General features: G+C 67.8%; 49 protein-coding genes and 1 tRNA gene (1 of these 50 running past the window's edge). 20 read left to right on the top strand and 30 right to left on the bottom strand.

What is annotated here, in order from left to right; genetic code table 11:
- The 4 genes in view from OB08_RS12930 to OB08_RS12915 are tightly spaced (each overlapping or abutting the next) and all read left to right on the top strand, a layout consistent with a single transcriptional unit that may run on beyond the window.
- A protein-coding gene (locus OB08_RS12930) for a type IV secretory system conjugative DNA transfer family protein (RefSeq protein WP_461475354.1) crosses the window boundary here: on the top strand, positions 1-1,336 show its 3' portion. 479 nt of this gene lie to the left of the window's left edge; only the last 1,336 of its 1,815 coding nucleotides appear in the window; its start codon lies beyond the left edge, outside the window; it ends in the stop codon at positions 1,334-1,336.
- Positions 1,333-1,734 carry a hypothetical protein gene (locus OB08_RS12925; RefSeq protein ID WP_461475352.1) on the top strand — a complete coding sequence of 134 codons (402 nt, stop codon included), beginning with the start codon at positions 1,333-1,335 and terminating at the stop codon, positions 1,732-1,734. The genes OB08_RS12930 and OB08_RS12925 overlap by 4 nt, the downstream gene beginning before the upstream one ends.
- Positions 1,727-2,245, top strand: coding sequence for a hypothetical protein (locus tag OB08_RS12920; protein ID WP_461475350.1), 519 nt, complete (start codon positions 1,727-1,729; stop codon positions 2,243-2,245). The genes OB08_RS12925 and OB08_RS12920 overlap by 8 nt, the downstream gene beginning before the upstream one ends.
- A complete protein-coding gene (locus OB08_RS12915) occupies positions 2,242-2,685 on the top strand; it encodes a single-stranded DNA-binding protein (RefSeq protein ID WP_461475348.1) in 444 nt (147 codons plus the stop codon). Before OB08_RS12920 ends, OB08_RS12915 begins: the two co-directional genes overlap by 4 nt.
- Before the next feature lie 621 nt (positions 2,686-3,306).
- Here the strand turns inward: OB08_RS12915 and OB08_RS12910 are convergent.
- Positions 3,307-3,585: a hypothetical protein gene (locus tag OB08_RS12910; protein WP_461475346.1), complete on the bottom strand. Its 279-nt coding sequence runs from the start codon at positions 3,583-3,585 to the stop codon at positions 3,307-3,309.
- A gap of 117 nt (positions 3,586-3,702) precedes the next feature.
- Between OB08_RS12910 and OB08_RS12905 the strand changes: the two genes are divergently transcribed.
- A complete protein-coding gene (locus OB08_RS12905; protein WP_461475344.1) occupies positions 3,703-3,960 on the top strand; it encodes a hypothetical protein in 258 nt (85 codons plus the stop codon).
- A gap of 106 nt (positions 3,961-4,066) precedes the next feature.
- Here the strand turns inward: OB08_RS12905 and OB08_RS12900 are convergent, their stop codons facing one another.
- The 6 genes from OB08_RS12900 to OB08_RS12875 all read right to left on the bottom strand — a co-directional run bounded on the left by OB08_RS12900 (position 4,067) and on the right by OB08_RS12875 (position 14,346).
- The gene (locus OB08_RS12900; protein WP_461475342.1) at positions 4,067-4,315 is read right to left on the bottom strand and encodes an NINE protein; all 249 of its coding nucleotides are present in this window, start codon (positions 4,313-4,315) and stop codon (positions 4,067-4,069) included.
- A 431-nt stretch (positions 4,316-4,746) separates the two neighbouring features.
- A complete protein-coding gene (locus OB08_RS12895; RefSeq protein ID WP_461475341.1) occupies positions 4,747-7,425 on the bottom strand; it encodes an AAA family ATPase in 2,679 nt (892 codons plus the stop codon).
- A gap of 511 nt (positions 7,426-7,936) precedes the next feature.
- Positions 7,937-10,495 carry a S8 family peptidase gene (locus OB08_RS12890; protein WP_461475339.1) on the bottom strand — a complete coding sequence of 853 codons (2,559 nt, stop codon included), beginning with the start codon at positions 10,493-10,495 and terminating at the stop codon, positions 7,937-7,939.
- Positions 10,488-11,456 (bottom strand): AAA family ATPase, encoded by a 969-nt coding sequence (locus OB08_RS12885; protein WP_461475337.1) that lies wholly within the window; start codon positions 11,454-11,456, stop codon positions 10,488-10,490. Before OB08_RS12885 ends, OB08_RS12890 begins: the two co-directional genes overlap by 8 nt.
- A 305-nt stretch (positions 11,457-11,761) precedes the next feature.
- A complete protein-coding gene (locus tag OB08_RS12880) occupies positions 11,762-12,583 on the bottom strand; it encodes a TIR domain-containing protein (RefSeq protein WP_461475336.1) in 822 nt (273 codons plus the stop codon).
- Between the two features lie 1,313 nt (positions 12,584-13,896).
- Positions 13,897-14,346, bottom strand: coding sequence for a hypothetical protein (locus OB08_RS12875; protein WP_461475334.1), 450 nt, complete (start codon positions 14,344-14,346; stop codon positions 13,897-13,899).
- Positions 14,347-14,481: 135 nt separating this feature from the next.
- On the opposite strand from OB08_RS12875, the gene OB08_RS12870 reads away from it, so the two are divergent.
- From OB08_RS12870 to OB08_RS12850, 5 genes are all read left to right on the top strand, one after another.
- The gene (locus OB08_RS12870; RefSeq protein ID WP_461475332.1) at positions 14,482-15,663 is read left to right on the top strand and encodes an HIRAN domain-containing protein; all 1,182 of its coding nucleotides are present in this window, start codon (positions 14,482-14,484) and stop codon (positions 15,661-15,663) included.
- Between the two features lie 564 nt (positions 15,664-16,227).
- Positions 16,228-16,479: a multiubiquitin domain-containing protein gene (locus tag OB08_RS12865; RefSeq protein WP_461475330.1), complete on the top strand. Its 252-nt coding sequence runs from the start codon at positions 16,228-16,230 to the stop codon at positions 16,477-16,479.
- Positions 16,460-17,629, top strand: a complete 1,170-nt coding sequence (locus tag OB08_RS12860) for a ThiF family adenylyltransferase (RefSeq protein WP_461475328.1) — start codon at positions 16,460-16,462, stop codon at positions 17,627-17,629. The genes OB08_RS12865 and OB08_RS12860 overlap by 20 nt, the downstream gene beginning before the upstream one ends.
- Entirely contained in the window at positions 17,626-18,051 is a 426-nt protein-coding gene (locus OB08_RS12855; RefSeq protein ID WP_461475326.1) for a DUF6527 family protein, read from the top strand. Before OB08_RS12860 ends, OB08_RS12855 begins: the two co-directional genes overlap by 4 nt.
- A gap of 187 nt (positions 18,052-18,238) precedes the next feature.
- On the top strand, positions 18,239-19,060 hold the full coding sequence (locus tag OB08_RS12850) for a TIGR02391 family protein (protein WP_461475324.1): 822 nt from the start codon (positions 18,239-18,241) through the stop codon (positions 19,058-19,060).
- Between the two features lie 84 nt (positions 19,061-19,144).
- Here OB08_RS12850 and OB08_RS12845 read toward each other — a convergent pair whose 3' ends face one another.
- The gene (locus OB08_RS12845; RefSeq protein ID WP_461475322.1) at positions 19,145-19,882 is read right to left on the bottom strand and encodes an NYN domain-containing protein; all 738 of its coding nucleotides are present in this window, start codon (positions 19,880-19,882) and stop codon (positions 19,145-19,147) included.
- A gap of 191 nt (positions 19,883-20,073) precedes the next feature.
- On the opposite strand from OB08_RS12845, the gene OB08_RS12840 reads away from it, so the two are divergent.
- Positions 20,074-20,475, top strand: coding sequence for a hypothetical protein (locus OB08_RS12840; protein ID WP_461475320.1), 402 nt, complete (start codon positions 20,074-20,076; stop codon positions 20,473-20,475).
- On the opposite strand, the gene OB08_RS12835 is transcribed toward OB08_RS12840, so the two are convergent.
- Positions 20,454-20,693, bottom strand: coding sequence for a hypothetical protein (locus OB08_RS12835; RefSeq protein ID WP_461475318.1), 240 nt, complete (start codon positions 20,691-20,693; stop codon positions 20,454-20,456). The two genes, OB08_RS12840 and OB08_RS12835, sit on opposite strands and share 22 nt — an antisense overlap.
- Before the next feature lie 699 nt (positions 20,694-21,392).
- On the opposite strand from OB08_RS12835, the gene OB08_RS12830 reads away from it, so the two are divergent.
- The 3 genes from OB08_RS12830 to OB08_RS12820 all read left to right on the top strand — a co-directional run bounded on the left by OB08_RS12830 (position 21,393) and on the right by OB08_RS12820 (position 24,806).
- On the top strand, positions 21,393-22,628 hold the full coding sequence (locus tag OB08_RS12830) for an IS110 family RNA-guided transposase (protein ID WP_461475316.1): 1,236 nt from the start codon (positions 21,393-21,395) through the stop codon (positions 22,626-22,628).
- 469 nt (positions 22,629-23,097) lie between these two features.
- Entirely contained in the window at positions 23,098-24,258 is a 1,161-nt protein-coding gene (locus OB08_RS12825; protein ID WP_461475314.1) for a zeta toxin family protein, read from the top strand.
- Positions 24,255-24,806: a recombinase family protein gene (locus OB08_RS12820; protein ID WP_461475313.1), complete on the top strand. Its 552-nt coding sequence runs from the start codon at positions 24,255-24,257 to the stop codon at positions 24,804-24,806. The genes OB08_RS12825 and OB08_RS12820 overlap by 4 nt, the downstream gene beginning before the upstream one ends.
- An 11-nt stretch (positions 24,807-24,817) precedes the next feature.
- On the opposite strand, the gene OB08_RS12815 is transcribed toward OB08_RS12820, so the two are convergent.
- The 4 genes from OB08_RS12815 to OB08_RS12800 all read right to left on the bottom strand — a co-directional run bounded on the left by OB08_RS12815 (position 24,818) and on the right by OB08_RS12800 (position 26,832).
- Positions 24,818-25,030: a hypothetical protein gene (locus OB08_RS12815; RefSeq protein WP_461475311.1), complete on the bottom strand. Its 213-nt coding sequence runs from the start codon at positions 25,028-25,030 to the stop codon at positions 24,818-24,820.
- 23 nt (positions 25,031-25,053) lie between these two features.
- Complete coding sequence (locus OB08_RS12810) at positions 25,054-25,308, bottom strand: hypothetical protein (protein WP_461475309.1); 255 nt, start codon at positions 25,306-25,308, stop codon at positions 25,054-25,056.
- A 1,038-nt stretch (positions 25,309-26,346) separates the two neighbouring features.
- Positions 26,347-26,601: a glutaredoxin family protein gene (locus tag OB08_RS12805; RefSeq protein ID WP_461475307.1), complete on the bottom strand. Its 255-nt coding sequence runs from the start codon at positions 26,599-26,601 to the stop codon at positions 26,347-26,349.
- Between the two features lie 3 nt (positions 26,602-26,604).
- Positions 26,605-26,832 (bottom strand): helix-turn-helix domain-containing protein, encoded by a 228-nt coding sequence (locus OB08_RS12800; protein ID WP_461475306.1) that lies wholly within the window; start codon positions 26,830-26,832, stop codon positions 26,605-26,607.
- Positions 26,833-26,943: 111 nt separating this feature from the next.
- On the opposite strand from OB08_RS12800, the gene OB08_RS12795 reads away from it, so the two are divergent.
- Both OB08_RS12795 and OB08_RS12790 read left to right on the top strand, forming a co-directional pair.
- The gene (locus tag OB08_RS12795) at positions 26,944-27,540 is read left to right on the top strand and encodes a hypothetical protein (RefSeq protein WP_461475304.1); all 597 of its coding nucleotides are present in this window, start codon (positions 26,944-26,946) and stop codon (positions 27,538-27,540) included.
- Positions 27,533-28,669: a tyrosine-type recombinase/integrase gene (locus tag OB08_RS12790; RefSeq protein WP_461475302.1), complete on the top strand. Its 1,137-nt coding sequence runs from the start codon at positions 27,533-27,535 to the stop codon at positions 28,667-28,669. Before OB08_RS12795 ends, OB08_RS12790 begins: the two co-directional genes overlap by 8 nt.
- A gap of 34 nt (positions 28,670-28,703) precedes the next feature.
- Here the strand turns inward: OB08_RS12790 and OB08_RS12785 are convergent, their stop codons facing one another.
- The 6 genes from OB08_RS12785 to OB08_RS12760 all read right to left on the bottom strand — a co-directional run bounded on the left by OB08_RS12785 (position 28,704) and on the right by OB08_RS12760 (position 42,762).
- Positions 28,704-29,822 (bottom strand): Fic family protein, encoded by a 1,119-nt coding sequence (locus OB08_RS12785; protein ID WP_461475300.1) that lies wholly within the window; start codon positions 29,820-29,822, stop codon positions 28,704-28,706.
- 399 nt (positions 29,823-30,221) lie between these two features.
- Positions 30,222-30,312: transfer RNA gene (locus tag OB08_RS12780), tRNA-Ser, on the bottom strand.
- 89 nt (positions 30,313-30,401) lie between these two features.
- Positions 30,402-30,989 carry a LysE family translocator gene (locus tag OB08_RS12775; RefSeq protein ID WP_461475298.1) on the bottom strand — a complete coding sequence of 196 codons (588 nt, stop codon included), beginning with the start codon at positions 30,987-30,989 and terminating at the stop codon, positions 30,402-30,404.
- Between the two features lie 152 nt (positions 30,990-31,141).
- Entirely contained in the window at positions 31,142-34,855 is a 3,714-nt protein-coding gene (locus OB08_RS12770) for a hypothetical protein (protein ID WP_461475296.1), read from the bottom strand.
- Positions 34,855-41,700 carry a DUF6603 domain-containing protein gene (locus tag OB08_RS12765; RefSeq protein WP_461475294.1) on the bottom strand — a complete coding sequence of 2,282 codons (6,846 nt, stop codon included), beginning with the start codon at positions 41,698-41,700 and terminating at the stop codon, positions 34,855-34,857. Before OB08_RS12765 ends, OB08_RS12770 begins: the two co-directional genes overlap by 1 nt.
- Before the next feature lie 225 nt (positions 41,701-41,925).
- Positions 41,926-42,762, bottom strand: a complete 837-nt coding sequence (locus tag OB08_RS12760; protein WP_461475292.1) for a class II glutamine amidotransferase — start codon at positions 42,760-42,762, stop codon at positions 41,926-41,928.
- A gap of 148 nt (positions 42,763-42,910) precedes the next feature.
- On the opposite strand from OB08_RS12760, the gene OB08_RS12755 reads away from it, so the two are divergent.
- A complete protein-coding gene (locus OB08_RS12755) occupies positions 42,911-43,864 on the top strand; it encodes an L-lactate dehydrogenase (RefSeq protein ID WP_461475290.1) in 954 nt (317 codons plus the stop codon).
- A 71-nt stretch (positions 43,865-43,935) separates the two neighbouring features.
- Here the strand turns inward: OB08_RS12755 and OB08_RS12750 are convergent, their stop codons facing one another.
- The gene (locus OB08_RS12750; RefSeq protein ID WP_461475288.1) at positions 43,936-44,406 is read right to left on the bottom strand and encodes an SRPBCC domain-containing protein; all 471 of its coding nucleotides are present in this window, start codon (positions 44,404-44,406) and stop codon (positions 43,936-43,938) included.
- Between the two features lie 58 nt (positions 44,407-44,464).
- On the opposite strand from OB08_RS12750, the gene radA reads away from it, so the two are divergent.
- A complete protein-coding gene (gene radA / locus OB08_RS12745; RefSeq protein WP_461475286.1) occupies positions 44,465-45,835 on the top strand; it encodes a DNA repair protein RadA in 1,371 nt (456 codons plus the stop codon).
- Positions 45,836-45,925: 90 nt separating this feature from the next.
- On the opposite strand, the gene OB08_RS12740 is transcribed toward radA, so the two are convergent.
- The 7 genes from OB08_RS12740 to OB08_RS12710 form a co-directional block, all read right to left on the bottom strand.
- Complete coding sequence (locus tag OB08_RS12740) at positions 45,926-46,330, bottom strand: hypothetical protein (protein WP_461475284.1); 405 nt, start codon at positions 46,328-46,330, stop codon at positions 45,926-45,928.
- A 171-nt stretch (positions 46,331-46,501) separates the two neighbouring features.
- Positions 46,502-46,906, bottom strand: coding sequence for a dehydrogenase (locus OB08_RS12735; protein WP_461475282.1), 405 nt, complete (start codon positions 46,904-46,906; stop codon positions 46,502-46,504).
- A 22-nt stretch (positions 46,907-46,928) separates the two neighbouring features.
- The gene (locus OB08_RS12730) at positions 46,929-47,645 is read right to left on the bottom strand and encodes a FadR/GntR family transcriptional regulator (RefSeq protein WP_461475280.1); all 717 of its coding nucleotides are present in this window, start codon (positions 47,643-47,645) and stop codon (positions 46,929-46,931) included.
- Between the two features lie 145 nt (positions 47,646-47,790).
- The gene (locus tag OB08_RS12725; protein ID WP_461475278.1) at positions 47,791-48,570 is read right to left on the bottom strand and encodes a 3-oxoacyl-ACP reductase; all 780 of its coding nucleotides are present in this window, start codon (positions 48,568-48,570) and stop codon (positions 47,791-47,793) included.
- A gap of 34 nt (positions 48,571-48,604) precedes the next feature.
- The gene (locus tag OB08_RS12720) at positions 48,605-49,969 is read right to left on the bottom strand and encodes an aldehyde dehydrogenase family protein (RefSeq protein WP_461475276.1); all 1,365 of its coding nucleotides are present in this window, start codon (positions 49,967-49,969) and stop codon (positions 48,605-48,607) included.
- A complete protein-coding gene (locus OB08_RS12715) occupies positions 49,966-50,724 on the bottom strand; it encodes a gamma-glutamyl-gamma-aminobutyrate hydrolase family protein (protein WP_461475274.1) in 759 nt (252 codons plus the stop codon). Before OB08_RS12715 ends, OB08_RS12720 begins: the two co-directional genes overlap by 4 nt.
- Complete coding sequence (locus OB08_RS12710) at positions 50,711-52,066, bottom strand: glutamine synthetase family protein (protein ID WP_461475272.1); 1,356 nt, start codon at positions 52,064-52,066, stop codon at positions 50,711-50,713. Before OB08_RS12710 ends, OB08_RS12715 begins: the two co-directional genes overlap by 14 nt.
- Before the next feature lie 214 nt (positions 52,067-52,280).
- On the opposite strand from OB08_RS12710, the gene OB08_RS12705 reads away from it, so the two are divergent.
- On the top strand, positions 52,281-53,840 hold the full coding sequence (locus OB08_RS12705) for an amino acid permease (RefSeq protein ID WP_461475270.1): 1,560 nt from the start codon (positions 52,281-52,283) through the stop codon (positions 53,838-53,840).
- Positions 53,841-54,538: 698 nt separating this feature from the next.
- On the opposite strand, the gene OB08_RS12700 is transcribed toward OB08_RS12705, so the two are convergent.
- Positions 54,539-55,240, bottom strand: coding sequence for a hypothetical protein (locus OB08_RS12700; RefSeq protein WP_461475269.1), 702 nt, complete (start codon positions 55,238-55,240; stop codon positions 54,539-54,541).
- 114 nt (positions 55,241-55,354) lie between these two features.
- Here OB08_RS12700 and OB08_RS12695 point away from each other — a divergent pair, with 114 nt between their 5' ends.
- Positions 55,355-55,717 (top strand): TFIIB-type zinc ribbon-containing protein, encoded by a 363-nt coding sequence (locus OB08_RS12695; RefSeq protein WP_461475267.1) that lies wholly within the window; start codon positions 55,355-55,357, stop codon positions 55,715-55,717.
- Positions 55,718-55,741: 24 nt separating this feature from the next.
- On the opposite strand, the gene OB08_RS12690 is transcribed toward OB08_RS12695, so the two are convergent.
- Both OB08_RS12690 and OB08_RS12685 read right to left on the bottom strand, forming a co-directional pair.
- Positions 55,742-56,245: an amino-acid N-acetyltransferase gene (locus tag OB08_RS12690; RefSeq protein WP_461475265.1), complete on the bottom strand. Its 504-nt coding sequence runs from the start codon at positions 56,243-56,245 to the stop codon at positions 55,742-55,744.
- 82 nt (positions 56,246-56,327) lie between these two features.
- Positions 56,328-57,671: AAA family ATPase (locus OB08_RS12685; RefSeq protein ID WP_461475263.1), on the bottom strand; the 1,344-nt coding region annotated here is incomplete at its 5' end.

Below are 57,671 nucleotides of genomic sequence, written 5' to 3'. Positions count from 1 at the left end.
CGTCTATGTCTCCATCGAAGACTCCGTCGCTCTTGAGGGCCCGCCCCGCTCCGGCAAGGGCTACCGGGTGCTGATCTCCGCGATCCTCGACTGGACCGGCCCGCTCATCACCACCTCCACCACCAACGACAACCTCATCGCGACCATGCGGATGCGGCAGCGGCGCGGCGACGTCCACGTCTTCGACCCACAGGGCCTCTCCGGCATTCCCCATCCGCTGCGCATCAGCCCTATCGCCGGATGCGAAAACCCGTTGGTCGCGATGCAACGCGGCACCGCCATCATCACCGGCACTGCCCTGGGCGCGTCGCAGACCAATGGGGAATGGGCGCAAGCAGCCGGTGTCGTCCTCGGCCGACTCCTCCACGCCGCGGCCGTCGGCGGCCGGTCGATCGCCGACATCTACGACTGGGGCTCCAGCCCGCACCTGGCCCGCGCGGCCGTCGACGTGCTGCGCTCAGATGGGGCCCCCGGCTGGGGGGACAGTCTCGAGTCCACGATCGCCGGCGACGAGAAGCTCGCCTCGTCCATCTGGTTCGGCGTCCAAGGCGCCGTCGCACCCCTCGCTGTTCCGCAGATCCGCGACGCCCTCAACCCCACCCCCGGCGACCACCTCTTCGACCCGCGCGCATTCCTCGACGACGCCAATACCCTCTACCTGATCGGGTCCGCCTCCGGGGCATCAGCGATGGGCGGGTGGCTGTCCGCCGTGCTGGACGACATCGTCGAGGTCGCCCGCATCCGCGCGCTCGCCTCCCCCGGCTCACGGCTCCCGCACCCGCTCGGGCTGATCTTGGACGAGATCGTCAACATGTTCCGGTGGGGCAATCTGCCCCGGATCATGGCCGACGGCGGAGGCCGGGGCATCTGCACCTTCGTCGTCCTCCAAGCCCTCTCCCAAGCCGAGACCGCCTGGTCTCGCGCCGAAGCCGACACCATCTGGGCAGCCGCCACCGCCAAAGTCATCCTCGGCGGCGCGAGCCATGTCGATCATCTCCGTGACATCGAGGCGCTCCTCGGCACTAGAGAGACCCGCCAGACGAACCGGTCCTGGTCCACTCGCGATTCCGGGCACTCCACCAGCGAACACCGCGAACGGGTCCCGCTGATGTCGGTCGACGAGATCCGGCGGATGCCGCAAACCGCAGGCCTGCTCGCATACCGCAACCGCCGCGGCGTGCTGCTCGAGCTCACCGGCTGGGACGAACGCCGCGACGCCGCCGACATCCGCACCACCAAAGCCGCCACCGAAGCCGAACAAGCCCAGGTCTTCCGCGGCTCGATGCCGGCAGTGAAACAGGACCCAGAGCCGGCCGTCGAGGAGGTGCCCGAGTGAGCAACTCCCGCCGTCCCGCCAGCACCGGTCGTTCCTACCGGAGCGGGTACCTGAAATCGCCGGCGTGGTTCGAGCGCCGCGACCGATGGTTCCGTGCACACGCCCGCATCGGCATCCCCCTCGCCTGCCAAGCCTGCGGAAACTCAGCGACTCCGGCGGAGCTCGAGCTGCATCACACCGACTACGACGGCGTCTACCAGGAGGGCGAGCAGTGGCGTGCCCGAGAGGCGCACGGCGACCTTGTGCCGCTGCATCCGGCATGCCACGAGCTGCTGCACCGCCTCATCGACCGGGACGCCGTCCTGTCTCGTGGCCGGGACCGGCGCACCGCCTCCGCCCTCGCGCTCGACCGTCTCCGGGCGAAGCTCACCGAGCTGGATGGTGTGCCCCATGAGTAGCGACGAGGACGTCAGCAGGGCGGAACGCGCCTTCGCGGCCGGTTTCACCGGTGCACGCGCCAGCCGGAGTGTGTCATCTGAGGCGATCGGGGCGCACATCGTCGACTGGTACACCCTCCCCGACGCCACCGCTGCCGATGAATGGGAGCGGCTGCGACGGTGGGTGGAGTGGGTGACGGTCCGCTACAACATCCCGCAGACCGTGATCCCCGTCTGCTGGTACCAGCACGGCGCGCTCGTCGAGGAACTCTCTGCACTGCACACCGCGCACCGTGCCATGTTCGACCGCTCCGACGCCGGCCTCGGGCCGATCGGCTGGCACGAGCGCTTCGCCATCGCCCTCCCCCGCCTCGCCAAGGCATACGGCGGCGGCTGCAACAACGGACACCAAACTTCGAAACCCCGCACCTGGTCAACACCGGGTGCGGATTGGGACGCGTGGACCAGCCAGGCCCACGCCCACCGAGACACCCACCCGGGTGACTCACAACGAAAGGAAACCCACCCATGACGACCAAGATCCCGGTCACCATCGAGGGCAACCTCACCGGCGACCCCGAACACGGCACCGGAGAATCGGGCACCGACTACGCCAGATTCACCGTCGCCGTCAACGACCGACGCCTCAACGAGACCACGCAGCGATGGGAAGACGCCGGCACCGTCTTCCACCGCGTCGTCGTCTTCAACCAACAGGCCCGCCACGTCGCCGACTCGCTCCGCAAAGGCGACAGCGTCCTCGTCGCCGGAGAGCTACGATTCGGCACCTACGTCGACAAAGACTCCGGTCAGACCCGCGAAACCCGCGACATCGTCGCGGACAACGTCGGCGCCTCACTGAAGTTCACGGACATCGCCGTCGAGCGCAGCCCAAAAGCTGACGGCCCCGCAGCAGACGCTACGGGGCCGTACGCCGCACCGGTGGCCACCGGCGCAACAATCACTCGCTGAACCCCTCTGCAAGAAGGAGCGGGTGGGAGTCACAGTACTCCCACCCGCTCCACCATCTCCAGGGAGCTTCCCGACGCGGCCGCATCGTCGCGTCCGGCGCTCGCCGAGCGATGTTCGCTCCAGGGCTTGAACCAACTATCGCGTGGTGGGCGTTGTTTCATTCACCCCGTGGATTGATGCCCCGCGACGCTCAGCACCATAGGGTGGTCGCGACGTCGCATCGCCCGAGGCCGTCCCCAACTGCCGTTCGAGGGCACGCATCCACCCCAGGGGTGCGAGCCGGAACCTGTCCCACAGGCTCCGGCGTCGCGACCGTCCGGTCCCCCTCGGGCCCAATCGGGATGGTGCCTGGTACGGCTCGAGGGGGGCTGCAAATGCGCGAGCACAAGCTCGCCGCGTTTGTGGTGTTTCCCAGGTCGCAAAGCCTCGCGGAACGAGATCCCCAGAACCTCCCCTGCGTCCCGCTCGGCGTCGCTGAAGGCAACGGTACCTGTCCCCCATTCGGGGGACAAGTTAGAACCGCTGACGTTTTCTCAAGGTTCCCGCAAGAGTGCTCGATATGGCGCTTCCTGCGCTGGCGGGAGGAGCGATCTCGAGCGCAAAATGATGGCCATACGGGACTCAGGGATCCGGCGTTGTCTGCGCGGTGACCGCGCTTCGCCAGACCCAGCACCGTTGCTCCTCACCCGCTACACGGAACCGGATCGCGACCGCCCGATCGGTCCACGCACACGCCTCTGCGAGCACACGCGCGGGCGTTCCCCCGAACCGCACCCACGCCTCCACCGTCGCCGGCTGCGGATCCTTCGTCATCGGAAGACGATCCAACTCGAGCTCGCTGCCGGTCAGAGTCTCCAGGCGCCCGGTCTTCGCGAGGCGCTCCAGAATGCGCTGGTCCATCCGCCTGTCGATTTGCTCGGCGTAGCGACGATTCGTAGTCACCGACCCCGGGACCTCCCTCCCGGCCGTCACGAGCACTCTACCGTGCATCGAATCTATGTTCTATTCTTTTATGTCATGAGCGCGATCGACATCGAACACGAACTGACGATATGGATGACCGACGACATCCCCACGCGCATGTTCTACGCAGGCCGCCGCTGGCGCATCACCGACACACCTACCCGATTGATACACTCCATCTGGGATCAGCCGACCGACGGCCACGCGCTGTACGGGTGGCGGTTCCAAGCCACCGACGAAGACGGCGACACCTACGTGTTCGACGTCTATCGCCAGGAGGCTGGCTGGCACGTTCATCACACGTACTGCTGAACGGCGGTCGTTAGGCTCGCGCCACTGTGTGCGGAGTGCCCGCCGCCACCTCTATCGACAGCTCTTCGCTGCACCTGAGCTGAGTCACTCGCAGCGCGAGCGCACGCTATCGGAAGTAGCCCTGGCTGGCGTTCTGGCTTCGGACCAGTCCCGGGATAAGGAATAGGTCCACGAACAGCCAGATGCCACCCGCGATGACCATGGGAACGCCGACCAACAGCGGTGTGAGGAGCCACCCGCCGACCCACAGCACGATGAGCGCAATCGCGGAGCCGGTGAGTCCGAGGTAGAGGCGATGCGCACCGAATCCGCCGAGGAGAATCCAGAACAGATACGCGATCCCCGTCTCTTTCACCGGCCGTACGGACACGGCTTGTGGCGGTGCGAGAGGACCCCAGGCCATGCCATCCCACCATTGCATGGCTCCGTTCGGACTTGGATACCAGCCCGGAGGTGTGGTCGACGGATGCGTCTGGACCGCAGAGTACTGACGCGCCAAAGGCCCAGGGGGAAGGGGAAGCGTTGGCGCCGTCGGCGCCGGGAGGTACGGATCTAACGCGGCGTACTCCGCCTCGCGTGTGGGTGCACCGATGACGTCGGTTGACCACGCTTGCCCGTTCCAGAATCTCTTCCCACCCCCGTTGACCGGATACCAGCCAGCGGGCGCGTTCGGTGCACCGTTCGTCATCGTTCCCCCTCGACCGGCCCCCAAGGACAGCCGCTCGCTCAATTTAGCGCCTGGGCGGCACCAACAACCAGCATCGACTGACTTGAGGCGCGCGTTCATCAGCGCTGCATGCCGAGGTCGGCAGCAGTTGCGGTTGGGTGTGTCGGGCCGGCATTACGCGCCGCGCGTTGCAGGTCGGTGCGCGCCGCTGCCCGCGAGTCCTCGACGGTCGCTTCAGGGACGCCTCGGGCGAGGGTGGCGGCGATGGTTTCTCTCGCTGTGTCGGCAGCCGCGGCGATGACGATCGCGCGGTTGTGCTGTCGTCCCCGAGTCAGGCCGACATAGAAACCGGCGGCATCCACGTCCGGGCCCACGATGCATTCATCTGTCGTCTCGCCTTGGATGCCGTGAACTGTCGTTGCATAGGCGAGGTGAACATGGTCGGCGACGTAATCCAGCAGGATCCTTCGCCGGTCGGTGGAATCGCTGACGTTCTGAAGTTCAACTCGGTCGGTTCGAATCCGGCTGATGATCCACGTGGCACGGTTTTGGACTCCTGCATGGGCGTCGTTGCGTCGAGTCTGAACGACGTCGCCCTCGAGCAGCCGTTGACCGTCCTGACCGAATGCCACCCGGTTCGGTAGAAGCTGACCCGCCTCGACCCGTCGCTGCTGGATTGCTTCGTTCACCGCGTCCGCTTCGTCATTGCTGCCGACCACTAGGGCCGTCCGCATCCTTGCGTGCTGGGCAGCGAGCCATGCGTCAACCATCGTTCCGCGGGCTTCGTCGCCACTCTCCACTCGGACGACGTGGCCGCCGGCGTCGAGGTCGACGGCCACCGCGAGGGCTTCCTCACGTGTTGCGGCGTTGCGGAGGCGGAGGGTGAGGTCGGCGTACGTCGGGTCGGCGAAGCGGTGGACGTCCGTGAGCTCGACGATTCTGTCCGCGTGCTGATGCATGAGAGCCATCGCACCGGCGTGGCCAACGGGTGCGGCTTGGTGTGGATCCCCGACCATCGCGATCCCGGCCCCGGTCTGGAGTGCGAGCTCGGCGAGTGCGCTTGCCGAGTGCAGGTCGACCATGCCGGCTTCGTCGACGATGATGCGGTCCCCGTCCTGAAGTGAGAGGTGGCGCGGACCGGAGTAGACCCAGCCTTCGTCGTCGACCTCACCCACAGCGAGCTGGCTCCACACCTGCGCCCCGGTCTCGTCGTGTCTCCACCGGTAGCCGTGGTCGTGGAGAAGGGCGTGAAGGCTGGATGCGGTGGCGCCGATCTCGCGTTCGGCGACTGTGGCTGCCTTCGTGGTCGGAGCGACCACGATCATTCGTCGTTGCTGTGCGGCGAGTCCGTGTGACGTGATCTTCAGGATGGTGGTCTTGCCGGCGCCGGCGGGCCCGGTCACGGTCACCAGGCGGTCCGTGCCCACAAGCGCAGTGACGGCGTCCAGCTGTCCTTTGGAGAGTTGCGTTTCCGACTGGAGGACGCTTGCGAGCCTCACAACCGCGTCGCGAGCGGGCGCGCGTCCGGGCGTGGAGAGGCGGGCGAAAAGAGCGGCGACGCGGAGCTTGAGCATGACCGTGCGCTCGGCCATGAGCGCCTTGATGTGCGCCGGCTTATCTTCATCGTCTTGAATGAGGTCGATGGTCTGCGCGAGCGCACGCTCGGCGATGTCATCGATCAGCTCCTCGATGACGGCGCGGTCGGCGATGATGCCGCTTTGCGCGAGTGCTCTGATCGCGCCGGCCCGGAGATCCCACGGGCTGAATCTTCCACTGCTGGACACTGAGCGATCGTCGGCGTCCACGAGTGCGACGCCGGCAAGCCGCGCGCGATCCACGCTCCCGATGGGGACCGCCTGGGCGATCGTGGGAGAACTGCGACACAGCAACGTTGAGTCGATCGCGACGAGCTCGCCCCGTACCCGTTCGCTCCACGCCTCTTCGTCGAAACGGCCCGGCTTGTTTGGGCGGCCGATCGCCCACGCTCGTTCATCGATGTGGTGCAACTCCTCCGGACCCGGCTCGGTGTCTGGATGCGACTCCCGCCACGCCGCGATGAGTGCGAAACGGTTGGCTTCGATCTGGTTCGAGCGTCGAGAAAACGGTCGCACCGCTTCCACGAGCTGCGAGATCTCTCCGGCGCTGTCGAGCGTGTACCCGTGGGCCGCCAGGGCGGCGAGCCATTGCGGGTCTGTGCGCGCCGCCAGTTCACCCTCGGCGTTGATGACGGTGTGCAGTTTCATGGCGACCCTTGAGTCGACGTTGGACCACTTCCCGTCGGTGCCCTGGACCTTGATGTTCAGCCAGAGGTGTCGATGCACATGCGGGTCCAAGGCGCGTGAGCGACGATGCTGCAGCTCGACGACCTCGAGCCGTGCGATGCCTTCCCGGATGCAACCACCCGCACCACGCCGGGCATTGAGGTCGCGTTGCCAGATGGTGATGATGCGATCGCGGAGCCGGTCCTGCAGGGCCTCGAACTCGGCGGCGATCTCCAGGTTGATGATCGCGGCGATGCTGTACGACTTGGGGAAGTTGATCGTGCCGTCGAGCATCAGGTCCGCGTTCGGCGAATGCATCCGCCGACCGCGTGGCTCACCAAATGCGGGGTCCTCCCCGGAGATCCAACGGCGCAGTGCGCCGACACTCAGCTCGCCCGTATAGATCGCATCACTGGTCGCAATGAACCGGGTGACGGCAGCGCCCCCACCGTATCCGAGAGCTGCCTCGACACCCTGCAGACTGCCGAAGTGCGCATCGCAGCTCGCCTCCGTTGCGTATGCGACCGCGTTGCTCACGCCGCGGGAATCCACCCCCCGCTTCCATCTCCGCAGCCCGCCGCGCATGCGGCCAGATTACTCGTGTTTGCCTACCCGCGACACACCTTCGCAAGAAGTGCCTACGTGCATTGCATCGATCACGCACTCTTGAGTCCGTCACGCTACGGCCATAGGGGCTCGGCGGGCGCGCTGGTGTCGACGGTGTGCGTATGTGGTGCCGCCTTCGCTCGCGGCCGCGGTCGGGTCATCCACGACTCCGCCGCCCCGGGTTCTTGATCGGCGGACGGTCCGGCGCATCTACCGACGCCTTGGCCCGATGGAGGACGGGGTTACGGGCAGAGTGTCGCGCTGAAGACCATCGCCCGCATTAGCGACTCACCTTTCGACGCAACGTCCGGTTCGATATCTCCTTCCCAACCACGCGAAGCCAGCTTCTGAGATCGCCGCGAAGTGTACCTGTCACGCAACCTCGTTCCGAGGGCAAGCGTTTGCACGCCCGCCGGACAAGCGAGGCCGACGAATAGCAGCCTCAGGCGAGGTCGATCTCGATCGGTAGTTGCAGGTCGGTCGCGATCGGTGTGTACAGATCGACGTCCTGTTCACGGGACTTGAGCGACACGATCAACGAGTATCGGACAGGGAGATCGAGGCGGTCCTTGCGCGAGTTGCGTTTCCACCAACCACCGACCGGGTACACCCCGAGCACGCCACAGGCAGCCAACTCTTGGCCCGAGCCCTCCCAGATGTCCTGATGGAGCGAGCCGAGGTTGCGCTGGTTGGGTCCAATGAACCAGCGGTCCGAGCCAGACGAGGGCGAACTGCCTGCCGAGTCTTCGTCGCTCTCCGCTTCCCGATTGATGCGAGAAATGAACTCCCCTTCAGTTTCGGTCGGCGACTTGAGTTCGAATCGGAGAAGGTGAGACGCGTAGGAGTAGCGCTGCCGCCAGCCTCGACGGGACGCCGACGGCTCGACGAAATAGGAAAGCGTAACTTTGAGTGTGACGTCGCCAGCCCCGATGCTCTCGAGCACCTCCGTGGGCCACGGCATCGAGTGGAGCCTGAACCGACGCATCTTGTACTCGGCTCCCTCGAATGGAACGAAAGTGTCTTGGGCCACAAGGGTTACGGACTGTCTAGACGAGCTCAAGACCGCGGCCTCCGTCGGAACCCCCCACCCATATCGCCTCAGTAGCTCGAGCTTCGGATCCTTCTTGGTGCCGGTTGCATCGAACTCGGCTCGCATAGCTGGGGTCCAATCGGCGGCGTGTACAAGTAGCCCCCGAACAGTTTCTGGCCAGTAATTCGGGTATCGGGCCATCGTGAGCGCTGCAAGACGCGCCGCCTGCGCGGCGGCAGCACTCGTGGCGTTGGCCGATGTCAAAGCGAGGTCGCTGTGGATTCCCGTAGTGCGAAGAGAGAGCAACGGGTGACGATCCTCAAAGGCCGTTCCACCATCGGTGAGTACGTTGCCGCCTTCGAAGCAGATGTCGGGCTTGATCGGCCAGGTTCGCTTGCCGAAGAGAAGCGAGGTCCGACTGTGGGGAGACAATTCTCCTTCCGCTGCCATCGCCGACCATCCCGCATACTCGGGGTCGGTGGGGACATTCACGAGGTCGGTATGTGCGCCGACAGTCAGCGCGTTCCACGACTGCGCAGGGTCTTCCACCGGCGACGTGTCCGACTCGAGCCGATGGTTCGCCTGGTAGCTGCCAACGTTTCCGGCGGCGATTACGAGCAGGCGGCTCGCTTCATGGTCGGGTTCAGACAGCAGCTGCAACTGGTTGCCGTCTCGAATGATTTCTGTCCCAACCGCGAGCGCGTCGACAGTCGCGGACCATAGTGTGGGCACCCCCGCGCGATCTGGATCCGTCGATATCGGCATACAGAACACACGTTTGCGTTGGCTTGCGATCTCGGCGAGAGCGACCGCTTCGACAGTGACTGTGCCGAAATCGAGGGGGTCGGTGTCTGGCTCGTCGCGCTCGGGGAGGATACGTACCGACTCGAGTCGGTGATGTAGCTGGATAGATCCGGTCTCAGCGAGGAGATCATCGAGGGGGCCGTAGAGGGCCAGGCCGGCCATGGATGTCCCGTGGCCGTGTGTATCAAACCCAGACATCCCGATGGCAGTGTGCAGGTCACCGCTGTCGAGAGACTCGTGCAGTAGCCGGTGCGTTCTGGCCACGCCTGTGTCTAGGTGACAAACTGCGGGCGCGAGGTTCGGTGCGGCGACTACCCGTCCTGCGAGGTCGGCGACATACTCGTCCTGCTCCTCAGGGAGGAGATCCTCGACCGTGTCGACAAACTCGGGGCGACGGATCTCCGCGATGGGGACGTTCGTGAATGGTAGGACTTCCAGTTGCTGCCATGACGCCTCGATCCAGACGACGACCCTGTCGTTCAGCGCAAGTGAACGGTTCAGGAGCTTGAGACCAAGAGCGGTAGCGAACTTCTCAAGGGTGTCGATATCCGCTTGCGACGGATCCAGCCACAGCTCCCACCAGTGCACTCCCGCCTTGGGTGGTTCACCCTTAGATTGCCAGAGGTCGTCGAGGATGGCCTGGCGGATCCTTGAGATATTGGCCACGAGCGCACGGTTTGCCGGGTTTCCTTCGGGCGTTTCCCACTTGCCCTCGGCCGCTTTGGTGGACTTCTTGGCGAGATAGTCCTCGAAGATCTTCAGGAACTGCGGGCGGTAGGAATCCGCAACCCAAACGACGGCTCGTTCCGGCAGAGTTTCAGTGGCCGGTTGAACAGACAGAAGCAACCACTGCGGCACCTTAGGCGTCTTGCGGTGCTTGGAGAAGGTCTGAAGTGACTCGACTTTCAAGGGATATGCGGCGTCATCGCCTTCGAGGGTGACGATGCTGCCGAGTGCTTTGAGCTCTTCAGCGCTCAGGCTTGTGCGGCCACGCTCGCCATCAATCGCGGCAAACGTGTCTTGGAGTTGTCCTTTGATCGCGAGCCCGTGGGCTCGATACTCGACCGGTCGGATCTTCGGGTTGCCTTGGCCGCCTCGGGAGAAGTTCTCATTGCGCGCGCGGTCGAGAACGTACAGATGGGTGAGACGGCGAAGTTCGTCAGCCAAGGCTCGCCGTTCGCCGGGTATCCAGCGCAGCGATCAGATCGTTGGCGGTGATGAGCGTGTTGCCGCGCATCAGGACCGATTTTGCGGCTGCCTCGGCGGCCTTGACCAGGTCAGCATGGCTAAGACCATCAGCATGGGCATCGACCTCATCCCAACGTAAGCCCTTCATCAAGGAGCCCAATCTTCCCCTGATGACGGCCCGTGCCTGGGTCTTGTCTGGGAGACAGTAGGTGAGCACCATGTCGAACCGCCGGAACAGAGCCTTGTCCAAGATCGAGCGGTGATTTGTCGCCGCGATCACGATGCTCTCAGGGCTGGACTGCTCAAGGAACACCAGGAACGAGTTCAGAATCCTCCGAGCCTCGCCGACATCGTTCCCGGAACGGTCCCCGCCTAGAGCATCGAACTCGTCGAAGAGATAGACACCGCGGCGTTCGGCGACCGCATCGAACACGAGTCGCAGCTTGCCCGCGGTCTCACCCATGTACTTGCTCAGGAGGCTGTCGAGTCGAACTGTGAACAGAGGTAGGGCGAGCTCGCGCGCGAGGACCGCGGCGGTCATCGTCTTGCCGGTCCCTGGCGGGCCCTCGAGTAGAAGCCGATGCGTGGGGTCGAACCCGTGCTCGAGCAAAGTCTTTCGTTGCCGTTGCTCCGCAATCACCTGTTTGAGCCGTTCAACCAGATCTCCCGGGCCGACCAGATTCTTCAAGTTGACTTCCGGGTGGGAAACTTCGACTAGGTCGGCCAGATCGCCTCGCGGCTTCGCCAGCTTCGTGACGTTGCTGCGCGGTGTGACTTGCCGAGAATTGTCGACGGCCTTCTTGATGTCCTCTGCCAGGAGGTGATGGCCCTGCCGAGCCTCACGAGCAGCGATTTGTAGCGCCACAGAATAGAACGCCGAATCGTCACCTGAAGCGTGACTGCGCACCATGGCCGTGATGTGTTCTCCTAAGCCAGCCATCACGCCTCCTCGCATCGTGCGTCCATCAAGACCGTGGTCGTCGCGCCAAGTCTATGGGACCCGTTCCCGAGAGCTCGGGCACGATGCAGTCAGTATTTGGGCAACCACCGACAGCATCGCGGGTCACATCCGACCGGTAGGTCGGCATCACCCGCAGGAACCGACGCGACTGCGCGTCGCTGCCGACTGATCCCCGTACCGTCGACCCCGAACGCCATTGAGGATCCGAGTCGGCTGCCGCAGCAGTCCCCCTGTGTGCCACCACGGCATAGGGATGGCAGGCACCTGCGGGAACGCTCGGCCGCTCACGACGAGGACGCAGCAAGGTGGATCGGCGCAATCTTGACCAGAAGGCGTTTGCGCCCGGCACGTTCGAAATCTACGTGCGCGACACGCTTGCTACCTTCGCCGGTCAGGTCTTCCACCACACCATCACCGAAGTCGTCGTGTGTGATCCACTGACCAATTGCCAGGTCGAGCTTGCTGTTGTCGACCACCGAAGTCGGCCTACGCGATTCAGCGCGGAGTGTACCGGGGGGCCGCCAGCTCGCCTCGGCATCGCGGCGTACCAGCGCATTGACACCGAGAAGGATCTCTGCGAGCACCTCATCTGAGTTGCGGTGCGGGTCGCGCTCTGCAGGCCCGGCCGAGACTGCGGCTCGGAGAGCCGCTTCAAGCGGGGGCCAGGCCTCTCTCAGCAGGATTCGAAGGGCGGCCTCGCCGGCGGTGTTCCCGAGGTCCGCGCGTACACGATCCCACAGCTTGGAGAAGGAATCCCAGGAGGTACCCAGCACATTCTGAAACTGATTCAACGGCGCATCGAGCTCCGCGCGCTCGATGTCGATGAGGATTGGAATCACGCTCCCTCGAGCGGTCTTTCCTGCTAACGCACCAGACTCAAACAGCAGCCACGGTGCATGCTGGTTCGCACGTGTAACGAGCAACAACCCCAGGTCCGCGGCATCCAGCTGCGAGTTGATCGATGCAAGGAATCTCTCGCCTGGCGCAACATCCGCGTCCGACAGAAACGTTTCCACGTGACCGGCGAATGCCGTTTCAAGGAATTGCTTGACTGCGTGCCCAAGGTCGCGCGTCTGATCACCGGACCAACTGATAAACACCTTCATCGACAACCTCCATCGCGAGTATGTCAGCGCGGCGTGCGCCACCGTGATATCGGCGCTCTGCGAACGCTCGTCGCGGATGGTCGTTCGGTGGCTATGGATACCGATTCGTGCGTGCTGACGGCCAGCTCTCCGGATTGAGAAGCGCCGGGAGCATGTGCGCTCGCGGTTGAGCCTCGGCCCACACAGGTGCAAGCGCGGCCCGACCGTATCGCGATTGTGGAGCGTGGGGGCAAGACGGGCTCGGGCGGGCAGCATCAGCGTTTGAGATAACGCGCAGCGCGTTCCCCACTCTCCACATACCGTCGAACCTGCGACAGCGACCGTGACCTTAACGTTATGGATCGCGCAGGCCGCATTGCAGCGCTTGCGCTCAGCGAGAGTTGTAACGGATAGCGAGTAGTAAGCATCGCTGAGCGGTCATCGTGACAAGAATCCTGTGCATGAGTCCAGCGGGGGCATTGACGCCCTTTCGCACCCAGAACTTCGATTCAAGCACTAACTCTCGGACGGATGTTCACCCCCACCAGTACACTGAATGCAAGGGAATGGCCCCCTCATCTTTGCAGGGACGGGGGGCCACTCGTGAAGTCCACTGCTCTCGTAGTGGCTGGCGACCTCTGTCGCAGTGCACGCACTGTTTCAGGGCCGGGAGAACCGCTTTCAGCTACCAGCTGAGGGCGGTTTCTTCTATCTAAGGTACTGCATTAGCTAGCTAAGAGCTCCGATTCGCAGGGCGAACTATATATCCATCGGACTGCCTTGCCAAGTATTCAGAAACTTGCTCACTTCGGACAGCTACGCCGACCGCCTCGCGTCCGAGGCGCGAGGGTCGCAACATCCGGACTACCGACGAGCAGATAGCCGACATCATGTCGCAGAAGTTGAGTTTCCACAGACCTCGTGATGCGATCGACGATCGCGACGCTACTCCGAACGCACGGGAGACGTGGGGCACACTGTCGCCAGAGTCGTGGAGTGCCTGAGCCTGTCGAGTTTGCTTCGAATCGGTGACCTTGGGGCGTCCGCCGACCCTGCCCTGAGGGGTTCGCGGCGGCGAGTTCTGGCGTTATGCGCTCCCGGATGAATGAGTGCTCAAGCTCGGCAAAGATGACAAGCGTCTTGATCAATGCCTCGCAGGTCTGCGTAGTGGGGTCCAATCCATCGCTCTCGCTGCATGGAGTTTGAGCCGCACGCGATAGCCCGTGTCCGTGCACCGCCCGAGAAAGGATCATCGAAGACCGGTGGAGTCGTAGCGGGTGCGCGGACGAGCACATTCATGCTCGTTGTGGAGGTGGTCCATTCGCCTGCTGCCGCTATCGCGCTCGGCAGAAGCGGTGGCGCGGCGAACGGTTCGCGTCTTCGAGTGCAGCGAGCCACACTTCTGCGTGTCGCTTTCGGTCTGAGTGACTCGAGACAAGGCCCGCAATGTGGTTGAGCATGAACGTGAACGCACCGAAGAAGATGAACACGGCAATCAATGCCCACGGGGTGAGCGCCGTGAGCGCGGCGAAGACTACCGCGATCATGGCCACCCATGTCGCCATGAAGGACCATGCCGACGTCATGTCGCCGGTCGTCGCCCATCGGAGTCCGTTCACGACCGCGAGATAGTCGTCAGGGCGTGAGCGCCGTGCGGCGCCGAGGACGGCCAGCGTCCGCTGGGTCGGCAGCTTCGAGATGTCCGGCCACAGATCGGCGGGCGCTTCATAATGAGGACGCGCCCAGTGCGGAGTGCTGTGGGTTGCCGACTTCATCTTCGCCATCTGGGCGCAATCCTCACCGTGGTCATACCTGCATCAAATCGCGGGTACGTGTCCTCTAAGGTGAGGCGGAGGGTGCGGCGTGTCTGGCAACGGGTGAGCTGGGCCGTGGGGAAGCATGCGGATTTGGGGAGTGCAATGACGCAGGTAGTCAAGAAGTCGGCTGCGGCCGGGTGGTACGCAACGGACACGCGCGAGGGATTCCGCCAATGGTGGGACGGCCGGCAGTGGCATCAGACATTCTGGCCGGCTCGGGAAGGACTGCAGCCTCTGGTGTACGCGCCGGAGCTCCCGCGAGTGGATGTTTCGTCGCCCTCCGGGCCGATCGTCGACATCGTCGGCGAGGCCTACCGGGAGGCACAGATCGTGGCCGCGCTCAGATCTCGGCCTGGCATTGACAATGAGGTCATCGAGGTGACGACCGCCGAGCTCATTCCTGAACCCGACAATCCTCATGATCGGAACGCCGTCGCGGTGCGGGTCGAGGGATACACAGTCGGCTATGTGAGCGCGGATGTCGCGGAATTAGTCCAACCGTTCATCGTCGGCATCGTGCAGCGGGGCCTGGTCCCGGTCGTCGCAACTCGCATCTGGGCTGTGACGAGGAACACTAGGCGGGGCCCGGAGCTCAAGAGCGCCATTCGAATCGCGCTCCCGACACCGACTGAGATCTTCCCCGACAACCATCCTCCGGCTGGCCTGTACACGATCGTGCCGCGCGGTCGGAAGATTCAGGTCACCGGAGAGGACCAACACCTCGACTACTTGACGGCGTACCTGTCAGCGCACGGTGTGGCGGAGTTGCTCTTCACGCTCGAGCGTCGTGACATTGAGACCCGGACCGGGATCAAGAGTGTCGCAATTGTTCTTCTCGACGGAGAGGTTGTCGGCGAACTGTCACCGACAACCTCGAAGAGCGCGCTCCCACTCATCGACGCTCAGCATGCCCGCGGACTTCAGACAGCTGCGTGGGGTCAGCTCACAGGCTCTCGCGTGGCGGCGGAAGTCACGCTCTCGCTCCCACGCGCCACCGACATCACAGACGAATGGCTCGACGGCGCGCCGAACATCGTCCCCGTCATTCCACGGGAGGCCACTATCCAGCTACCCAGCGCCCATGCAGAACCCGCAGTCGTGCCAGCAGCCCCCGCCGCCAACTCGGCAAAGTGGGTGTGGATCATCGCCGTCATCGTGGGTCTCGTACTCCTCGCCATCCCGTACGTTGGCTGGGTGCTGACTATCGGTTGCGTCGTCGGTGCCTTCTTCCTCGCACGGCTCATCAGATCCCGCCCACCGCGGCCAGCCATCGGTGCCTGGTGACGAGATTCGAAGCACGCCTCCCCTAACGCGCTCTGCGACCGGTATGACACCGCCGGCACGCACGGGGGGTGCCCGTTCCGCACCACGCCCGTACGACAGGTCGCTTCGCTGCTATCGATGGCGCTTCCGCGGCTTGCTCGGGCGTTCGATCGGCGAACCATGTCCCACAACGTGCCACCCGCCGCAGTAAGGGCAGTGCATAGCGCTCGCGCCCTTGAAAACGCCGGCGGCGATCGCGGCTGCCTCAGCCTGGGTTCCGATCGGGGCACGGCGCGTTCGACATCTCACACCTCGCATGTCGCGAGGATACCGAGTGGCTCCGACACTCCCTCGCTAGCCCACAACACCGCCCGGGACGGCCCGCCCGCGGGCACTGTCCGAATAGGGATGGTGACCGATCGATCCGGCGGCCCCCTGAGTCTTGCCCAGCGACACTGCGGAACATAAGCGTCGGGCACCTGATGTCGGCGGTCTCCCAGTACGGTGAACCTGACGCCGCGCGGAGTTCCCTGCACGCGGCCCGCTGAACGTCACCATGAAGTCAGCATTCAATTGGAGGCCGATATGGCAAAGGAAGACGACAAGACTAAGACGTACAAGATCTTTGTGAACGGCGTCGAGAAAGTCGTTGATCATGACGTCCTCACCTACGACGAGGTAGTGCGCCTCTTTGTAGCGCAGCCCGTCGACGGAACGATCTACGCCGTGAGCTACGAACATGGACGCAAGCCGAAGGAGGGTGAGCTCGTCGAGGGCGGTTCGGTGACAATCAAGAACAACACTCAGTTCGACGTCGATGACACTGGTCGGTCATAGCCCCGATCTGACCCGCCTGGTCGAAGAGGGGTACGACGTCGAGGTGAGGGGCGAGAATCTGCTCGTCCATCACGTCCCCTACGTCAACGGCACCGGTCATGTCGCCCGATGCATCCTCGTATCCGAGCTCTCCACCAACGGTACGCAGACAGTGACACCGGGGCGGCATGAGGTCTGGGTGGTAGGAGAGGTGCCGCATGACCACATGGGTCGGAAGATTTCGATCATCGCCGACGAGGACCGCCATGACTACGGAGGGGGTCTAGTCGCGTCGTGCCGATTGTCGGGTAAGCCCCATGGGCAGCATCCGAGCGATTACTACGTCAAGGTCAGCAACTACGTGAAGGTTCTCGGGCAATACGCGCGCGCCATCGAGCCGTTGGCCAGCCATTTGGACTTCCCGCCTAGGGAGACCACTGCGGAGGAGTCCGTCTTTCGTTACCTAGACTCGGCGACTAGCCGTGCCGGTCTCAGTGCCGTCACGGAGAAGCTCAAGCTTGGCAGGGTTGCGATCGTTGGCCTTGGGGGCACCGGGTCCTACATCCTGGACCTCATCGCAAAAACCCCGGTACAGGAGATTCATCTGTTCGATGACGACGTTCTCTATGCGCACAACGCCTTCCGCGCACCCGGCGCCGCCTCGCTCGACGAACTAAAGGAGTCGCCGCTCAAGGTTGAGCATTTCGCGGAGCAGTACGCGCCGATCCGCCGCAACATCGTTCCTCACGCGACCCGGCTGGACGAGACAAACGTTGAGGAGCTACGCGACTACGACTTCGTGTTCCTGTCCATGGACGCGGGCCCATCGAAGCGCACCATAGTCGACAACTTGCAGAAATGGACGATCCCGTTCGTCGACTGCGGCATGGGAATCCGGCGCCAGGAGAACTCGCTCCTCGGTACGCTCCGTGTGACCGCAGGACTACCAGGCCGGTACGAGCATCTGTCGAAACGCATCTCCTACGCGGACGTGAACGCCGACGAGTACAACATGAACATTCAGACGGCTGATTTGAACATGCTTAACGCGGCGCTGGCAGTACTCAAGTGGAAGAAGGTCGTCGGATACTACGTCGATCGCAAGAAGGAGGCCAACAGTTCCTTCGTCATCGCGAGCAACCAACTGAATAGCGGTGACCTGCCGGCATGAGGCAGTCAGCATTCGTCCCCGAGTTCGTGGAGACTGTCCCAGAGGACCTGGAACCTGGTCACCTCTACATCTCCGAGCGCTTCCGGACCGCCTCGCATCTTTGCGCCTGTGGATGCGGGAGCAGAGTCGTCACACCGCTCAAGCCGGCCAAGTGGGAGCTGACTAAGCAAGGCGACCGGGTCTCACTTTGGCCGTCGATTGGGCGTTGGCAATTGCCCTGCAAGTCGCATTACTGGATTCGCGAAAATCAGGTCGTCTGGTCTCGAGCCTTCACGGACGCGGAAATGCACGCCGTACTTGAGCGAGACGCCCGCGACCTCCACGAGTACCATGCTGCCCGCAGCCGACCGCGTTGGGTCCCGGATTTCGTCCACCATCTCTGGCGCAAGTGGTTCGGTGCCAATGGCCGGCGCCGCGGCTGAACAAGCTCGGGTATTGAGGACCAACGCGTGCCCGTCGTCGCGCCGCGCCCGCGAAGGGACAACTAGTGAGCCGCGCTACTCGCACCTGACGTGCGCCCAGCGGGCATCGCTCGGATAGGGATCGGTTGAAGCAGTCGCCGGCACCGGGTTCGTACGTCGGTACCGCGTTGCCTGATTCAATGGCTGCGTGGCGCGAAACGATATCATCCAGCTCGACGAGCGGTTCCCCTTCGTCGCGGGCGTCCCGACGCTCCGTGCTGCACGCGGGGCTCTTCCGCGTCCGAAGGGATACATCGTCACTGACTACGAGATGCGCACGAGGAGCGGCAGCTCCGGTAGGAGCTTTCAAGGATTCGAGACATTCGTGGAGATGGTTTCGAAAGGCACCGAGTCCTTCTCGTATGGCGCGGTCACCCACCGAGCGCCGGGAGACACATCGATCGCTGGTGTTCGAGTGTCGACGATTGGCTCAGGCACCGAAGTCACGGTCTATACCCGTGACGACGAGACTGCATCGGCGATGATGAACGCGGTCCGAGAGTCGATTACGACGGCCCAAAGGCCGTCCACATTCGTATCCCAGCCAACACGCGGCGAGACCCCCCACGCCCTGCAACTAACCTCGATGCACCCCGTCGTCACCGACGCCGCCGGCCGGCTGTTCCGCGAAGGAAACTACTTCCACGCTGAGTTGGAGGCGTTTAAGACACTCGAGCATCGAGTCCGGCGGCTGACAGGACTTGATCTCAGCGGCGACGGCCTGATGACTCAAGCATTCAGCCCAAACCAGCCTCAGCTCGATCTGTCGACCGCTTCGGGTCAGTCGGGCAAAGACCAACAGACGGGATACATGTACTTGTTCCGTGGCGCGATCGCTGCGGTCCGAAATCCGAAGGCACATGACCCTCACCGGGAGCTCGACCCTGAACCCACGCTGGAGTATCTCGCATTGGCAAGCCTGCTTCACCGCCGGCTAGATGTTGCCGAGAAACGCGCTATCGCCAAGTAGCGCTGCTCAGCGTTTACACGCGGTGCACGACCAGGAGCCTCAGCCGTGCGCGGCCCGCTCAGGGATCGATTCGGATCACCTTGTCTATTTCCTCGGCGGCGTCAGTTTGACTCGCACGCCGCCGCCTGGGCGCGGTGCGACTTCGAATAGTCCAATCTCGCGCACGAGATCGGAGAGTTTCGCGTATCCCCAGTTGCGTGAGTCGAAGTCGGGTCGTTGCTTGCGGACGAGCGAGCCCACAGCGGCGAGGTCTGCCCATCCGTCGTCGAGGGACGCACCGCCGATCGCCGCGCGCAGCGCACTCACGAGGGGGCCGTCGGTGCGAAGTTTCGCCGCCGAGGTGCGGGACTTCTGCGCGGCAGTGTCAGCGATCTCTGTCGACGGCTCGGTGAGCACGTCGAGGTAGGTGAACCGGTCGCAAGCGTTGCGGAACGCTTCGGGCGTCTTCCGCTCCCCGAACCCGTAGACGGTTACGCCATTCTCGCGAGTACGGGACGCGAGACGGGTGAAGTCGCTGTCACTGGAGACGAGGCAGAACGACTGGAACCGGCCGGTATACAGCAGGTCCATCGCGTCGATGATCAGGGCACTGTCGGTGGCATTCTTGCCGACCGTGTTCGCGAACTGCTGCACGGGTTGAATGACGTGCTCGCTTGCCGCTGTCTTCCAGCTGGCGAGGCTCGGTTTCGTCCAGTCGCCGTATACGCGCTTGACGGATGCTGTGCCGTGCTGCGCGATCTCGGTCATCACCGCACCGATGCGTGCGGGAGAGACGTTGTCTGCGTCGACGAGGACGGCGACGAGGTCGTTCTGCTGGGCCACGAACACAGCATGGCAGGCGTGTGATCGCGCGTCCGCATCGTGAACTCCCGGCGCCGCTAGTCTGGCGTCGACGATGATCCGTTTGTTGGGGAGGACGACACCGTTGGCAGGACGCGGACGCGCATTCGGTGGCTGGGGTGCCCGCTGACTTCCGCGTGCCCAGCGGATGGCCAACGCCGACCGACAGGTGGGTGCGCGACAACGCATTCTGGCTGCCCCCGGCAGACTGGACGCCAACCCCGAGCACCCCGACCGCACCCGAGGGGTGGAAGTTCTGGGCACCGAACAAACTCTGGTGGCAGACCACCGGTGCGCACTACCGGTCGATCGCCATTTGGGGACGGCTCTCGAATGTGCTCGCGCTCGTGTTCCTCGCCGCGCTGATCAGTGCCGCGTTCATCGGTCCCTCACCGCTGCTCTCGGGAGTCCGCGTCTCGGCCACCTTGGGCTCGATCACCCTGCTGATCGTTCACGAGTCCCTCAAGGCGCGGCTAACGAAGAAGTTGCTCCCACAGTTCGCGGTCCTGGCGCAGCACGGCCAGCAGGAGCGTCTCACCCGTGAGTATCAGCGTTACCTGACGGCGCTCGCATGACGCTCGACGAAGCCCGCGCACACCTCGGCGTCACCGCAGCCGCCACGGTCGACGAGATCCGAGACGCCTTCCGCCGCCGCGCGCGAGCGCTCCCCCCCGATCTGCACCCGGGCGCTGACCACGACGATCGCGCCCGTCTTGGACGCGAGTTCAACAGCGCACGCGAAGCCCGCGACATCCTCATCCGCTACACCAGCGATCCGCTCCGCAAACCACATTCGACCTTCCAACCACCGAGCGCCCAAGCCAATCAGCCGAGCCCGAGCCGCAGGACCGGCCACACGCACCCCCGACCCAAGCTCCGACACAAAACTCCTCGTCAGCACGACCTCCACGAGTGACGATGCGATTCGACGAGTTCGTGGCTTGGACCGACGCGGCCGGGATCGGCGCGGGCACCCGATCACCTCGCTACATCGACTGGACGCGCGTCATCGTGTAGTCAGCTCTCGGACTCCTCATCGCCGGACTCGTCGGCGGAGCCACCATCTACGCGAACCTGATCTGGTCACACCCTCGCCGGGAAGGCATGACCAAAGCCGCACCTCTCGGCGACACTGCACCGCCCAAGCTCCCTCCCCCGCGCATCGCCCGCATAAAGATCCGATCTCCCATCCCTCGCACTCCGCTCTCGCTCCGACAATCGGCTGATCTAGGCGGGTCGGGGATGACGCAGTGCCCGAGCGAGCGGTTGCTGATAGGTCATGGGTGGGACATCGGCTCGATAGGCGGCCAGCCACGGCCGGAGCGCCGGGATGTCAATGTGGAGCACGCGCAGCGCAGCGAGCATGAACGACATTGACATCATCAAGCGCAGGCTGAGGATGGGCCGTCGAGGCGATGGCCTGTCGTGATCACTCGCGCGTCCAGCCGGTGACGCGGCCTTGATCGCCGTTTGGCGGTGAAGGAGGTCGGTGATGTTTCTCCAAGCGCCTTTGGCGCCTTCGACTCTGGTGGTAGCGATCGATCCCGGGAAGGTGATGAACCGCGTCTGGGTCAGTGACGGCGACGGCCCGGTGGCTGAACCGGTCTCGATGCCGGTCTCCCGCGCCGGTATCCAGACCCTGGAACGCACGATGAGTGAGCACGCGGCTGGGCATGGCCATCTCGTGATCGCGATCGAGGCGACCGGCAGTTTGCACCAGCCGTGGGCTGCGGAGCTCGAGCGACGGCATCCGGGGTCGGTGCGGCTGTTCGCGCCCTCGGAGACCAAAGCCGCCCGCACCCAGCTCGGGTCAGGCCGGTTTAAAACAGATGACCGGGACTGCGCGGCGCTCACCTACCTGGCTCGGCAGGGCGCCGGACGGACACAGGCCGAGGAGACCGCCGTGGACGAGCTGCGAGCTGTTGTCCGGCACCGGCGAGGGCTGATCGCTGACCGGACGAAGGCGCAGCAGCGTCTGCATGATCAGCTCAACGCTCTCGCACCGGGTCTGTCCGCGCCGGCACCGCACGGCCGCGCGCTCCCGATCGAATCGCCGACCGGTCAGGCCGTCCTGGCGTGCGCGGTGACGTTTGCGGGCCGACCACCGTCGGTCCGCTCGCTGATCGTCCGGGCGCCGGGCAGGCTCACCCTCGCTACCGCGCAGTACTGGCAGGACCGTTGGCGTGGTTGCCTTCCACCGCCACCCGATGCGCACGCCCGCGCCGAACGGCTGGGCCGCGACATGCGGCGCTACCGAACCCTGCAGGAGGACATCGCGGCCCTTGAGGCCGACATCACCCGGCTCCTCGCCCCCAGCGCCGGCCAGATCCTCACCACGCTGCCCGGCGTCGGCTCGATCCGGGCAGCAGCGTTCGCCGCGCACAGCCTCCCCATCGCACGGTTCCCCGACGCAGAGCACCTCTACTCTGCAACGGGTCTCGCACCAGCGCTCTACGAGTCCGCCACCCTGCGGCGACGCGGACGGATTTCCCGGCAAGGTTTGGCCGAGCACCGCGACGCGCTCATGGGCATCGCGTGGGGACTCTCTATGTATTCTCCCGCCTTCGCCGAACGCAACGCGCAGCTGCGCGCCCGCGGCATGGCCCCGATCCAGGCGCGCGTTGCACTGGCCCGCGCCGCCTGCCGCCTCGCCTACCGGATGCTCGTGACCCAACAACCCTTTGATGAACAGGCGTACCGTCGAAGGAGGCTCAGCCGCGGACGGTGACGGCCACGATTGCTATGCCGCTCGACGGCGCAACTTAGCTTGCCGCCCGTCCGCGCTGGGCCGCTCTCACGGCGAATACGAAAGCCTGCCGAACCACGGCGCCTGATCAGCCTGCCGACACCCCAACGGCCCAGCCTCCACGCCGACGCACTTCATCGCACGCACCAGCCTGGACGCAACAACGCACCCAGGCCGAGCGCCCACGCCCAGGCCGGACCTTGACTCATGACGTGAAAGCTAAGTGGAGCTCGGAGCGGAGCGAAGAGCGGAGTCTGCAAATAGCGAGCGACAGGAACGGAGTCGTTTCCGTCCCGCTATCCTCTCGCCGTCGGAGGGGGAGGAAGCCGCCGGCGAGGACCCCCGCCTTCAGGCGGTAGCCCTCTTTGACTCAGCGAGCCTCGGCGTGGCGAATCGAAATGCGCCGACGAGCCTTTTCGGATGGCCGATAGACTTGGGGGCAGGAGGCTAGATGCGACCCGATTCATCGGCCTGGCGAGTCAGCGATGCCGTCGCGTACGACACCGCTCTTGGCGCTGCAGACGATGGCCTCGCGGCCGATTCCGATCTGAGTCGTGCCGTGGCCCATCGCGCGAGCGTCGTGCAGGCAGACGGATTCGACCGCCCCACTGTCGATTCGCTCGGTCCGGCACCTGACCCACACCCGGGGACCGCAAGCACGAGCGATCACCCCCAAGTAATTCTTGCGCAGCGGATCCTGCCGGCGGTCTTCGCTGATACGCGACCGACGGATGCACCTCGCCTGGTTCTCCTCATTGGGCAAACTGGATCGGGCCGTCATCGTGCCATCAGCTCGCTCCTGAGGGAGGATGCGGACGGGATGGCGGTGATCTCGGCCAGCCTGCTTCGTTCATTTGTTCCGCGCGCGGAGGACGAGGACGCAGACGCTGACCGGGTCGCCGCGACGTCGACTTCTTGGCTGATCGCTTGCATGCGACACGCTCGTGAACACCGACTCTCGCTCCTCCTCGACGGACCCATACCGGCGGCAGCGGCCGAAGGCATCCTGACGACATTCGGTCAGGTCGGATACCGCACGCATGTCGCAGTGGTCGCTTCAGCGCGTGCGGAGAGCCTCCTGGCGGTGGCGTCGGCGTATGCGTCGAGCGACCGCGTGAGGCGCCGCTCAGAGCTGGTTCCCGTCGAGCAGCACGATCGCGATCTGGAAGAAGCGCGCGCACTGCTGGCGACCGCGGGGGCAGTGGGGGCCCGTCTGACTGTGTTCGACCGAGACGGTGGCGTAGCCGCCGATCATGTGGATGGACATTCCGCGGTCCGAGCCTTCAATCGAGCCAGCAGATCCCCAATGTCCACGCTCCAAACGGTGCAATGGTTGAGCGAGCTGAAGCGAGTAACCGCGTACGCCCGTCAGCCCTCATCGCCGTTGCCGGAGCTGGCGCCGCATCTGGTCGCGCTCCATGAGGCAGCGATCCGGGAGGTCGTGCCGAGCCTTCGGATCCCCGTCGGCTCGGTCGTGACCCGCGACCTGGAGAGTCGCCTCGCGAGCGAGCTCGTTGTGCTCCGTCGACACGCTGCACCGGAACGGGCACGCGGATCGGCCGCGGCCGTTCCCACGCCGCCAGCCGCGACCGCCGACGGGCCTTCGCGATGAGCCGCTTGGTCGGATACTCGCGACCGTGGTGGCCGGGCGAAGACCTCACCATCGACATCGAGAACCTGGCCGGGGCCGGTGCTACGGCAACTCTGACCGACGCTGGTGCCGTCGGGGCACCCCTGGATGACGGAAGCGCGCTGCGCTCGCTCGAGCCGGGTGACATCCTGCTGGTGACCAGTGCGGCGCGGCTCGGATCCTCGCTTCCGCGAGTCGTTCAGACGATCGCCGATTTGGGTCGTCGAGGCATCGGATTTCGTTCGCTCGCCGAGCCCGCGCTGTCCACCGATGCCGGCGTGGCCGATCCTGCGGAAGTGTTTGCCGCGTTGGAGGGGCTCCGCCGACGGCTGGCGGGTTTGCGGACACGTCAAGGGATGCTGCGAGCCGAGGCTGCCGGCCGGCGTCCCGGCCGGCCGTCGGTGATGACTCCCGAGCGCGTCGCAGTGGCGGAGGAGTTGCGCCGCCAGCACCGCTCGATTGCACACATTGCGCGCGTCATCGGCGTCAGTCCGAGCGCCGTGCAGCGCGCACTCTCGGTACCGGCGTAACGGAGGGCGAGTCAGACGGGGGTCACGAGTCCGTCCACGTGAGCGGCGATGGTGGCCGCGACGAACGTCCCGAGCACACAGACCGAGGAGATCAGGGCTAGGGTCGTGGCGCGGCGAAGCCGACGACGAACAGCAGCGATCAGTGTGGCAACCCCGAAGATGATCGCTGCGCAGGGCAGCGCGATGGTGGCAATGTCCGCCACCGTCAGTTCGAACGTCAGCATTTCCTTGACCTCCTCAGCGCCGTCTACCGATCGGCGAGGCGTTCCAGTTCCTTTGTGAGTGCAGTTCGGTGTGCGGTTGGGTCCATGATTGCGGTCGCCACGAGATCCGAGAGCCGCGCAAGCTCGGTATGGTCGATGTCGCTGAGCGGCTCGAGGCACCATGCGATGTCCTCGCCGACGGCGTACCCGGGCTCGTCGATGTGCTTGGTCGGGTAGTAGCTGAATGCCGACACCGCAGTCCGCCAGAGCGTGGTTTCGGTGTGTGCTCGGTCGATCATGATGGTCCTTTCGAGGGAAGTCTTGCGGCTGAATTGTGAGCCCGCCTTGTCAGCGGGCGATGTGTGGACTGTTGGGGGTCGCGCCGGAATGGTGGGGAGCACCGGGATCAGGCAGAAGCGCGGCGCTGCTGCGCTGGTTTCGAAGTCGCGCGTTCACTGCTCTTCCGATTGCGTCCAGGCGGGCATCGTCTGCTGCCTTCGCCGCAAGTCGCGCGCTTCTCAGTTCATCGCGGGCGCTGGGTGGGGTCGCAGGTTCCGCGGTCGCTTGGTGATGAGCCGCGCGTGCACGGAGACAATCCCGCTTCCATGCAGCGATGAGTCGGGGTGGAGTAGGTTCCTTGCCGCCAAGCCGCATGTCGGAGACAGCCCACCGGTCGAAGGTGCGCGAGAAGAATTCGTCTGCAGCTCGCTGATTCGCGTCACGCTCGGTCGGCCGGACGGCGTGCAGCCGGTTGGGGGGCAGTCCCACCTCGCGGCGTCTCCGCTCCCGAGCCTCGTAGGCGTTCGCCTTCGCGCGCGCGGTCTCATGATTGGCGGCATACCGCTGTCGCGCCCGCTCGAGGATCTGCTCACGATTCTGCTCGTAGTATCGCCGGGAGCTTTCTACGCGGGAGCCCGGGTTCTCCCGGCGCCGGTCGCGGACGCTCTGGTTGTATGCCTCACGATTCTTGTCCCGCCACCGTTTCATCCGAGCGGCAGCCATCGCCCGGAAAGCTTCCGGGTCTTCCGCCTTGCGGCGTGCACGCGACTCTCGTTGCTGCTTGCCGTATCGCTCTCGATTTCGCGCGTACCAATCGCGGGCATACGCACGTCGCCGCTCACGCTTCTCCTCCTCGCGCTTCCTCTTCTGGCTCTGTCGACGCATGTAAAGGCGGTTCAGCTCCCGAGCGCGCTCTAGGTTTCGTTCCCGCCATGCCGCGTTGTATGCCCTGAGATGATCGCGATTCCGCTCCCGCCACGCCCTCATTGCATCCTTGGCGCCGGGACTGTTGTCACCTGCCGTCAGGTCGGGATGTTCGTGGTCCGGCCGTCGGTCGCTCATTTGACCGCTCCCGTGAAGAGGCGATCGATCAAGTCCGGGCGGAATCCGTACCAGTGGTTCTCCGGCTCGTCATCGACGACGACAACCGGCGCCTGCGAGTAACCAAGCTGATCGGTGACGTACTCAAGGGCCGCGACCTTGGTGCGCAGATCGACCTTGGTGAAGTCAACGCCGCGGCGTTTGAGGTGCTCGAAAGTCTGTGTGCACTGGACGCACGCCGGCCCTGCGGAGTAGACGGTCACGCTGGTCATGACTCACCGCCTCCTATCAGAGCCGTGGGCCCGCGCTTCGACCCAGTCGTCCAGTTCGTCGAGTGGGTAGACGATCCGGGCGCCGAGCTTTCGATACGGCGGCCCGATCTGGCGGTAGCGCCACATCGAGAGCGTGCGCAGGGTGATGCCCGGAAGCATCGCGACCACCTGCGCCGGGGTGACGAACGTGTGCGAAAGGCTCAGCGTCACCGTGTGATCCAGCGTGCTCATCTCGACCTCCGTTGCGTACTTGCGTCTCGACTTGACATGAGTGAAGCATTTAGAGATACACTCGTCAAGAGGAAAGCGTGAACCCCTGACGCGACTAGACATAATGGGGAGGTGAAGGTCGACGTGAAGACTCTCGATGGCAACCCGATGTCCGCAGCAGCGGCAGTGCAGCCGCTGGGATCCGGGCTTCGCATCGCGCCAGGGTTCGCTGCCAGCACGACAGATGAAACGACGGGCCTCGCGACGCGCATCGAAGCGAAGTACATCCGCACCACAGGCCGCTATGTCGTGACATCGGTCGCTGTCACAAGCACCGTGGACTCGGTCGAGGTGAACGCGAACACGCTGCGCCAGGTCACTGTGCAGGCGATCGTGCAAACGGCGGCACCGCAATGCATCGCACTTACGCTCGATGACGGCGCAGACGCCGCCTGGTTGAGCGTCTCTGAGCTCTCCACCCGTGACGGACGCCTCATCCCCGAATGGCTCGCAACGGATGTGGTCAAGCGTGGATCATCCGAAGCCCGTCTCGACGTCGTCGAGATCCTCTACGGCGTTGGCGCCCTCTCCGGGCAAGCCCCGCTCCGAATGATCATGAACGAGCTCGGAATCCCGCATCGCACCGCATCAGACTGGACTCAGAAGGCGAGAGCTGCGGGACGCCTCGAGGGTATGACAGCAGCCGCCGGCCGAAAGGCCGATGGGTAGCATCCACGCGTACCAGACTCCAAGCGGCAAACGATACGTCGTTCGATACCGCAAGCCGGACAACAGCCAAGCGGGGAAGCGCGGCTTCAAGACCAAGCGCGACGCAGAGAAGTTCCTCGCCTCAGTAACCACCTCGATCGCGGACAATTCTTACATCGACCCGACTGATGCCCGCATCACGATAGACGAGCTCGGCTCCACCTGGATCGAGGATCAAACGGCAGTCTTGAAACCCTCGTCCATCCATCCGTTGGAGTCGGCCTGGCGGATCCACGTTCAACCGGAATGGGGAGTGCGGCCCGTGGGCTCGATCCGACACAGCGATGTTCGGTCCTGGGTGACCCGACTCACAAGCACTCGGGGCGCCACCACAGTGATCCGGGCATACGGCATCCTCGCCGCGATCCTGGACATCGCCGTGCGCGATCGACGCATCCCCGACAATCCCGCGCGCGGGGTGCGTCTGCCCAGGAAGCAGGCGAAGCCGAGGGTCTATCTGAGTCATCGCCAAGTCGCCCGGCTAGCGCACCACGCACGGGTTCCAGAACTCGTGCTCTTCCTCTCCTACACGGGACTTCGATGGGGTGAGGCCACTGGTCTGCGGCTACGCGACGTCGACCTAAACCGCAGGAGGGTGACCGTTTACCAGAACGCTGTTCTCGTAGGAGGAGAGCTCCACATCGGAACTCCGAAGTCGCATGTGAGCCGTTCAGCGCCGTATCCGGCTTTCCTGGACTCAACCATCCGGATCCTGTTCTTGGCGAAGCAGCCTGACGACTTCCTCTTCGGCTCGGGTGAATCCCCGCTTCGTCTCCCGAACTCCAAGGACGGATGGTTTGCCGGCGCCGTGAAGCGCGCCCGTGCCGAGGACTCCACTTTTCCTCGCGTGACGCCCCATGATCTTCGTCACACCGCCGCGAGTCTGGCGATCAGCGCCGGCGCGAACGTAAAGGCCGTGCAGCGAATGCTGGGACATGCCTCCGCTGCGATGACACTCGACACCTATGCCGACCTCTTCGACGATGACCTCGATGCCGTTGCCGCTGCGCTTGCTCAGGCACGTCATCAGTCGGTGATCGTTCTCCCGGCGATCGGTCCTACGTCTGTCGGTGGACCGGAGTTGAGCTGATTCTGAGTGCCGGCCAATTCAGGGTGGAGCGGTCCTAGAAGAGAGTCAGCTCCGCGCGCTGTTCCAATGGTTCGTAGCGCTTCAGCACGTCGAAGAATCGAGCGTTGATGAACAGCCGGTCGCGGCCGAGTTTGATGTCCATCAGCACGCCACCTTCGACCAATGCGTTGAGCCATCCGGTCGCGGTCGGACGCGACACACCGCAACGCTCTACGACGTTCGCGATCCGGCAATACGGGTTCTCGAAGAGGACGTCCAGAAGGTCCGAGTTGCTGCCCGCCTTGGTCAAAGCTCTGATGTCCTCGCGGACTTGACTCTGGAGTTGTTGAATCTCGTCAACCTTCCGGAGAGTGTTCTCTGCGGTCTCTCGTAGTCCGCCGAGCATGAAGAGGATCCACTCCTCCCACGCGTGGTCGCGTGTGACCGCGAGGAGCAGCCGGTAGTAGTCGTCCTTCTGCTGAATGATGTATCGCGAGAGGTAGAGGATCGGATTTTGTAGAAGCTCCGCGTGGACCAGGAACAGGATGTTGAGGATGCGACCGGTACGGCCGTTCCCATCCTCGAACGGATGGATCGCCTCGAACTGATAGTGCGCGATCGCCATGACTATAAGTGGGTCGAGCCCATCGCTGGCATGCAGGAAGGCCTCCCAGTTAGCCAGCTTGTCTCGGATCGTCTGTTCTCCAGTCGGAGGCGTGTAGATTGCTCGCTTGGTCGACGGGTTGCCGATGAAAGTCCCGGGTAGCCGCCTCACGTTCATGTCGCGTCGGTGGATGATTGTGCAGACCTCGACAGCCGTCGAGACCGAAAGCGGCCGTGTCCTGACTGACTCGAGACCCGCGAAGAGGGCCGCTCTGTATCGGAGCGTCTCCTTGGTATCCGGACTCGCAGCCTCAGACGGGTCCTGGGCGTAGCGGAAGAGCTCGTCAGTTGTCGTGACGATGTTCTCGATCTCCGAGCTCGCCTGCGCCTCAAGCAGGGGCAGTGCGTTGATCAATACGGACGGGTTGGGCATGCGCCTGGCCGCTTGGTCTAGTGCCGCGATGGATGCACGCGCTTCGATCGTGGCTCGCAAAACCGCCTTGGTCTCGAACTCTGCGGTCGGGGGAAGCGACGGGAGCTCGTTGTACGGAACCTCAGCGGACCAACCCATGCAGTAAGTGTACTTACACGTCGTGGAAACCTGTAAAGATTCGACGTGATTCTTTACAGGTTTTCCATACGTGCAAAGTTGCTACTCACGTTGTGAGTCACGACGTGATCGATGATGTGAGTCAAGTTATGAACGAACATGTCAGTCCCGCTGTGAACTAACGTGTGAGTCAAGTTGCGAACGAACGCATGAGTCCCACTGTGAACGAACGTACGAGTCCCGCTGTGAACGAAGTTGAGAATCACGACTGACGTCAAGACGTCACCGTTCTCCCGTCCACAGCCGGACCGGAGACACGAGTCGGACGTGATTGTTCACGCTTTGTTCACACCTGGCGTTTCCGGGCAAGAAGAGAGCCCCGCGATCCCCCTGTTTCCAAGGGTTCGCGGGGCTTGTCTATGGCGGTGACGGTGGGATTTGAACCCACGGTAGGGGGTTACCCTACACAACTTTTCGAGAGTTGCACCTTCGGCCGCTCGGACACGTCACCGCCGAAGAGTTTACGTCACGTCGAGCGAACCCGCCAATCGAGGCGGGCGCACGCCCCAAGGCGCTGCAGCGCTCGGCCACGGCGACCCTTCACGCCACGGCGCGGCGAGCGCCCGCGAGCCACGCGGCGAGTGCGAGCAGGATGCCGCCGCAGACGCGCTCGATCCACACGGCGCCCCTCCGCTTGAGCAGACGGACGGCCTGCGAGCCGAGCAGCGCGTAGGCGAACATGATCGCGAAGTCCAGCGCGCAGAACACGATGCCGATGACGATGTACTGGGGCAGCGCCGGTGATCCGGGCACGATGAACTGCGGCAGGAGCGCGCCGACGAAGAGGTACCCCTTGGGATTCGTCACGGCCACGAGGAAGCTCTTCGTGAAGATCGCTCCTCGCGCCCCGCGGGGATCGGCGGCCGGATCGTCGTGCAGCAGCGCGCCGCGTGAGAGGATCATCCGCACTCCGAGGAACGCCAGGTAGGCGACCCCGACCCACTTGATCACCGTGAACGCCGTCTCGCTGGCCATGAGCAGCGCACCCAGGCCGACGCCCACGGCCACCACCAGCACGATGTCCGAGGCGACGGCGCCGAGCATGCCGAACGTCGCGCGCCGCACGCCGTAGCGCGACCCGTTCGCGAGGGCGAGCAGCACGGTCGGGCCGGGAATGGCGATCGCCACGACGGCGGCCAGCGCGAATGCGAGCAGGGTCGTGATGTCCCCGGGCGAGCCTCCGAACGACGGGCAAAGGGCGATGGAGAAAGTGCGACTGGCAAAAGGGCGGCGGGCTAACGGCGACCGCCCGACGGCGATTGGCGCACAGCCTAACGGCCCTACAACTCCGCCGTGACCGAGATCTCGGCGCCGTCCGGCGCGATCAGCGTCACCACCACCTGCACCGGCGCGCCGAGCGGCACGCCGATCTCGACGGTCGAGCCGATGAACCGGCCGACGCGCCGCACCCGGCGGAATGAGATCGTCCCCTCCACCAGCGGCGGTCGCGGCGCGGTCGGCACCGCCGCCAGCTCCACCTCGGCGTTCAACCCCCGCAGGATCGGTCCCGGAGGGAACGGACGCGGCCGCTCGAAAGGATCCCGCGGACGCCGGAACGGATCTCGGCCGCGGCCCCGCGCGGCGACGACCCGCAGCCGGTACGGCTGGTCGAGCGCCGCATCCGTCGCGACGACGACCACCACCCCGGTCAGAGACCGCGGCGTGATCCCGATGAGATCGAGCGTGGCAGCCGGCGGCGGGGGCGGGGGCGTCCACCCGGGGATCGTCATCGAGCGGGTGGTGCTGCGGCCGCGCGGGTCGGTGATCGTGATGTCGACGGTGACGGATGCCGCGGCATCCGCTCTCGAGAACCACAGCGCTAGAGGCGACCGACCCGCCGACCGCGCCCCGCGCTCGAAGACGGCCGCGCCGCCGGGCGCCGCGCTCAGCGCCGTCTCGGTCAACGATGCGAGAGAGAAAGGCCCGATCGAGATCGGCGCCGGTCCGGCTCCCGTCACGACGGCGCGCAGCGTGTGCTCGCCGAGGCCGACCGCGGCGATCGGCGCGGTGGTGGCCGTACGCACCACGAGACCGAGGTGCCCGGCATCCGTCTCAGCGAACACCAGGTCCTCGAGCACCGGCGGCGTCTCAGGCGCCGCGAGCACCGAGACGACGTCCGACGGCGGCGAGTGCAGGCCGCGCACCGCGCGCTGCGGCTCGATCGCCTGGGGCACCGCGATCGCGCGCACGAGCCACGGCTGCCACGCCGGCGGCATCGCGCCCTGCCACCGTGCTTCGTAGACGAGGTGCCCGGTGACCGCGTCGCGTACGGGCGTCGTGCCGTCGAGCTTCACGGCCGCGACCGCCTCGGCGAACGCCGGCCCCATCGTGTCGGCGCGCAGGGCGGCGCGGTCGCTGCGCGTCCGCAGCAGCCGGAACCGTTCGACGGGGAGCGAGCTGGCCGCTTCGAGGTTCAGCAGCACCTCAGTGCCGGTCGTCGTCGCGACCGGCGACGAGCGCACCACCGGCGGCTCCGGCCGGCTCAGCCTCGGCGCGATCACCACGCGCAGGTGCTCGTGCGGCTGCGTGCCGCCGGTGCCCTGAGGCCACGGCGACTCCACCGCCGTCGACGACACGATGGTGACCGCGAAGAGGTGGATGTCGGTCGACCCGCGCGGCAGCGTCACGTCGGTCGTGCGCGCCGCGGCGTCGACCTCGGCGAGCCGGCGGAACGCACCGCGCTGCCGGTCGGGCGTCAGACCGTCGTATGCCGCGCGCAGCGCCACGAGCCGCTCCGACGGGCTCAGCGCCGGGTCCGCCTGGGGCGAGAGCCCCGCCGTCTGCCGCAGAGCGGTCTCGGCGCACTCCCACACGACGGCGGTGCGGGCGTCGGCTCCGGCGGGCAGGCTCCACGCCACCGACGCGTGCGAGCAGCCGGAGGCGTCGGGCAGGCTCGCGAGCGGTACGTCGGGCAGCAGGGGCGGGGGGAGTGGATGCACCGGAACGGGGCTCGCCGCCTGGATGTCGGTCTGCGCCCCGAACGGCGTCGGACTCGGTCCGGCGAGCAGGTGGCGACGCGCCCACAGTGCGGCGCCCCACCGCCGGACCGTGGCGAAATCGAGCGTCGGCACGGTCGCGGTCAGCCGGTAGCGCCGGGCCGAGCCGCGCGGCGCGCCGCCGAGCGGAGCGGTGCCCTCCTCGTTGAGCTCGATCACCGTGCAGCCGACGCCGGTGGGCGTGTCGCCGGCGAACGTGATCGCGAGGTCACGGGCGAATCCGCCCGCGGGCATCGCCCCGGTCGGCGACAGCACCGACGGCACCGGGGGGGCAGGCGCGACCGGATGGAAGACGACCCGCACGTCGATGCGCGACGGCCGCCGCTCCGACCACTCGGAGGCGACGTCGACCTCGAGCGTCGTCGGCGCCGCAGCGGAACCCGCGTACCGGGTGTCGAGCTTCGCCGTGATGATCGCCGGCAGCTCGGGCTCGGGCTCGTTCCCCGCGTACGCGATATCGCGCCAGGGCGACCACACCCCGAACACGTCGGCGACGGCCATGCCGTAGCGCACCGACCGTCCGCCGCTGCCCAGCGGGATCACGGCGGGCGCGTGCATGAGCGAGGCCCGGTCGAATCCGGGCTGGCCCTGCGGAGCATCCGGCGAGATCGCGACCGTGCGCCAGCCCTGCGGAACGCGACGCTCGATGATCGCGTCGGCGACCGGGGCGCCCGCGTCCGAGACGATGGCCGCCTGCTGCGTGGGCGTGCCGAGCATGGCCGAGGCGAGCGCGCGCTTGTGCGAGAGCCGGATGCTCTCCCCCCACGCCTCGTCGGGCTGCCGCGGTTCGACCAGCCCGGCGCGCGTCGCTGTGAGCTGACTGGGCGACGGCACCTGCGTCAGCCGTGCGCCGCGGGGTGCGTACGCGGCGAACTCCGCCGAGCCCATCCCGCCCGGCAGCGGCTGACCTTCGACGACCTGCTCCCCCGGTGCGAGCACGTTGCCGTACTTCGCCGTGATGAGCAGTTCGTCGCCGCCGATAGGAATCTGGTCGTCGTCGAACCGCTCCACCGAGTACACCGACCCGAACCCGGTCGCGAGATTCAGGAACGGGTCGACCTGCGCCGTCAGGCCGAGCACCGCCCAGGGCCGCACGTCGGCGTTCGCGTCGAGCGACGAGGTCGAGGCCTCGTCGACGTGCGGAGCGGTCGTCGGCATCCACGCCTCGGTCTGCATCTGGCCGAACTCGGGCAGACCCGGGTCGTAGAGCGCCTCGATCGCGGGGAAGACGAACTTGCGCACCTCCTCGACGAGCGAGGGCGGGTCGGGCTCCTCCCACGCCGGGGCCTGCACGCCCGCGGGGGTCAGGCCGTCCCAGCCGAGCGGCGGCGCGCCCCGGGTGAGCCGGTGCAGCGCGGCGTCGACCGGGCGGCGGGGCGCATCGACCCACCCCTGGTCGCCGGTGTCGTAGTCGCCGAGCGGATCGTCGGCCGGCAGCCCGACGAGTTCGAGGGGCTTCCAGTCGTCGGCGTTGACGATGTCGTGCAGAGTCGTGATGGCGACGGACGGCGAGTGACCGTTGACGAGCAGGGCCCACGTCGCTCCGCCGGTGCGCAGGTCGAACTGCGCCGCTGCACCCGCGGCGACGCGCTGCGCGGCGGCGCCGACGCTGCCGGCCAGCCCGTCGCGACCGACTCGGTAGAGGAAGAGGCCCACCGGTCGTGCGGGGTCGAGCGGCTGGCAGTGCACGACGACGCGTCCGGCGTCGACCCCGCCCCAGCCGAGGCGCAGTCCGTCCGTCGTGCCGGTCACCTCGGCGTCGACGCGCTCGGGCTTGCGTCGCTGAGAGACCGGACGCCGCCACACCATGAAGGGGCCGTGCGGCACGCCGAGCTCGGCGGAGCAGGCCCACACGACGCGCACATCGCCCGAGCGGCGCTTCACGCGCTCCCAGTCGACCTTCTCCCCGAGGAACTGCTCACGCTCCCGCGCGACGCGGGTCCAGTCGATCTCGACGGCCTGCGCCCGCATGCGGAACGGATCGGCGATGCGTGCCATCAGTCCTCCACCTCCCAGGGCGCCCGCTGCAGATCGACCCGGACGGCGGTCGTCGCGGTCTCGGTCGTGGTCGTCGGCATGACGTCGCGGTGCACCAGGGCGAAGCGCGCCTCGCAGCCACGCGCGGAGGGGCCGAGGATCGCGATCGCCCGCGTGCCGCCCGGCCCGCGGATGATCCGCTGCACCGTCGCCCGCGGCAGGTCGCCGGTGGCGGGCGGAGTGGCGTCGTTGCGCAGCACGAGCCACTCGCCCGGGCGTCCGGCCCAATAGCCGTGACTCGGATCGGGAGCGTCCGGCGGCGCCTCGATCCACGTCGGCACTGTGCGGGTGCGCCACATCGGCTCGCTGCCCTCGACGACCACCGCGAGAGGCTGGGGTGTGGCATCCGTGCTCCACAGCACCCGCGTCCGCGGCCAGTCGGGCACCGGCTCGACGTCGAGGCCCGCACGCTGGAGGGCGTCGTCGACGGCGGCGCCTGTGGGCTGGTCGGCGAGCGCGGTGATGGCCGAGAAGTCGGTGACCGCGCGATGCTCGACGACTGCTCCCGAGGTGAGGGCGGCGAGATCAGGCGTGTCACGGAACCGCGACGTCGTGAATCCGACGCGGTGCACGAGGACCGGGTCGGCGCCGGTTCCCTTGACGACGCTGTGCACGTCGACGAGGTAGTCGGTCAGGGGCTCGAAGTCGTACTCGAGCGTCGTCGTGTACACGTTGGTGGCGTCCTCGTCGACGTTCACGCAGTCGAGGCCGTCCTCGCCGATCACCTCGAGCACGGCCGTGTGCCACGGCTTGAGCACCCCGTCGGCGCTCTCGAGGGTCGCGATGACGCCGTCGGGATCGAGCGGGAGGACCACCCCGTCGGCGGGTGAGCCGCCGCCCGGAGGGGCGGGATGGTCGCCGGATGCCGCGCGCACGGTCACCCGCAGCTCGCGGCCGTACGCATCGAAGAGCCCCGTCACGCGCTGCGTCGCGAAGACGATCCGCACCTTCTCGCTAGTGAAGACGCCCACCTCGTCCATGCTCGGCGAGGTGCTCGTGATCCACGGGTCGAGGTCGATCGGGGCGGCACCGGCCGTGCGGAAGGCGAACGTCTGCGGCGTGCCGACCGGGTTCCAGCCGTCGCCGTCGTCACCCGTGCCGGGCTGCGCCTCGCCCTCCTTGCTGGTCGCCTCCCACGTCACCGCGATCGTGTAGTCGGTGCCGGGATGCAGCAGCGCGACATCGTCGGCGCCTTTGGAGAGGGCGTTGGACAGCGCGGTCCTATCGCGGTCGATGGTCAGCTCGTCCCACTCGTGGCGCTCGCGCTCACTGGCGAAAGCTCCCGTCGCCGCGACGACCACGAACGGATCGCTGAACTGCTTCTGCCCGCCGTCGCGGCGGCGGCCGATCACGACGCGGGATGTCCCGTCCGGCACGCTCTTGAGGGGCACGAAGACCGGAAGCAGCAGGCGCCCGCCCTGACGCAGCCGCCCGGCGATCACCCCCGCGCGCCACACCGGATCCGCCCACGGACCGCCGGGCTCGACCCACTCGTCCGGCAGGCGGTGGGCGCCGCCGAGCATGTCGGACGCGTTCACCGGGCGCTCGTCGAGGGTCGTGCCGTCGGCGGCCTCGCACCGCAGCACGACCCCGTCGTTGAGCCCGCGCTCGTCGACGAGCAGCAGTGCGTGGAAGGCCACGAAGGTGTCGTCGTCGCGGACGAACGCGACAGCATCGCCCAGCTCGTGCGGGCGGAACCCGGTCTCCTCCCACGCCCTCTTGACCAGGAGCTGCTCGTCTTCGGTGCCCCACGGGGCCGGCTGATCGAGGTCGCGGTACGGCGAGCGGAGCACGGCGCCGCGGCATCCGCTCTTCCCCCGCCGGCGGCGCACCGGCGCTCGCCGTCCGTCGTCGACCGGCGCGGCCGCCTGGGCTTCCCAACCGTTGCGCTGGGCGACCGCGCCGAGATCGTGGAGCGACCCTCCGTCGCTCAGGTACTCCGCCGCCTCGGCGAGCGAGACGCCGCTCGCGAACGCGCCGGCGCTGAACGTGGTGGGCGGCAGGCCATCCCAGCGCCCGAAGGGATCGCGCGGGTCGACGGGGTCGGCGGCGGGATCGAAGCAGAGCACCTGGTCGCCGATGACGATCGCCGGCGCGGTGCCCTGCACGAGATCGACGCGCGGACGGATGCGCCACAGCTCGATCACGCGCACGCGCAGATCGGCGGCCTGGGTGCGCACGGTGCCGGGCGGGTCGGGCCACGCCACGCCGGTGAGCCGCCAGCCGTCGTCGCTCGGGCCGTCGGGGCTGTCGTGGAAGGTCCACAGGATGCGTGCGGGCGGCGCACCCTGCGAGCACACGCTCCCCCACTGGTGCCGCACGGTCTCGACGAGATTCTCGCCGTAGGGAACGGCGGTCGGCGTCGCCGTCGGCAGCCAGTCGAGCAGAGCCAGCGTCGGACCGGCGTGCGGGCCGGTGGCGGCGAGCGGCTTGATCCACGTGCTGGGGGCGTCGCCCGGGCCGATGCCGCCGGTGAGCGTGATCGCGTTGACGCGGTACCGCCACCAGCGGTCGCCGATGCGCGTCCAGAAGTTCGGGCCGCCCGCCGGCAGGTTCACCGGCGGCTCACCGAGGATCTCGACGTCTGTGCCGCCGGGACCGCCGTTCATCTGCGGCGCCGTGTGGAAGGCGATGAGCGGGATGGCGTCGATCGGCACGACCGGGACCGGCTCGGCCGTGCCCTGCCGGGCGGCGTCGCCGAGCTTGCCGTCGATGACGTCGCCGGCCCCGGTGCCCTCGACCTTCGCAGGGGTCCTCGAGATGAGCGAGACTCCCGCGACGAGCTCGCGCGGCGTGGGTGTGGGCGTCGGCGGCCCGCCGATCGTGAGGCTCACGCACCCCTTGACCGAGAAGAAGAAGAAGTCCACGCTGCCGCACACCTCACCGTGGACGTACGGCTCCTGGGTGATCGTGCCGTCGGGATTCGTGCGCGTGCCGACCTGCACCTCGAGCGTCGCGCTGGCCGAGATGCCCACGATCCACAGGCGCAGCTCGCCCCGCACGTAGATGAGGCCGGCCAGGTAGAACGGGTCGAGTCCGAGGATCGCGTCGAAGCCGGCGGCGACCTCGAGGTAGAGGCCGATCGACTTGCTGCCCATGAGCACGGCCTGCAGGTGGAACCCCGTGGCGACGGCGAAACCCGACGGCACCGACAGCGGCGGGGTCGTGGCGAGGCTGATGCCGTTGCCGTGCACCATCAGATAGCCGCTGCCGCGGATGACGTCGAGCACCGAGACCGTGACGCGCTCCGCCTCCGGGTAGCGGCCGAGGTCGACGAACCAGTTCTCGGGATTCGCCGTCTCGAAGCTTGCCGTGACCGGAACGCGCACCGTCAGGATGCTCTCGATCTCGTAGGCCGCGACGATGCCGATGAGGATCTTGCCGGCGGCGAAGTCGATGTCGAGCACCGCGAGGAAGGTCGCCGTCTGGTTGCTGCCGAAGACGGGCGGAAGGCTCAGCACGTCGGCCTTCATGATGAGCAGCAGCCGCGGGCCGGGCAGCTCGATCAGCACGATCCCGTCGAGGTGCACGGTGAAGCCGCCGTCGACCGTGCCGACCGCGATGCCGGCCGCGAAGGCGAACGCGCCCGGCTCGAGCCTCCATCCCTCCGGCGCCATGACCTCGCCGGTGCGCGGGTACTGCGCCATCACCCAGTCGAGGGCGGGCGTGAGCGATCCCGCGAAGGGCGACTCGTCGCGCTTGTAGTTGACGCCGATGCCGCCCATGAACCCGTAGATCCCCAGGCCCGAGTTGCCGAGCAGGATCGGCACGGGGAACTCGACCCTGCCGCCGACGAGCACGCCCGTCACGCCCCGGGCAGGGTCGCGCTCGACCGCCAGCACGGCGGCGACGCGGATGTTGACCGGGGTGACGGTGAGGTCGAACGCGCCGCGGAACCCGAACTCCGTGAACTCGAGCGACCCCGAGCCGTGGAGCGTGCCCGGGATCTCGATGCTCGCTCGCAGCTTCGTGATCTGCAGGTCGAGGGGCGGTCCGTCCAGCCGCACGCGCACGCGCACCGCGTCGACGCTGACGATGCCGAGATCGACGCCGAGCCCCACCTCCACCTCGAGGTAGGTGGGATTGTCGCGACTCACCCGGAAGCCGAGGATGCGCAGGATCTCGTCGAGCGGCGGCGTCGCCGTGAGCGCACCGGCCGGCACGTCGAGCGAGTAGCCGCGGCTCGGGTCGAACACCGGCAGCGGAACGTACTCCACGGGCGTCGAACCCGTGCCCCACTCCGACCGCACGCCGATCGCCTTGTACCGCGCCTTGATCGGCTTGGCCGGATCGACCCGGACGAGCTCGATATCGAAGCTGAAGGCGATCTCCAGATCCAGCAGGATGCTGATCTGCACACCGCGATCGGATGCCGCGGTGATGCCGTCCGGACCGAGCACACCGCTCGACACCACGAGCTCGCCGCCGCGCAGCATCAGCTCGTGCGTGTGGAGCACGTCGCTGGCGCCGAGGGCGACGCTGCCCAGCGCGACGATCGCCCCGGCGGCGGGCGAGAGCTCGACGGCGCTCGCCGTGAGAGGCGCCATCACGGCGAGCGCGCCGAGCACGTTGAGGGTGTTGGCGTCCGCCTCGCCCTCGGTCATGAGGGCGAGACCGTCGAGGTCCTGGTCGGCCGCGCGGAACTCGGCCGTCACGTCCCACGCCGCGCGGTCCTCGCTCAGGCGCAGGCGCACGAGGAAGAGGCAGATCCCGTCCGACGGGTTGCGCGCTCCCGAGCGGAGCGGGCTCTCGCCGCGACGGGCGAGCGACGACTCCGCCGCAGTCTCGATGTCGAACTCGCCGTAGATCTCGGCCCGGACGAGGGTGTCGCGCACGATCTCGACGCGCACGCCGATCTTGCGGAAGCAGTCGGGGCGCTGCGCCTGCGGCGGCCGGGGATCGGTCCGCGGTGCGGGCGGGAGCACCGTGCGCGTGATCTCGGCGCGGCAGATCTCCTCGGTCGCGGGCATCGGCTGCCACCGCGCGACGGCGAGCCACCAGTAGGCCGCGCCCCGGGCGGGCCGGGGCGTGACACCGTCCATCAGACCGGGGATCGTCGCCGTCGAGTTCGCGAACGCCGAGCCGTGCGCCGTGCCCGCCTGCACGTTGGTGAAGCCCGCCGTGCGCAGTGCGCGCATCGCGGCCTCCATGCGGCGGCGGGACAGCGCGAGGTTGTGGCTGTCCTGGGCGGTGGAGCCCGGGTCCTCGTGCGACGCGTACCCGTCGACGGTGATGAACTGTCCCGCACCGATCTGCGCCACCCTGGCGGTCATCGCGGTCTCGAAGGACGAGCCCGCGGTCGCGCTCGTCGTGCGCCCGGAGGCCGGCCGGTCGCGCATGTCGGCGTTGCTGTCGGCCCACGCCAGCCGCGCGTCCTCGCGCGTCTGCTCCTCGGCCGACAGCGGTGGCACGGGTGGGGGGACGGGCGCCGGCGGCAGCTGGCCCGCGGTCGGGCGGTCGAAGAGGAACCAGCATCCGGCCGTCTGCGCGACCCCGGCCGGAATCGTCGCGGTGACCGACACGGGTGAGCCGGCGGCGACCGGCACGGTGAGGGTCTCGCCGGTCGAGCTGCCGCCGCTCCAGGTCCAGGCCACGAGGCGCCGGGGCTCGAGGCGCACGGTCACGTGCGTCGCGGTCTCGCTCTCCTTCATGATCACGTGCGTGCCGCGCTGCGTCGGCCTGACCTCGGTCGTCGACCCGCCCGGCCCCGACCCGCCCGAGGCCGTGGTGTCGCGTGCGACGGTGATCGTGCGCACGACCGCCGCGGCCGGGCCGGCGTCGTCGGCTGTCACCGTGACGGTCATGGTGCCGGTCGCCGGTGTGACGACGGGAGCGCGGTCGTCGGTGACCGCGGCGTTCGAACCGACCGTGATCGACGTCGTGACCGGCGCGATGCCGCCCTCGGTGTCGACGACGATCTCGGAGTTCTCGGGCAGCATCGCCGTGCCCGTGCCCGGGTCGGCGATGTAGCGGCCGCCCGGCCCGCGGAAGCTGACATGGATGCGCGGCGAGCCGCCGCGGTTGACGACCTCGGCCTCGAAGATGCCGGTCACGCCCTGGTGCTCGCCCACGCCGATCCACAGGTTGCGCACGCCGGCGCTGACGGCGACGCCCTCCAGTCCCGACGGCGAGACGAACAGGCGCACCTCGGGCAGGAAGAGCCCCTGCCAGGCGGCGGGCTGCACGCGCGCCTCGGGCGGCAGGCCGCTCGGCGCCGCTTCCCCCGACAGATCCAGCACCGCCGTGCGGTACGCGAAGCCGACCGTCGACCCCGGCCCGATGAGCGCGTAGGGCGGTTCCATGCGCACGAACTCGTAGATGTCCTCCGTGCCGCCGCCCGAGCTCGTCGCCGACGACAGCAGCTTCACGGCGACCGACTGCCCGGCGAGCTGCATGACGCGCACGCGCAGCTGCGGGATGACGAAGGAGACGTCCGGGAACGCCGGATCGGGGATCAGCTGCCCCTGGGCGTCGAGCTTCGCACCGACGAGGCCGGGCACCCTGATCGCCGCGAGCGGCGCCGTGATCACGACGCGCCACCCCGATGCGGGCGCCTGCAGCTCGCCCACCGCGACGGTGACGTTCGGATCCCGCAGCTGCAGCACGGAGCCGCCGCCCCCGAGCCCGCCGGTCGTGAGGTCGAGGCCGGGGATGCTCGTCACGCTCTGCGTCACCGAGGTGACATCCCACGTGCCGAACTCGTCGGTCTCGGTCGAGGTCGTGACCGCACCGGTCATCTGCTCGAGCAGCGGGCGCAGCCGATCCGCACCGCCGCCGGCTCCGGACAGTGTGTCCCAGAGGCTCATGGCGCCCTTTCCGCAGGATGGATCACCGAAGGAGCGACCCCGAAGGCTCGCCCGTGTGTGGCATTTCCGTGGAACGGTCGCAACCCCGATGCCGGCGCGTCGACTCCCATCAGACGCGTGCGGCAGAACCCCCGTTGCGGCGAGCCACATCTTCCTCCGGGCGCGGCACGCGCGCAAGAGGTCCGCCGGTGCGGGGGACGACGCGTCGGCGGCGTCTCGGCCGCGTCAGCCGGCGAGGAACTCTCGGTGGTGATAGCCCTCGCGATCGAGCACGGCCACCGTCGACTCCGGCACCTCGAGGAACACCCCCGGCAGATCGTTGAGCGGCTCCGACACCACGACCTGCGCGTGATCGCCGAACGCGTCGAGACGCTCGGCGTCGGGGTACATCGCCCGCAGTGTCGGCACGTCGGCCGAATGGAAGAGCGTCCGCGACCGCCCCTGCGACGAGTAGCGGAACGCCCATACGGTGTCGCCGTCGGCGACAGCGATCGTGCCCTGCATCGGGAATCGCACCCCCGCCGCATGCCCCGCCTCTTCCACGCGCCGGATGGCCGCGCCGACCGCCGCGATCGGGTCCTCGGCCAGCCCATAGGTCAGCGCGAGGTGGAACAGCACCTCCGAGTCGGTCGTGCCCTGGACGCCCGGGTACAACGACGGGTCGATCGCCAGCACCAGCTCCCGCTTGATCGAGGCGAACTGCGCGATCCCGCCGTTGTGCATGAACAGCCAGCGATCATGCCGGAAGGGGTGGCAGTTCGTCTGCTGGATCGGCGGCCCCGCCGCCGCCCGCACGTGGGCGAAGAAGAGCGGCGAGCGCACCGCCTGGCTGATCTCGCGGAGGTTCTGGTCGTGCCACGCCGGCTCGATGGAGCGGAAGACCGCAGGCTGCGCGCCGAGCGCGGCATCCGCTCCGTACCACCCCAGCCCGAAGCCGTCGCCGTTCACGGTCTCGGCGCCGAGCGGCGAATTCAGCGACATGGCGACGACGGAATGCTGCGCGTCGAGCACGAGGGCGGAGGGCGCCAGCGCCTCACCCGTGTAGGCCAGCCAGCGGCACATGCTGCCTCCCGAGGTGTCGAGCGGCGTCCGCTCGGACGCATCGGCGCCAGAGTAGCCCCGGCGCCCTTTGCGGCGCCTGCCCCGCGGAGGGTGATTGTCACGGCCGGCCGCCTGGCCCGGGGCATCCGCTCACTGCAAGACTGGCGGCATGGCCGTTATCGAGAACTCGAAAGTCACCATCGTGGGCGCCGGCAGCGTCGGATCGAGCGCAGCGTATGCGGCGCTCATCCGCGGGTCGGCCCGGCACGTCGCGCTCTACGACATCGCGACCGAGAAGGCGGAGGCCGAGGTGCTCGACCTCGCCCACGGCGGGCAGTTCACGGGATCGAGCGACATCATCGGCGGCAGCGACATCTCGGTCGTGGAGGGGTCGCACGTCGTCGTGATCACGGCGGGCGCCAAGCAGAACCCCGGCCAGACGCGCATCGAGCTCGCAGGCGTGAACGCCGGGATCATGAAGAAGATGATGCCGCAGCTGCTCGAGGCGGCACCCGAGGCCATCTACGTCATCGTCACCAACCCGTGCGACGTGCTCACGGTGCTCGCGCAGGAGGAGACCGGCCTTCCACCGGAGCGCATCTTCGCCTCCGGCACGGTGCTCGACACATCGCGCCTGCGCTGGAAGCTCGCCGAGCGCGCGGGCGTCTCGACCGGCAGCGTGCACGCCTACATCGTGGGCGAGCACGGCGACACCGAGTTCCCGCTGTGGTCGCGGGCCACGATCGGCACCGTGCCCATCCTCGAATGGGTGACGCCTGCGGGCGACCGCATGACGGTCGACGAACTCGACCAGATCGCCATCGACGTACGCGACGCCGCCTACAAGGTGATCCAGGGCAAGGGCGCGACGAACTACGCGATCGGCCTGTCGAGCGCGCGCATCATCGAGGCGATCCTCAACGACGAGCGCGCGGTGATGCCGGTCTCGCCGGTGCTGCGCGACTTCCACGGCGTCGACGGCGTCGCGCTGTCGGTCCCGTCGGTTGTGAGCTCGGCGGGCGCGGCGCCGGTGCGCGAGACGCAGTTCGCCCCCGACGAGCTCGAGCTGTTCCACCGGTCGGCCGCGGCGCTGCGTGCGGTGGCCGACTCGCTGCGGGGGTGAGGGCCGGGCGGTCCGGCGGGCGCCGTGCTCATGATCGAGCGGATGCCGCGCGCCGGCCGCGCACGACGGATTCAGCGCACGCCGTTCCCGCCGTCCTCCACCCACCGCGCGAGGTTCTCGAGCGACGAGCTCAGCCCGGCGGCGTGGTCGTCGGCATCGATCCCCGCCGGCACGTCGGTCGCCGCGACCTCGACATAGGTGCCGCCGTCGCCCTCGGTGAACGTCCACGTCATGGTCATCGTGCCGGCGAACGCGGGGTCGTCCGACGGGAAGTCGACCTCCTCGACGATCCGCTCGGGAGGCTCGACCTCGGTACGACGCACCTCGGCGACGTCGGCGTCCGCCGACGCCTTGCCTCCGCCCTCCGGCGGCTCGTCGTAGGTGAGGACCATCCGGTATCCTCGCGCCGCGTCGAAGGTCTCGAAGCGCCCGGACATCCCGGCGGGCGGCAGCCACGCGAGCATCGCCGCCGGGTCGACGAACGCCCGGAAGACGTCGTCGGGCTCCGCCGCGATGAACCGGGATGCCGCATCCACCCGCATGCGGTCACCCTACGCCGCGCCTGGGCCCGATGTCGCGGCCCCGACGTACGCTGAGGCCATGGCCGCCACCCGACGACCCACGCAGACCGCGCCGTACCGCTGCACCGAGTGCGGGTGGACGACCATCAAGTGGGTCGGGCGCTGCGGCGAATGCCAGCAGTGGGGCACCGTGGTCGAGGCATCCGAGCCCACCGGCCTCCTGCGATCGGTGACGCCGGTCGCCCCCGGGGCCGCTCGCGCGGCGCGGCCGATCACGACCATCGACACCACTGACGCCCCCCGCCGCACGAGCGGCGTGGGCGAGTTCGACCGGGTGCTCGGCGGAGGAGTGGTGCCGGGAGCGGCGATCCTCCTGTCGGGTGAGCCGGGCGTGGGCAAGTCCACGCTGCTGCTCGAGGTCGCCGCCCGCTCCGCGCACGCCGGCCGGCGCGTGCTGTACGCATCGGCCGAAGAGTCCACCGCCCAGGTGCGGCTGCGCGCTGAGCGCACAGGCGCGCTGCACGACGAGCTCTACCTCGCGAGTGAGACCGACCTCGCCACGATCCTCGGGCACGTCGACGAGGTGCGGCCCGACCTGCTGATCGTCGACTCGGTGCAGACGGTGGCGTCGTCGCTGTCCGAGGGCATGGCGGGGCACCCGTCGCAGGTGCGCGAGGTCGCCTCGACGCTGATCCGCGTCGCGAAAGAGCGCGGGCTTCCCGTGATCATCGTGGGGCATGTGACCAAAGACGGGTCGATCGCGGGTCCGCGCATCCTCGAGCACCTCGTCGACGTCGTGTGCCACTTCGAGGGCGACCGGCAGACGTCGCTGAGGTTCGTGAGGGCGCTCAAGAACCGCTTCGGTCCGACCGACGAGGTCGGATGCTTCGACATGACAGGCGCCGGCATCGCCGAGGTGCCCGACCCCAGCGCTCTGTTCCTGGGCCACGGCACTCCCGAGCCCGGCACGTGCGTGGCCATCGCACTCGAGGGCAAGCGGGCGCTGCCCGTCGAGGTGCAGGCGCTGACGATCAAGGCGTCGTCGCCCAATCCGCGCCGCATCGTGAACGGCGTCGACGCGGCGCGCGTCGCGATGGTGCTCGCAGTGCTCGAGAAGAAGGCCGGTGTCACGACGAGCGACCAGGACGTCTACGTCTCGACGGTCGGAGGAGTTCGCTTCACCGAGCCCGCCGCCGACCTGGCGATCGCGATCGCCGTCGCTGGCGCGCTGCGGAACGAATCCACGCCGAAGACGCTCGCCGCCGTGGGCGAGCTCAGCCTCGCGGGCGAGGTGCGACCGGTGACCCAGTCGGCGCAGCGCCGGAGCGAGGCCGCGCGTCTCGGCTACGCCGACCTCATCGACAACCGCTCCGGCACGCTGCGCGGAGCGCTCGGCGACGTGCGGGCGCGGGTGCGCCCTGGGCGCGGCGACGACGTCCCGGAGTTCTGAAGCCGGGGGTCGGTGCCGGCCCGTTCGGGCCTCGCGGCTCGCTCCCGAGGTCGAGTCGCGCGACGCGACGGCCGAGACTGCGTCGTTCGCTCAGTACGGCGAGACGATGAAGACCTCGATCCCCACGCACTCCTCCGGCATGTAGCCGGCGTCCGACGGGTACGAGGCTGTGCCCGAGAAGCCGCCGCCGAGCGCGATCACGTCGCCGTCGGCGTAGTCGTCGCCGCGCCATGTGAGGGTTCCCCCTGACCACGTCGCGTCGCCTGCGGGGAAGGACGGCACCGCCATGCCGCCGTCGTGTTCGATGCGCAGGCAGCCCTCGTCGGTGCGCAGTGTGCCCTCGAGGAGGGCATCCATCCCCATCTCCGGACGCGGGTGCACGGCGAGCGGCCCGGACGCAGGGATCGACGCACCCGCCGGCGCGCATGCGCTGAGCGCGGCCGAGCCGACCACGCCGACCACTGCGAGGGCGGCGCAACGAAGAACCCGGCGCATGGCCCGAGAGTAGCGCCGCCCGCGCCTTCGCCCCAGAGACTTTCTCGGAGAATCGGCCGATTCTCGGAGCATCCGGCCGCATTCCTCCGAGAACAGAGCGATCCTCCGAGAACGGGAGGCGCTCGTGCCCCGGCAGGGCTGGGTCGGCCGTCGCCCCGGCCCCCGCCCGGGTCAGGCGTCGAGCGCGGCGATGAGATCGGCGGGAGACGCCTGCAGCGGGTGCGGACCGGCGATGTCGAAGAAGACCGCCGTGATCTGGTCCTCGTGGGTGCCGAGGAAGGCCCGCAGCCACGCCGGCGACTGCAGCGCGACGCCGGGCGGAAGGGTCTCGGGCTTGTTCGCCGCGTCGCTGAACAGCAGCAGCGCGACGTCGCCGGTGCGGGGATCACGATAGGTCCACACCTCGCCGACATCGAGCGGGTTGTCGCGCTGACCCGGGCGCATGAGCGGCACGACGGTCGGCCCGTGTCGCAGCGCGAAGGCGACGGCGGCCATGTCCTGCGTCTGGAGGGCGTCGCTCAGCTGGGTGTTGCGGAACTCCAGCGGCTCCTTCTTCGCGCGCTTCTTGCCGGCCATCCCTCCAGCGTAGACGCCGGGCTCAGCCGAGGAAGCCGCGGAGCAGCGCCTCCGTGCCGGCCAGGTGATCGAGGACCGCCGCCTCCGCGGCATCCGCTCGCCCGGCCAGGATCGCGGTGACGATGTGCTCGTGCTGGGCGTTCGAGTGCTCGATGTTGCGGGGCAGCAGCGGGAACGTGTCGAGCCACGCGTTCACGCGCGCGCGGTTCTCGGCGGCGAGCGCGACGAGCGACGGGATGCCTGCGACCTCCGCGATGGCGAGATGCAGCAGGGTGTCGAGGCGTCGGTAATCGGATTCGGATGCCGCGGCGACGGCCTCATAGCGCGCCCACAGCTCATCGCGCTTGTCGGCATCGAGGGCGCGGGATGCCGCGGCCCGGGCGGCGCCGGCTTCGATCACGCGCCGCAGGCCGAGGACGTCCTCGAGCTCGGCGGGGTCGACGTCGCCGGGGTGCGGCGGCTGCGGCAGCGGGTCGGCGACGAAGGTGCCGCCGTACCGGCCGCGCCGGCGGACGAGGTACCCGGCATCGGCGAGCTCGCGGATCGCCTCGCGCACCGTGTCGCGACTCACCGCGTACAGCGTCGCGAGCTCGCGCTCGGCCGGCAGGGACTCCCCCGGGGCGACCACGCCGAGCCGGATGGTCTGCACCAAGCGCGCAACGGTGTCCTCGAGCGCGTTACCCTCGCGCACCGGCCGGTACACGGCCTTGCGCACTTCGCGCAGCGGCGTCTCGGTCACGACGTCACCCCCGGCCACCGTACCGATTGCAGGACTGCCGGGCCGTAACTCCGCCTGTCGCCGCGGTACACCGCGCGCCACGCCGCGAGCCCGCCCCCGAGCCCGGCGAAGAGGCGGAGTTGCGGCACGCGCGGCGACGACGTCATCACAGCGGGGTGACGTAGGCGTTGGTGATGCCGCCGTCGACCACGAAGGCCGTCGCTGTGATGAACGACGCGTCGTCCGAGGCGAGGAAGGCGACCGAGGCGGCGAGCTCCTCGGGCTCGGCGAACCGGCCCATCGGCACATGCACCAGCCGGCGCTGCGCGCGCTCGGGGTCCTTCGCGAAGAGCTCCTGCAGCAGCGGGGTGTTGACCGGTCCGGGGCAGAGGGCGTTCACGCGCACGCCCTGCCGCGCGAACTGCACGCCGAGCTCGCGGGTCATCGCGAGCACGCCGCCCTTCGACGCCGTGTACGAGATCTGCGACGTCGCCGACCCGAGCAGCGCCACGAACGAGGCCGTGTTGATGATGGAGCCCTTGCCCGCCGGGACCATGTGCCGCAGCGCCGCGCGCGAGCAGAGGTACACGCTCTTGAGGTTGACGTCCTGCACGCGGTCCCACGCGGGCAGCTCGGTCGTCTCGATCGAGTCGTCGTCGGCGGGTGAGATGCCGGCGTTGTTGAAGGCGATGTCGAGGCGTCCGAACTCGGCGGCGACGCCGTCGAAGACCTCGTTGACCTGAGCCTCGTCGGCGACGTCCACCTGCCGGAACACGCCGCTCACCTCGGCGGCGGCCGCCTCGCCGGTGCGCGGGTCGAGATCGGCGATCACGACCATGGCGCCCTCGGCGGCGAAGCGGCGCGCGGTGGCGAGGCCGATCCCCGACGCCCCTCCGGTGATGATCGCGACCCGGTCCTTGAGACGCTGGGTGAGGTCGATTGTCATGGTTCCTCCGGGTGGGTCGATGAGCGGATGCCGGTCACGAGGCATCCGTCGCGAAGAAGACGTTCTTCGTCTCGGTGAAATGCTCGGCGGCGTCGGGTCCGAGCTCCCGGCCGAGGCCGGAGGCCTTCATGCCGCCGAACGGCGTCCAGTACCGCACCGACGAGTGGGAGTTGACCGACAGCACGCCGCTCTTGACCGCGCGCGAGACGCGTACGGCACGGCCGAGGTTCTCGGTCCAGATCGATCCGGCAAGGCCGTAGATGGTGTCGTTGGCGAGCCGGATGCCGTCGGCCTCGTCGTCGAAGGGCAGGACGGCGACGACCGGCCCGAAGACCTCTTCCTGCGCCAGGCGGTCCTGGCGTCCGGCGAGCACGACCGTCGGCGCGAACCAGAAGCCGTCGCCCTCGGGCGCCGAGCCGCGGAAGGCGACATCGGCGCCGTCGAGGAACGACGACACCGTGTCACGGTGACCGGCCGAGATGAGCGGGCCCATCTGCGTCGACGCGAGCGACGGGTCGCCCACCCTCCAGTCGCGCACCGCCGGTTCGAGCAGCTCGAGGAACCGGTCGTACACCGACCGCTGCACGAGGAGGCGGCTGCGGGCGCAGCAGTCCTGACCGGCGTTGTCGAACACCGCGCCAGGCGCCGAGGCGGCGGCGAGCTCGAGATCGGCGTCGTCGAAGACGATGTTGGCGCTCTTGCCGCCGAGCTCGAGGGTGACGGGCTTGAGCGCACGGGCGCAGCCGGCCGCCACCTCGGTGCCCACCTCGGTCGAGCCGGTGAACACGACCTTGCGCACGTCGGGGTGCGACACGAACCGCTGGCCGACGACCGAGCCCGACCCGGTGACGACGGCGAACAGCCCCTCGGGCAGCCCGGCTTCGAGCGCGAGCTCGCCCAGGCGCACCGCCGTCAGCGGCGTGAGCTCCGCGGGCTTCATCACCACGGCGTTTCCCGCGGCGAGTGCCGGCGCGAAGCCCCACGAGGCGATCGTCATCGGGAAGTTCCAGGGCACGATGATCCCGACCACGCCGAACGGCTCGTGGAAGGTCACGTCGAGTCCGCCGGCGACCGGGATCTGCTGCCCGCTCAGCCGCTCGGGCGCGCCGGCGGAGAAGTTGAGCACCTGCGCGACGTGCGACGCCTCCCACCGGGCCGACTCGATCGGATGCCCCGAATTGAGCACCTCGAGCTGCGCGAGCTCCTCGACGTGGTCCTCGACCACGCGGGCGAACCGCCGCAGCGCATCGGCCCGGGCGACGGGGGCGAGCCCGGCCCAGGACCTCTGCGCCACGACGGCTCGGTCTATGACGGCATCCACCTCGTCGACGGAAGCACGCGCCACGTCGCGGATCGGCTGCGCCGTCGTCGGGTTGATGAGGGTGAAGGCGCTGTTCACGCGTGCACCCCCGCGCGGCGGGATCCCGAGAAGACGGATGCCTCGGCCACGAGTCCGGCGAAGAGCCGGCGATCCTCGAGATTCTCCTCAGGGTGCCACTGCACCCCGACGACGTACTGGTCACCCTCGGACTCGAAGGCCTGCACGAGCCCGTCGTCGGTGCGCGCGCTGACGACGAGGCCCTCGCCGAGCCGATCGACGCCCTGATGGTGGTAGCTGTGCACGTCGAGGGCACCCTCGCCGACGAGGCCCGCCAGGCGCGAGTCAGCGTCCACGGTCACCTCGTTCGTCGCGAACACCCCGCCGCCGATGCGATACCGCTCGGTGCCGAGCGCGTCGGGGAGGTGCTGGTGCAGCGTGCCGCCGCGAGCGACGTTGACGAGCTGCAGCCCGCGGCAGATCGCGAGCACCGGCATCCGCCGCTCTTCCGCGCCGCGGAACAGGGCGAGCTCCCACGCGTCGCGATCGGGCCGCGCGGCGTCGGTGAGCGGATGCCGCTCCGCTCCGTACAGGGCGGGTTCCACGTCGAGTCCCCCGGTCAGGATGAGGCCGTCGAGGCCGTCGAGCACCGCCGGGGCCGCGGCATCCGGTCCCGGCTGCGGGGGAAGGAGCACCGCGATGCCGCCCGACGCGGTGACCGCGTCGAAGTACTGCTGCGGCAGGAACGCGGCACGCACGTCCCACACCCCCTGCTTCGCCTGCTCCAGGTAGGTGGTGAGGCCGATGACCGGCCGCCGCGTCTCAGAGGCGCTCAAATCCACGCACCCTTTCCCAATCGGTCACGGCGGCGTCGTAGGCCTCGACCTCGATGCGCGCCTGGTTCAGATAGTGGTCGACCATCTCGTCGCCGAAGGCGGCGCGTGCGATGGCGGACTCGTCGAAGAGCTGCGCGGCCTCGCGCAGCGTGGTCGGGAGGTGGTCGACGCCGGCCGCGTAGGCGTTGCCGGTGAGCGCGTCGGGGAGCGGCAGCTCGTGCTCGACGCCATGCAGCCCACCCGCGATGATCGCCGAGATCGCCAGGTACGGGTTCACGTCGCCGCCCGGCACGCGGTTCTCGACGCGCAGCGACGAGCCGTGACCGACGACGCGCAGCGCGCACGTGCGGTTGTCGACGCCCCACGCCACGCCCGTCGGAGCGAACGAGCCCTGGGCGTAGCGCTTGTAGGAGTTGATCGTCGGCGCGTACAGCAGGGTGAACTCGCGCAGCGTCGCGAGGATGCCGGCGATCCAGTGCTCCATGAGCGGGCTGAAGCCGTGCTCGCCGTCGCCCGCCATGACGGGCTCGCCCGCGTCGGAGCGCAGCGAAAGGTGGATGTGGCAGCTGTTGCCCTCGCGCTCGTTGAACTTGGCCATGAACGTGATGGCCTTGCCGTGCGCGTCGGCGATCGACTTGGCGCCGTTCTTGTAGATCGTGTGCTGGTCGGCCGTCTCGAGCGCCTCGGCGTAGCGGAACGCGATCTCCTGCTGCCCGAGGTTGCATTCGCCCTTCACGCCTTCGGTGTAGAGCCCGGCGCCGTCCATGCTCAGCCGGATGTCGCGCAGCAGGGGCTCGAGCCTCCCGGAGGCGAGCAGGTCGTAGTCGACGTTGTAGTCGGTCGAGGGCTTGAGGTCGCGGTAGCCCTTGGCCCAGGCATCCCGATACGAATCGTCGAAGACGATGAACTCGAGCTCGGTGCCGGAGTAGGCGACCAGTCCGCGGTCGGCGAGGCGGGTGCGCTGGCGCTTGAGGATGTCGCGCGGCGACTGCACGACCGGATCGCCGTTCTCCCACCCGAGGTCAGCCATGATGAGCGCGCTGCCCGGTACCCACGGCACGCGCCGGAGCGTCGCCGGGTCGCTGAGCAGCATCATGTCGCCGTAGCCCTTCTCCCAGCTCGACATCGCGTAGCCGTCGACGGTGTTCATGTCGACGTCGACCGAGAGCAGGTAGTTGCAGGCCTCGGCGCCGTGCGGGAAGACCTCCTCCTGGAACAGGCGCGCCGACACGCGCTTGCCCACGAGCCGCCCCTGGGCATCGGCGAACGCGACGATCACGGTGTCGATCTCGCCCGCCGCGATCGCGGTGTTCAGGTCCTCGACGCTCAGGTTGCCCGGCATTCATCCGTCCTTCCGGTTCCGACTCCGACCTTTGGATCGGGATGCCCCCGTATCCGCGCCCGTCAACTGTAACGACCAATCTGCATCCAAAGGTAGACACAACCAGCCAATAGGCGTCACAATCATGCGCAACGGCGGTTCCCGACCCTGGAATCGCCCTCTCCCCGGCGCAGGCACTCGGGCCGCGCCGCCGAACCGAACGCGCGGAGGTCGCATGTCCGGCACCCAGAGCTCTGTATCCGGCGTCACCTACACCAGGGCGGAGGCCGGGTACTTCGAGAAGCGCAGGCTGCGCCGCAGCGCCGGCGTCTGGGGCCTGTGGGGACTCGGCGTCGCCGCGGTCGTCTCGGGCGACTTCTCGGGCTGGAACGTCGGGCTCGGCACGACCGGGTGGGGGGCGATGCTCATCGGCACGCTACTGATCACCGTGATGTTCTTCACGATGATCTTCTCGATCGGCGAGATGTCGGCGGCCATGCCGCACACGGGCGGCGCCTACTCCTTCTCGCGCGCGGCGATGGGGCCCTGGGGCGGGTTCCTGACAGGCTTCGCCGAGACGATCGAGTACGTCGTGACGACGGCCGTGATCGTCTGGTTCTCGGGGGTCTATGCCGATTCGGCGCTCTCCGCGCTCACGGGCGTCTCGCTGCCCGCGCCGGTGTGGTGGGGCATCTTCTACGTGCTGTTCATCGGCCTGAACTCGCTCGGCGCCTCCATCGGGTTCCGGTTCGCGCTGGTCGTCGCGATCATCTCCCTCGGCGTGATCGCGTTCTTCGCCATCGCGGCGTTCGCCACCGGATCCGTCGATTTCTCGCGGCTGTTCGACATCACCCCCACCGGTGGCAACACCGAATTCCTGCCGTTCGGCGGCATCGGCATCCTCTTCGCGCTGCCGTTCGCCATCTGGTTCTTCCTCGGGATCGAGGAGCTCCCGCTCGCCGCGGAGGAATCCCACACGCCTGCGAAGGACATCCCGAAGGCCAGCGTCTGGGGCGTCGTCACCCTCACGATCTCGGGCCTCATCGTGCTGTTCCTCAACCCGGCCGTCACCGGCACCGAGGCGATCACCGTCTCGCCGGGCGACGGGGACGAGCCGCTGCTCGCCGGGTTCCGCGTCTTCCTGCCCGAAGAGCTCGCGGCGGTGCTTGCGCTCTTCGCGCTCGTCGGCCTGCTCGCCTCGCTGCAGGGCATCATGTTCGCCTACGGGCGCAACATGTACTCGCTGTCGCGGGCCGGCTACTACCCGAAGTTCCTCTCGCTCACGGGGCGGCGGCACCAGACGCCGTGGGTGGCGCTCCTCGTCGGGGGGATCATCGGCTACCTCATCCTGGTACTCGTGCTGCTCGTGATCCCGGCGGTGAACCCGGATGCAGCGGGTTCGGCCAGCGGGGTCATCCTCTTCATCGCCGTCTTCGGAGCCGTCATCTCCTACATGATGCAGATGATCGCCTTCGTCGTGCTGCGCAAGAAGTTCCCGAACGCGAACCGCCCGTGGAAGTCGCCGACCGGCATCTGGGGTGCGGTCGTCGCGGGCGTGATCGCGTTCGGGGCATTCCTCGGCATCCTGCTGAACAGCGTGTTCGCCACGGCCGTCATCACGTTCCTCGTGGTCTTCGTCGTCGGCATCGCGCTGTTCGCTCTGTGGGGCCGCACGCGCCTGGTGCTCTCGCCGGAGGAGGAGTACGCGCTGTCCGGCGGCGCGCATGGCGACCCGCAGGCCGAGGGATACGACGCGATGGAGTCCGAGGTGTTCGGCGGGGAGAAGAAGCCCTAGCAAGGGGGACACGGGGGCGGAGTGGTCCGGGGGGACGCTCCGCCCCTTCCCTTTGCGCACGGGCCTTGCTGCGCGACCGGGGCTCGGTGCTGATCGCCACCGGGTCTCGGACGCCGCCCTCGGACCGATCGCCCGCCGGACGCGAGCGACCCCCTCGTGCCGTCCTCCCAGGGACGACGCGAGAGGGCACACTGCTCGCCGGGTGGCTCGCCTGCTCGATGGGGTTCGAGACTGCTGCTGGGGGACAGCGTCGAGCCGGGTCACGGGAGCTGTTACTAGGCTACGCCTCTAATCCTGAGGGTGGTGTCCCCCGTTCGGCGGACATGCAGCGGGCAATATAGCGCAAAACCTGAGCCCTTGTCCTCCAAAGTGGGGACAGACAAGGTCCAACCAATCGTCGTACCCTAGTTCACGAGGTGTCCCCAGCACCTCCGAGAGCAGTGTCCCCAGCACTCTCTCATCATTGTCGGACATCGCGCGCCATGGGGTGTGCCCGAATTGACCGACGATGGCAGGCCCCCGGGAGTCCCCAACCCCGGGGGCCTTTTCATGCCCTCATGAAGGCCCGTGAACGGATGCCTCGGACCGCCGCGCAGTCGAGGCCGAGAACGACGGCGTACCCGGCCCCGCCGTGGGCCTCGGTGGCTGCTGGCCGGATCCGGCTCCGGGCTCGGGCCGACTGCCCGACGGCCGCGAGGTCAGTACAGCAGGAACTGCGCCGTCTCGGTCGAGGCGATGCCGCCGATCTCGACCGCGAGGTGGTACGAGGCGCCGCCGCCGGGAGCCCGGGGCCGCGTGTCGTCGTCGCAGGTGCCGACCGCCGAGCGCGTGCGGTCCCACGTGAGGGGCGAGGCGCTCGAGACCGTCTGGCCGGCGGTGAGCAGCACGATCATCTCGCTGGGCTGGCTCTGGCAGTCGGTCGAGCGCCACCACACATCGCTGCCGCTTGTAACGGTGAACGACTGTCCGCTGGTGCCGACGTTGAGGGTGCAGTCCGTCGAGCCGTTGTTCGTGAGGCTGATCGAGAAGGCCGGCTTCTGGTCGCCCGAGTACGAGTCGGCGCTCGTGACGGCCTCGACCGTCACGTCGCCTTCGGTGCACGCCTGGGCGGCGGGAGAGCCGGACGGCGACGGGCTCGGCGACGCCGCCGAGCCGATCGTCTCGTCGGCGGGTGTCGCACCGCGCGTCGCTTCCGTCGAGGGGACCGGCAGCGAGTCCGCGCCGCCTTGCGAATCGGATGCCTCCGCCGGCGTGCCCTCCGAGGCCGATCCGCTCCACGGCTGGGCGACCAGCAGCCACACCACACCGAGGACGACGAGCAGCATCGCGCTGAGCACGACCATCCGGCGGCGACGGTACACCGCGGGGGAGTGTCGCCTGCGCGGGCTGGTCGAGGTCATGAGACAAGGGTAGGCGGCGGCATCCGGTCCCCCGGGTCGGCGCGCCCGCCGGCGCGCTCACAGCCCGCGCATGGGACCGGCTCGGTAGGCTCGTGGCGACCCCAGGAGGATCCCATGAAGTGCCCCACCGACGGTTCCGTTCTCGTGATGAGCGAGCGCTCAGGCGTGGAGATCGACTACTGCCCGACGTGTCGCGGGGTATGGCTCGACCGCGGCGAGCTCGACAAGATCCTCGAGCGGGCGGCGCGCGAGGCGGGCGGCGCTTCGGCCGCTCCCGCCGCGCCGGCCGCACCCGCCGCGCCGGCCGCCCCGGGTTACGGCACGGGCTACCCGCAGGGCGGACAGGGCTACGCCCCGCCGGCCCAGGATCCCTACGGCCAGCAGCAGTACGACCCGCGCTACGGCCAGCAGGGCTACGACCAGGGCTACAACCGCCGCAAGAAGAAGGAGCACTGGCTCAGCGACCTCTTCGACTGACCGCTCGCGGGCAGAGGCACCCGCTCAGAGGTTCTTCAGCATCCTCGTGTTGCCCAGGGTGTTCGGCTTCACGTGCGCGAGGTCGAGGAACTCGGCGACGCCCTCGTCAGGCGAGCGGATGAGCTGCGAGTAGACGTCGGGATCGACGACCTGCTCTCCGATCTCGGTGAAGCCGCGGCGCGTGAAGAAGTCGACCTCGAAGGTCAGGCAGAAGAGCCGCGAGAGGCCGAGCGTGCGGGCCTGCGTCTCGAGCGCCTCGACGATCGCGCGACCGACTCCGTGATGCAGCCACTCGTCTACGACGATCAGCGTGCGGATCTCGCCGAGGTCCTCCCACATGACGTGGAGGGCGCCGCAGCCGATGAGATTGCCGTCGGGGTCTTCGGCGACGACGAACTGCTGGGTCGCCTCGTACAGGACGACGAGGTCCTTGCCCAGCAGGATCCGGCGCTGCACGAACGGCTCGAGCATGTCCTGGATGCCGCGCACGTCGCGCGTGCGCGCGGGCCGCACCGTGATCTCGGTCATCCGTCCAGGGTAGTTGCCGCCCGACGCCGAAACGACGAGGAGCGGATGCCGCAGCATCCGCTCCTCGTTCGATGGGGTCAGGTCAGTCCGACGTGATCGCCAGGTCGGGCGTCGCGGTGATCTCACCGTTGTGCACGACGCCGACCGCCACCTTCTCGCCGCGGGGTCCGCTCTCGAAGATGAACTCCCCGTTGACGGCGTCGACCTTCACGTGGTCGCCGGCGTCGAGCTCGCCGTGGAGGATCTTCTCGGACAGGCGGTCCTCGACCTCCCGCTGCATCGCACGACGCAGCGGGCGCGCTCCGAGCGCCGGGTCGAACCCGATGTCGATGAGACGCTCCTTGGCGGCCTGCGACAGCTCGATCGTCATGTCGCGGTCGAGCAGGCGCTCGCCCAGGCGCTTCGTGAACAGGTCGACGATCTGCACCAGCTCGTCCTTCGAGAGCTGCGGGAACACGATGACGTCGTCGAGACGGTTGAGGAACTCGGGCTTGAAGTTGCGCTTGAGCTCTTCGTCGACCTTGCCCTTCATCCGCTCGTACGAGGTCGCGGCGTTGCCCTCGACCTGGAACCCGACCGGACCACCGGCGATCGCCGACGAGCCGAGGTTCGTCGTCATGATGATCACGGTGTTCTTGAAGTCGACCACGCGGCCCTGACCGTCGGTCAGGCGACCCTCCTCGAGGATCTGCAGGAGCGAGTTGAAGATGTCGGGGTGGGCCTTCTCGATCTCGTCGAAGAGCACGACCGAGAACGGCTTGCGGCGCACCTTCTCGGTGAGCTGGCCGCCCTCTTCGAAGCCGACGAAGCCGGGAGGAGCACCGAACAGACGCGAAACGGTGTGCTTCTCACCGAACTCCGACATGTCGAGCGAGATCAGCGCGGCCTCGTCGTCGAACAGGAACTCGGCGAGTGCCTTGGCGAGCTCGGTCTTTCCGACGCCCGTGGGGCCGGCGAAGATGAACGAGCCCGACGGACGCTTCGGGTCCTTGAGGCCGGCGCGCTGGCGGCGGATCGTCTTGGACAGCGCGGCGATCGCCTCTTCCTGGCCGATGACGCGCTGGTGCAGCGCCTTCTCCATGAAGACCAGTCGCGAGCTCTCCTCTTCGGTGAGCTTGAAGACCGGGATGCCGGTGGCCTGAGCGAGCACTTCGGCGATCAGCCCTTCGTCGACGACCGCGTGCGAGGCGACGTCACCCGAGCGCCACTGCTTCTCGAGGCGGAGGCGCTCCGCGAGGAGCGACTTCTCCTCGTCGCGCAGCGACGCGGCCTTCTCGAAGTCCTGCTCCTCGGAGGCGACTTCCTTCTGCTCGCGGACCTTGGCGATCTTCTCGTCGAACTCGCGCAGTTCGGGCGGGCTGGACAGGATCGACAGACGCAAGCGCGCGCCGGCCTCGTCGATCAGGTCGATCGCCTTGTCGGGCAG

Source organism: Microbacterium sp. HJ5 (genome assembly GCF_054824025.1).
Note: the sequence above shows the minus strand (reverse complement) of the source record. Positions and strands in the feature narration are given on the sequence as shown.

Bases quoted from the DNA above. Each gene is read 5' to 3' on its own strand.
- OB08_RS12920 (WP_461475350.1), top strand. From the start codon at position 1,727: ATGAGTAGCGACGAGGACGTCAGCAGGGCGGAACGCGCCTTCGCGGCC.
- OB08_RS12915 (WP_461475348.1), top strand. From the start codon at position 2,242: ATGACGACCAAGATCCCGGTCACCATCGAGGGCAACCTCACCGGCGAC.
- OB08_RS12910 (WP_461475346.1), bottom strand. From the start codon at position 3,585: ATGGACCAGCGCATTCTGGAGCGCCTCGCGAAGACCGGGCGCCTGGAG.
- OB08_RS12905 (WP_461475344.1), top strand. From the start codon at position 3,703: ATGAGCGCGATCGACATCGAACACGAACTGACGATATGGATGACCGAC.
- OB08_RS12885 (WP_461475337.1), bottom strand. From the start codon at position 11,456: ATGGCTGGCTTAGGAGAACACATCACGGCCATGGTGCGCAGTCACGCT.
- OB08_RS12880 (WP_461475336.1), bottom strand. From the start codon at position 12,583: ATGAAGGTGTTTATCAGTTGGTCCGGTGATCAGACGCGCGACCTTGGG.
- OB08_RS12875 (WP_461475334.1), bottom strand. From the start codon at position 14,346: ATGGCGAAGATGAAGTCGGCAACCCACAGCACTCCGCACTGGGCGCGT.
- OB08_RS12870 (WP_461475332.1), top strand. From the start codon at position 14,482: ATGACGCAGGTAGTCAAGAAGTCGGCTGCGGCCGGGTGGTACGCAACG.
- OB08_RS12865 (WP_461475330.1), top strand. From the start codon at position 16,228: ATGGCAAAGGAAGACGACAAGACTAAGACGTACAAGATCTTTGTGAAC.
- OB08_RS12860 (WP_461475328.1), top strand. From the start codon at position 16,460: ATGACACTGGTCGGTCATAGCCCCGATCTGACCCGCCTGGTCGAAGAG.
- OB08_RS12855 (WP_461475326.1), top strand. From the start codon at position 17,626: ATGAGGCAGTCAGCATTCGTCCCCGAGTTCGTGGAGACTGTCCCAGAG.
- OB08_RS12835 (WP_461475318.1), bottom strand. From the start codon at position 20,693: ATGTGGTTTGCGGAGCGGATCGCTGGTGTAGCGGATGAGGATGTCGCG.
- OB08_RS12830 (WP_461475316.1), top strand. From the start codon at position 21,393: ATGTTTCTCCAAGCGCCTTTGGCGCCTTCGACTCTGGTGGTAGCGATC.
- OB08_RS12825 (WP_461475314.1), top strand. From the start codon at position 23,098: ATGCGACCCGATTCATCGGCCTGGCGAGTCAGCGATGCCGTCGCGTAC.
- OB08_RS12820 (WP_461475313.1), top strand. From the start codon at position 24,255: ATGAGCCGCTTGGTCGGATACTCGCGACCGTGGTGGCCGGGCGAAGAC.
- OB08_RS12815 (WP_461475311.1), bottom strand. From the start codon at position 25,030: ATGCTGACGTTCGAACTGACGGTGGCGGACATTGCCACCATCGCGCTG.
- OB08_RS12810 (WP_461475309.1), bottom strand. From the start codon at position 25,308: ATGATCGACCGAGCACACACCGAAACCACGCTCTGGCGGACTGCGGTG.
- OB08_RS12805 (WP_461475307.1), bottom strand. From the start codon at position 26,601: ATGACCAGCGTGACCGTCTACTCCGCAGGGCCGGCGTGCGTCCAGTGC.
- OB08_RS12800 (WP_461475306.1), bottom strand. From the start codon at position 26,832: ATGAGCACGCTGGATCACACGGTGACGCTGAGCCTTTCGCACACGTTC.
- OB08_RS12790 (WP_461475302.1), top strand. From the start codon at position 27,533: ATGGGTAGCATCCACGCGTACCAGACTCCAAGCGGCAAACGATACGTC.
- OB08_RS12785 (WP_461475300.1), bottom strand. From the start codon at position 29,822: ATGGGTTGGTCCGCTGAGGTTCCGTACAACGAGCTCCCGTCGCTTCCC.
- OB08_RS12770 (WP_461475296.1), bottom strand. From the start codon at position 34,855: ATGGCACGCATCGCCGATCCGTTCCGCATGCGGGCGCAGGCCGTCGAG.
- OB08_RS12765 (WP_461475294.1), bottom strand. From the start codon at position 41,700: ATGAGCCTCTGGGACACACTGTCCGGAGCCGGCGGCGGTGCGGATCGG.
- OB08_RS12760 (WP_461475292.1), bottom strand. From the start codon at position 42,762: ATGTGCCGCTGGCTGGCCTACACGGGTGAGGCGCTGGCGCCCTCCGCC.
- OB08_RS12755 (WP_461475290.1), top strand. From the start codon at position 42,911: ATGGCCGTTATCGAGAACTCGAAAGTCACCATCGTGGGCGCCGGCAGC.
- OB08_RS12750 (WP_461475288.1), bottom strand. From the start codon at position 44,406: ATGCGGGTGGATGCGGCATCCCGGTTCATCGCGGCGGAGCCCGACGAC.
- radA (WP_461475286.1), top strand. From the start codon at position 44,465: ATGGCCGCCACCCGACGACCCACGCAGACCGCGCCGTACCGCTGCACC.
- OB08_RS12740 (WP_461475284.1), bottom strand. From the start codon at position 46,330: ATGCGCCGGGTTCTTCGTTGCGCCGCCCTCGCAGTGGTCGGCGTGGTC.
- OB08_RS12735 (WP_461475282.1), bottom strand. From the start codon at position 46,906: ATGGCCGGCAAGAAGCGCGCGAAGAAGGAGCCGCTGGAGTTCCGCAAC.
- OB08_RS12725 (WP_461475278.1), bottom strand. From the start codon at position 48,570: ATGACAATCGACCTCACCCAGCGTCTCAAGGACCGGGTCGCGATCATC.
- OB08_RS12710 (WP_461475272.1), bottom strand. From the start codon at position 52,066: ATGCCGGGCAACCTGAGCGTCGAGGACCTGAACACCGCGATCGCGGCG.
- OB08_RS12705 (WP_461475270.1), top strand. From the start codon at position 52,281: ATGTCCGGCACCCAGAGCTCTGTATCCGGCGTCACCTACACCAGGGCG.
- OB08_RS12700 (WP_461475269.1), bottom strand. From the start codon at position 55,240: ATGACCTCGACCAGCCCGCGCAGGCGACACTCCCCCGCGGTGTACCGT.
- OB08_RS12695 (WP_461475267.1), top strand. From the start codon at position 55,355: ATGAAGTGCCCCACCGACGGTTCCGTTCTCGTGATGAGCGAGCGCTCA.
- OB08_RS12690 (WP_461475265.1), bottom strand. From the start codon at position 56,245: ATGACCGAGATCACGGTGCGGCCCGCGCGCACGCGCGACGTGCGCGGC.